The following is a 57671-nucleotide window of genomic DNA, read 5'->3' on the forward strand; positions in this document are numbered from 1 at the left end:
GGCTGCTCGCGGTACTGGTCAACGCGGCCGGCTCGGTGTGCAGCCGCACCCAGCTGATGCTGCAGGTCTGGGGCCGTCAGCTGCCCAGGGCCAGCCGATCCCTGGACGTGCACGTGGCAACGCTGCGGACGAAGCTGGGCCGCCCGAACCTGGTCCGCACGGTGCGCGGCGTCGGCTACTGCCTGGCCTACCAGGCAAGCCGCCGCCTGGAGAAAACCCCCGCCTGACCCGCCTCCCGCGCGGAACGAATGTGGCTTTGGGGACGTTCAACGTCCCCAAAGCCACATTCGTGCGGTTGCGCGTCTACATCCGCGCGGAAGGCTTCCGGGCCGACCTAGGGGACCGAACGCCACCGTTCGAGGAGCGTGCTCGCGGTCAACCGAGGTCGGGGGATGGGACGCAGCTCGCCCACCGGCACTCCGGATCGCGTGACCGTCACGGTTTCGCCGTGCTCGACCTGATCCATCACCTCGCCGCCGTGGTTGCGGAGTTCACGGATGGTCACTTCGGTCATGAGCTACATGTATCACGCGTGATACATGTAGTGGCCGGGTTGAGGCGGTCGTCATCCGGACCGGAAAACTCGGATAGCTCGCTGAGCTGCGGTTTTGTGAGAGTTCAACCCTCGGTGAGGTGCGTCGACAGGGTGGCTCGGCGATGCTTGCCCGGCGCCCCGCCGAGACGCCGCCCCTGCAGCGAGAGCTGCTCTTGGGGAGAGGGACGGACCACCGGTAGGGCGCCGGACACCACCCAGGTCCGGCGCGGCGGTGCCGAAGCCCCGGCCGGTGGCCGATGGAGTCTCCCTTCCGTCGGTCGCCGGCCGGCCCTGGCCGCGAAGCCCCTCGGGGCGACCTTTCGGCCATACGCGCCCGCCCTTGTCGAGCCCTGGAATGTCAGCGTGTCACGCAAGGGGCTACCGTTATAGCTGGCGCTGGCCGGCATCTTGTCCCCCAGGTTCGTCGGTCAGCGCCACCCACTCCTCGCCCGCGAATCAGCAGGGCGGATCGTAGGGCAGATCAGGTAGATAGCGCTGCCATTGTCGAGGAGACAGCGCACCCCGGGAATCCGCACAGATCCGGTGCACGGCGTCGTCGAGATTCAGATCCCACAGCATGATCGTGTTGTCCCGGCTTCCGGTGGCGAGCGTTCGGCCGTCCGGACTGAACGCGACCGCCGCCACGGTGCCGGTGTGCCCGATGAGGCTCTCGGACGTGGGTGTGGGATCGGTCAGGTCCCATAGCCGGATGCCGCGGTCGACGCTCGTGGATGCCAGCGTGTCCCCGTCCGGGCTGAAGACCACGTTGTTCACCAGCCCCGCATGGCCGAGCAGCGGCGCGAGCTCGACCGGACGCGCCGGGACGCTGACGTCCCAGCGGCGGATCGACTTGTCGTCGCTCGCCGCGGCGAGGGTGCGGCCGTCCGGACTGAACCTGACCTCCCACAGCTGCCCGGCGTGCGGGTTGTTCGGCGGCCCGTACGGCACGGCCTCGGTCGGCCGCCGCACGTCCCACAGTTGCATGGTGCCGTCGTTCCCGCCGGTAGCGAGTGTCCCGCTGTCCGGGCTGAACGCGACCGAGTTCACGTAGTTGCGCTCGATGCGCAGCGCGGGGCCCAGCCGGATCGGGTGCACCGGGTCGGTGATGCCCCACAGCTGCACGGTCTGGTCGGTGTCGGAGATCGCCAGCAGCCGGCCGTCCCGGCTGAACGCCAGGGCACTGCTGTTGCGTGCGGCGTGGGGGATCGGGGTGCCGACCGGCAACGGATGCCGGGGATCGGTGACGTCCCGGAGCTGGACGGGCTCTCCACGCGCCAGCGAGGCGAACAGCCGACCGGAGGGGCCGAACGCGACGTTGATGACCTGGTTGCGGTGGCTCTCCACGGGGCCGAGTGGGATCGGGCCGGCTGGATCGGTGACGTCCCACAACCGGACGGTGTCGTCGAAGCCTCCACTGGCGAGAGTACGACCGTTCGGGCTGAACGCCACGCTCTGGACAGCGGACAGATGTCCGGTGAGCAACGTCGCGGGCAGTGAGTAGAGCAGGGTGGTCCCGTCCTCGCCGCCCACGGCCAGCGTGCGGCCGTCCGGGCTGAACAGCGTCGAGTACACGGCGCCGTTCGCCGTCGGCAGGCCGGTCCCGACCGGGAGGGGATGAACCGGATCGGTGACGTTCCAGAGCCGCACGGTGGTGTCGCTGCTGCCCGCGGCGAGGGTGTGGCCGTCCGGGCTGAACGCGACCGAGTTGATCTGCTCCTGCGAGCCGACGAGCTGGTGACCGAGTGGCGCGGGACCGGGGCCGACGCTCCACAGCCGGACGCTCTTGTCGTCACCCCCGGTTGCCACGATGCGCCCGTCGGGGCTGAACGCGATGGCGCCGGCCCCCACCGCTTCGGTGTGGCCGGTCAGCGGCGCGCCGACCATCAGCGGATGGGCGGGATCGGACACGTTCCACACCCGGACGGTCCGGTCGGCACCGCCGGTGACCAGCGTGCGGCCGTCGGGGCTGAACGCAACGGCCCTGGCCATCCCGACGTGCCCGGTGAGGGCCTCACCCCGGGCCAGCGGGTGGCCGGGATCGGTGCCGACCGCCCACAGCTGGGTGGTGCCGTCCTGGTGCGCGGTGGCGAGGGTCCGGCCGTCCGGGCTGAAGGCCTGCCACATGACGGAGCCGTGCCCACTGTCCTCCGGCCGGCCCAGCGGGACGGGGTGCCGAGGATCGGCCAGGTCCCACAGCTGGACGGCACCCGCGCCGTCGCCGCTGACGAGCACTCGCCCGTCCGGGCTGAACTGGGCGCAGCTGAGCCAGTTGGTGCCGGTGTTCAGCGGCGGCCCCAACGGCACGGGCTGATCGGGGTCGGAGGTGTCCCACAGCTGAATCGTGTTCAGGAAGCCGGCGGTGGCCAGGATGTGCCCGTCCGGGGTGAAGGACAGGCTGTAGACACCGCCCGCGTGACCCGGTAACGGCCTGGCCAGCGCCACGTTCTGGCTGGACAACAGCCGGCCCTTGACGTTCTGGTCGTCGGGGCGCATGCGGTGCGCGACCAGGTTCAGCTGCGCGGCCAGGGACGGATCGACGTTCTGCAGGCGGTCGGCCTCGGCGACGATGTCGGTGAACTGGACGTCCTTGCGTTGCGAGTCCGCGAAGGCCGCGGTGGCCCCCGCGACCAGCGCGAGCACCACCACCAGTGCGATCCCCGCGCGGTTGGTCCAGTAGCGGCGACGTCGATGCCGCGTCGACACGGTGAGGAAATCCCCGGCCAGGCGGCTGGGGGCGGTGGTGCCGGCCCACTGGTTCGCGGCGTCGAGCCGGGCGCCCCGGTACAGCATCGAGGAGTCCCCGCCGACGCTGTGCCAGGCCTCGGCGTCCTCCTCCAGCCGCTGCGCCAGCAGCAGGCCCTCCCGGTTCTGCTCGATCCACCCCCGCAGCCTCGGCCAGGCGCGCAGCAGTGCCTCGTGGGTGATCTGTACCGAGCCGTCGGTGTCCAGGGTGACCAGACGTGCGCCGGCCAGTGTCTCCAGCGCGTGTTGCGAGGCGGACCGGTTCGACGCCTGATCGAGCAGCCGCTGTTTGTCGGCTCGCCGCCGGGTGTCGTGGCCGTCGTCGCCGATCCGGGTCAGTCGCAGCAGCAGGTGGCGCGCGGCATCGCGGCCCGGGGAGTCCAGCTCGGCCCACGCACGTTCGGCGGTCGCCTCGACGGCACCGTGGATCCCTCCGGCCGCCCGGTATCCGGTGATGGTCAGCTTGCCGCTCCTGCGGTGCTGCCAGGTGGTCAGCAGGGCGTGGGACAGCAGCGGTAGCAGGCCCGCCTCGTAGGTGGTCTGCTCGCCGGCCCGGGTGCGGCCAACCCGGATGCCGACATCGCGGATCAGCAGCTCCAGCAGACCGGCCTCGAGCCGCAGCCCGACCGACTTGGCGGGACCGGCCACCGTGTCCCGCAGCTGCGCCGAGGTCATCGGGCCCAGCAGCATGTGCCGGTCCTGCAGCGCCTCGGCCAGCTCGGGAAAGGCGAGGCACTGGTTGTAGAAATCCGCGCGCAGACCGACGAGGACGATCGCCGGCGGGGGATCACCAGGCATCTCCGGGGTGCCCGCCGCGTGCAGGAGCTGGACGAACGCCGATCGCTGCGTCTCGTCGTCGCACAGGGTGAACAGCTCCTCAAGCTGGTCCACGAGCAGCACCAGGCGGACGCCGGGGACACCGCACCGCCGTGCGTGCGCGGCGATCGCGGCCCGGGTGTCGCTCGGCCCGGTCAGCCGCGACGTCTCGGCCAGCTCGGGAATCCGCTCCTTCAGCTGGCTCAGCGGGTCCTCACCCGGCGTGATGACCAGTACCGGCCAGTCGGCCGACCCCTCGGCGGGGAGCGCACCCTTGCGCAGGGCCGGAACCAGCCCGGCGCGCAACAGCGAGGATTTTCCCGCCCCGGACGCACCGACGAGCGCGACGATCCCGCCGGTGGTCAGGCCCGCGACCAGTCGTTCCACGAGCATGTCCGTGCTGGTTTCGCGGCCGAAGAAGAATTGGTGGTCCTCCTCTCGGAACGATGCGAGGCCGCGATAGGGACAGCGGACGGACTCGGCGGGACCGACCTCGGGTGCCGGGTGCGGCACGCTGACCGGGCTGGCGAGCGCCTGCGCGTGCAGGGCCCGCCACACGGCGAGGTCGTACAATCCGGGAATTGTTGGATTCGGTTTGCTCCTGCACGCTTCTTCGATGAGTGTGGTCAGCACGACCGCGAGTGCGGCGAATCCCGACGGAACATTCTGGCCCCGACGCCAATCGCTGATTCGTTGCGGGGAAAGGCGCACCGGTCTCCCACGCTGATCCATCAGGCGGGCCTTCCCCACCGCCTGGGCGACCCGCTTCAACGGTGGTGAGGCCGCCTCTGCGTACAGCAGCGCGAACCGTTCCGCGAACTGCTCGCGAGGACCCGCTCCAGCATCCGGAGTCGCCACGTTCCCCCAGCTCCCACCTGTCCCAGCCCGTGCCCCGATCCGGACCGGAAAAATCATATAACAATCTGACCTGCGACTATAGCGTCATCGGGTGATCGGCCTGATGCGCGACCCTGTCTCAGGGGCGAAGCTTGCCGACGAACACGCCGAGGTGCCGTTCCAGCAATCTCGGTTGCCATCAGGGGGTGGGACGGCGCACGGCCCGCCGGGGCCATCGGTGTGGGGGGAGGAGCGTCGGCGGCCAGCGTCCTGTCTGGTCGCCGACTTTTCTCCCACATTTCCGTGGCCAGTTTCACCGGGGAGGGTGACGGTGGTGCAGATATGTCCGGAATCAAGAATATTCGCCGCAGTAATATGCGGCCGGAATCAGTGATCCTGCGAGCGGTTCTGATAGATCGCGGCGGTCGGCAACACCGGTTGGGTGAGCAGCCCACTGATGACCCGGATGTCGACTCGCTCGCCAATCGGGGGCGCCTGGTGGCGTTGTTGCGAAGCCACCGCGGGACGGTGCATCCGGCCGAGGCGCAGGTGCTCGCCTACATCGACGACGGGTGGTCGGCCCGGCTGTGGCGAGTGAGCACTCTGCTCGGCGTCCCAGCACTGGAGCAGTGAACAAGGCCTCGCGCCCCTGACCTCGGCCAGCGGACCGCGAGTCGGTGCTCTGAGCACACCGAGTCGCGGATTTCGACACATCCTCGGATGCCGAGACGCCCGACTCGGGCTGCTGAGGTGCCCTACTCGCGGGAGGGAGGGTGCGGGTGAGCTTGTCAGCTCGCCCTGAACCACGAACCGAACCAGGAGTGAAGCCAGTCGCTCAGCCATTCGTCGAAGGTTCGGCCGCCCTTGCTGTCCGAACCGCTGTGGGTGGCGTTCTCTCCCGACTTGTCGTCGCTCCAGCCTCCCGCCGTCGCCACCTTTACCGCTGAACCAGCCGCTCCCGCCAGCGCCTCCGTCGCCTCCGTCTCGTCGAGTGCCGTCCGTGTCTGGTCTCCCGGGTTCGCCGGGTTGCCCGGGTCGGCCGTTGCCGCCGCCGTCGCCGGGTGCCTCTGTGTCTGTGGATGCGAGCAAGAACGCGGTCGGACCAGGAATGGAGGTGGTGGATCGGTGCTGAGATGCCCGACTCGGTGTGCTGAGGTGCCCGACTCGCGGGAGGGGAGAGTGTCGGGGGTGGTGGATACGGTCCGCGCGTGACCGAGTTGACCTACCTGCGCACCATTCGTACCGACTACGACGCCGTGGCCGAGCTGTACGCCGAGCTCACCGCGGGCTCGATGGAGAACTTTCCGCTCGACCGGGCGCTCATCAGCGCGTTCGCCGACATCGTCAAGGCCGGCGACGCCGGAACGACGGTCGCCGATCTCGGCTGCGGGCCGGGCCACATCACCGGCTACCTGCACTCGCTCGGGTTGGCGCCGTTCGGCATCGATCTCACGCCCACGATGATCGCGATCGCTCGCAGGACGCATCCCGGGCTGTCGTTCGACGAAGGGTCGATGACAGAACTGGCTCTGCCGGACGACTCCGTCGGCGGCGTCCTGTCCTGGTACTCGATGATCCACACCCCGCCTGAGCAGCTGCCCGTGGTGTTCGCCGAGTTCTCCCGGGTCCTCGCCCCCGGCGGCCATGCGCTCATCGGGTTCTTCTCCGGCGACGACTCACTGCGCGAGCCTCAGGAGTTCGACCACAAGGCCTCGCTTGCATACCGGTGGCCGGTCGGCGACGTCGCCGAGCTGCTGCGCGCGGTCGGACTGGTCGAGGTCGCGCGGCTGACCAGGGAGCCGGGCGTGGACGAGAGGTTCGAGCGGGGCAACCTCATCGTTCGCGGGCTCTGAGGCCTTCGCGGTGGCTCGGGTACTTCGGTGTCCAGGCGAGGTGTGTCTTGGCGAGCGCGTTCGACACCCGCAACCGTGTGCCGACCAGCACGGCGTACGGGTAGGGCAGTGGGCGTAGCAGCCAGCCGGGTACCTCGCGTGGCGGCGGCGCATCGTGGGTGGCGGCGAGCTCGCGCAGGTAGTCGGCGAACGACGTGGGCTCGTCGTCGACGATGTTGTAGGCGTGCCCGGGACGGCCGTGATGCAACGCGGCGACCGTCGCGGCCGCCGCGTCGTCGAGATGGATCAGTGAGGTGATCGCGCCGGGGTGTGGGACGGGCAGCCCGCGGGCACGCAGCCTTCGGACCAGCTCGTCGGTGGCGGCGTCCTTGCCGTAGAACAGCCCGTAGCGCAGCGCGATCCCCTCGATCCCGGGCGCGGTGAACACCGACGTCTCGTTGGCGTGCATCGACCGCAGGTGCACGTCGAACGCGGTGCCGCTCGCCTGGGCGAAGGGTTGTTCCTCGGTGACCAGACCCGAACCATGGTCGCGGTAGCCGTAACCGAGGAAGAACGACTGGGTGAGGAACCTGCCGGCGCCCAGCTCGGTGGCGGCGCGCAGCAGGTTGCGGGTTCCCTGGTCACGCAGCGCGTTCGTCGGATAGAGGTGGCGGTGCAGCATCGGGACGCGGTCCAGCGCGGTCGCCTGATGGATGACCGCGTCGGCCCGAAGGCCGCGCACCGCGGTGAGCAGGCCGTCGGCGTCGAGGAGATCGGCGACGACCGGCTCGGCGCCCAGCTCGCGGACGCGCACCGCGCCCGACGGCGCGCGGGTCAGCCCGACGACCTGGTGACCCTCGGCAACCAGGCGGGGGACCAGGTAGCCGCCGATCGCACCGCCCGCACCCGCGACCACGATCTTCATCGGGTCATCCCGTCGACGGTGAGGTGGCGCAGCTTCGCCGGGTTGACGGTGCCGTAGACGGCGGTCACCCGGCGTCCGGTCGGGTCGGTCTCGATGCTGGCGGCGGCCCACACGACGCCGTCCTTGACCGCGAACACCGTGGGCACTCCACCCTGGGTTCCCCAGTGGAACTCGCCCCACTCGTAGGCGGGGCCGACGTGGGTGAACAGACGAGCGAGGTTGTCCGCGCCGACGACCGGGCGCAATGCCGTCCGCAGGATGCCGCCGCCGTCGTTGTGGAGCACGACGTCCGGTGCGAGCACGTCGAGCAGCTCGGCGACGTCGCCGCTGACCGCGGCGTCGACGAAGCGTCGCGCGACCGTGCGCGCGGTGTCCTGGTCGACGTCGAACCGGGGTCGTCTCGCCCGCACGTGTTCCCGGGACCGGTGCACCAGCTGGCGGACCGCGGCAGGTGACCGTTGCAGGATCTCCGCGATCTCGCTGTGGGAGAACCCGAACACCTCGTGCAGCACGAACGCGGTGCGCTCGAGCGGCGACAGCGTCTCGAGAACCACCAGCATGCCGACCGCGACGCCCTCGTGTTCGACCAGCCGCTCGCCCGGATCCGGTCCGTCCCAGAGCGGCTCGGGCAGCCACGGCCCGACGTACTCCTCGCGGGACCGGCGCAGCGCCCGCAGCCGGTCCAGCGCCAGGCGCGTGGCGATCCGCACCAGGTAGGCGCGCGGCGCGGTGACGGTGGTGTGGTCGACCGCCGACCAGCGCAGCCAGGTGTCCTGGACGACGTCCTCCGCATCGCCGACGCCGCCGAGCATGTCGTAGGCGACGGTGAACAGCAGGTTCCGGTACTCGGCGAACAACGCGGCCGGGTCCGCTCCCTTCGTGTCCATGCCCACGAGACGTGGCCCGAGTCCGGTGTGTGACATCGGGGGGATGTCACAACCGGGCGGGGTCCGGCGTTCCATGGGCAGTCGCGTCAGGGAGGACAGCAGATGATCACGCCGTGGTGGCCGCTCGCCGCGTTGGCTTTCGTGCAGTTCGGGGACGGGTTGATGTGCCTCCGGCCGCCGTCGTTCATTCGGCAGTGCCTGGTGGACGTGCACTTCCCGAGACGGTTCTGGTGGGTGCTGCCGCCGATCAAGTTCGCGGCCGCCGCCGGGCTGGTGATCGGCATCTGGGTCCCGCCGCTGGCGATCCTGACCAGTGTCGCGCTGGTCCTCTACTTCCTGATCGCGGCGGCCGCGCACATCCGGGCCCACGATTTCGGCCGCAACCTGTTCCTGAACTGCACCGCAACGCTCCTGTCCTGCGTCGCGGTCCTGATCTTCACGATCACCGCCGCCTGATCCGCTCGTCCGCCCTTCCGATGACACGAATGTGGCTTTAGGGACGTTCAACGTCCCTAAAGCCACATTCGTGCCGCGCGGGGGCGGGGGTTAGCAGTGGGCGGGGGTGCCGTCGGGAGGGAGGGTTTTGGTGGACCAGGACTGGGCGAAGGTGAACCAGGCGGGGGCGTCGGCGGCGGTGTTCAGGTCGTGGGCCGAGTTCTGGGAGACCCACGCGGCCAGGCAGGGTGCCTTGGCGTAGTGCGGGCGTTCCTGGGTGACGATGTTCGCCGGCGTGGAGCAGTCGGTGGCGCCCAGCGCGCAGAACACCGCGTCGCTTCGGCCCATGGCGACCAGCACCGGGACCGTGATGTCGCCGGGCATGGGGCTCACCAGCGACTGGCCGAAGCCGCTGACCTCGGACGTCGTCGCCAGATCCTTGGTCTGCTCGTCGTAGGCCAGGACCCTCGGGTCGGTGTCGGCGCGGTAGAAGAAGCCCTTGCGGGCGCCGGGTCGGGTCGTGATGTAGGTCGGGTCCACGACCTTGCCCAGGAACTTCGCGTCCGCCGGCGCCGGCTCCAGCGACGTCGAGATGACCGCGGCACCGGTCGGCGACAGCGAGTGCAGCAACGCGGAGATGATCACCGCGTCGACGTCGTGGTAGGTGCCCGCCTCGTACCAGGCCGTGATGGAACCGTAGGAGTGGCCGACCTCCAGGACCCGATCGAACCTCGTGCCGTCGACCCGGCCCTGCCGCAGCGCCGTGACGACCTGGTGCACCGACGTGGCCGAGGTGTTGTTGTCGATGAGCGCGCCCGGCGGGTGGGAGCTGGTGCCGGTACCGAGCCGGTCGATCGCCAGCGTCGCGTAACCAGCCTTCGTGGCGGCCCGGACGTAGGAGTACTTGCCGGGGTCGAAGCCGAAGTCCCAGTAGCCGTGGTTGTAGAACGCGCCGGGGATCAGCAGCTGCACCGTTTTCGGCGACTCGCCGTCCGGCCGGCACAGGGTGCCGTCGATGTGTTGGGCGTCGGCGCCGGTCAGCGTGATCGGGATGCTGACGTCCCGGCAACGAGCCTCGCTCGGCGTCGCACTCGCCTGTGGCGGGATGAGGGCCGAGCCGAAGAGGGCGAGGCAGGTCAGCGCAAACGCGACGACGAGCGGACGGGGAGAGGTTCGCACGATCCGGCAACGAAAGATCCACAACAACAGATACGCACGTAGGCCAACGCGTGTTGATATAAACTGAGCTGAACTCAGCTGGTCTTCCTGGCGCGCCGGACGGTGAACCGACGAGGCCGATGACACTCCACGGTGAGAGCGGCGGGCAACGGGAGCGGGCCCGAGGCGGTCCGGATGCCGGCCACGCCGTGTGCCGCCAGCTCCACGGTGACCACGGTGCGGCGAGTACGAGCGGGGACGAGAGACTCCGTTCCCCAACCCGGCCCGATGAGCAGCCCGAGGTGGAGCGCTCGCGACCGCCCGGCGAGATAGCGGGCCAGTACCGACCCGATGTCGAGCCAGGGGTCACCGGCGGGAGGTTCGAGCGGCAGCAGACCCTGGGGTGCCACGAACACCGGGACGCTGCCGAGTGGGGCGTCCGGTGTGGACTCCGCCCACACCCCGATCGTCATGACTCGCAGGTGCAGCGGCCGTTCGTCCGGGGCGAGCAGCCGTCCGTCGCGAGTGTCGGGTGCGAGTGCGGTGACCACGCTCAGATCCTTGATCCGGCCCACCACGAAAGCGCGGCCGCCGTGCTTGAAGCGATGCTCGGGGAAGTCGCGATCGACGGGATCGGGTGTGTCCGGCAGCAGGCCCAGCTGCTGGGCCAAGACCCCGGCGTTGGCCTCGACGCCCTGGCCGGACGACAACCGCAGGTAGTGGTCCCGCAGGGCCCTGCGCATCTCCGGTGACGCGTGTGGTTGCCGGCGCACCAGCGCGGTCCAACCGGGGGAGCCGGGTCGTTGTCCGGTCCTGGCCGCCGACTTCAGCAGAAGCTCCACCCTTCCGGGTAGCAGGGTGAGTGTGGTCGCGACGTCGGTGCCGGCGAACGACAGCCACACCTCCAGCAGCTCTCGAGTCAGGTCCTCGTGGTCGGTCGCATCCAGGTGCAGCGCGGGCGCGACGTCGACGACGGTGGCGGCCACAGTGGTGACCGCGTACCACAGCTGCGCCGCGACCGCCGGGGGTTGTCGGGCGAGGGCGTCGAACAGGTCGGAGACGAGCTCCCGGTAGTCCGTGAACACCGGTTCGGTCCAGAACCGGGCCAGCGTCACCCAGCGCTCGTCGGACAGGCCGAGGTCGGTCAACCTGGCCATCGGCCAGCGGCCGTTCGATGCGGCCGCGACCACCTCGGTGGCCAGGATCCTGGCGTGCTCCGGATCGGTCTCCGGCGCGGCGGAACGTTCGGTGAGCGCGCGGAGCAACGGCTCCCGCCAGGGCTCGGTGCCCGGCGTCGAGGTGACCAGCACGGACTCGACGAGGTCGAGCAGCCGGCTGGTCACGGCGAGATCGGGCACGCCGCTCACCAGCAGAGCGAGTGAGCGCGGGTCCGTGACGTGGTCGAGGGCGGCGTCCCAGTCAACGAGGGACAGGTCGACCGGGTCGTCGCCCAGTGCCTCGGATGCGTCGGCGAGCAGCGAGCGAACGTCGGCCGGGAGCACATCGAAGCCGGCTCCCCGATCGGTCGGCCGATCGGCGGGAGTGGCGAACCACGACGGGACGAGCTGCTCGGGCACCGACTCGAGGGAGAAGTGTCCTTCAGCGCGCAACGCCCGCACCCAGTCCGAGGCCATCGCCCCGGCGGGGCCGAACGCGCGCCACACCGGGTTGTCGACGTCCACCAGCCCGGCCGCGACTCGACCCCGTAGCAGCCCGACCATCAGGTCCGACAGATGGCGGTCGTGGTGCTCCCGTGCGTCCTGGTACTCCCAGGGCTCGAGCTGGGCGACCTCGCCGACCTGTTCCCACAGCCGGAGCGCGATGCGCAGCTGCGCGGAACCGCCCCCACCGAGAACCCGTGCCCACGCGGTTGCCGCGGCGAGCCAGTGTCCGCCGGTGGCGAGCGTGGAGAGCAGCGAATCGCCGTCGCGGCCCGCCTCGATCCAGCCTGGCACCAGCACGGCGGCGGCCTGGTGCTGCACCGGGTGCTTCTCGATGTCCCGGAACACAGCCAGCGCCTCGTCCAGCAGCCGAGCCCTGACGAGCAGCCCGACGAGCTCCGCGCGAGCCTCGTCCACGTCGGTGTCCGGCGACCGGAGGCGCAGATCGACGAGCCGCCAGGTCAGCCTGCGCATCAGCGATCTGGCCAGCAGCGGTGCCGCGAGCGCATCGGCGGGAAGGGCGATGCGCTGGACCGGCCGCCGGACCGGAGGTGCTGTCACCGGCGCGGGAGAGGCGTCCCGATGAACGAGCCACCAGATGACGCTCGCCGACGTGGCGAGCGCGCCGAGTAGCACCGCGCTGTGCGGGATGCCCAGTGGCAGCGCCGAGGCGAGCGCGGCTGCCCGCGCGACGCCGGCGGCTGGGCCGGGACCGACGCCGTGTGCGACGCCCGCGCCGGGCCCGAGCACGATGAGCGCCGCGAACACAGCCGCGATCACGCCGAGGAGGACCCGGCGCCCATTCGTCCTGCCGGGGAGCGTGCCGCGCGGTGGGGCGCGTGGCCGGACGGCGCGGTCGGACCGTCCGGCCGGCTGCTGCGGGTGGGTGGCGGCCCAGTCCCGCAGGAGCGCGGCGATCGTGTCGCGGTCCAGCGGCTCCATGCCCCAGTGCGGGAAGGCGTAGCCCACTTCCTCGGTGAGGAAGTCCAGCTCGGCATCGGCTTCGGCCTGGGTCTCGGCGTCGCGGAACCCCACCGCGTGCCGTGGCAGGTTGGCCAGCATCAACTGCAGGTGCTCGAGCATCTCGTAGAACGGCAGATCCGCTTGCCACCCCGCGGTGTAGGCCGGAGGCATCGCGGCGAGCCACCTGCGCAGGTACTGCTCGCGCTGGGCCCGTGTGTAGCCCATGCGGCTCAGATGGCGTGCGACGTCCAGCAGCACGTCACCCCACATGGCGTGCTCCCAGTCGATGACGTAGACCGCGCCGGTGGCCTGGTCGATGATCAGGTTGCGCGGGTTCAGATCACCATGCACCAGGCCGAGCGGCCGCTCGGCCAGCGCCGGGATGGCGTCGAACAGGACCCGCAACGGCGCGCCCGGAATGCCGAACGTCTCGTACAGCTCAGGACTCGCATCGAGATTTCGGTCGTACATCCGCTGGATGTGCCCGGCCAGCGCGCGGGCGAAGCCACGCACGTCGCGTACCCGCCAACGGCGGGACGGGCGCGGCAGCGCGTCGGCGGGGACCGTGGTCATCCTCGCCGAGACGTCGGCGACGAAGTCCAGCACGACGCCCGGTACGGGTTCGCCCCGGGCCGCGACGTCGTTGACCTCCCGGCCCGGCACGAACTCCTGGATCAGCGCGGACCGTCCGACGTGCAGCACGCGGGGAGCCTGGGGCAGGTAGTCGGCGATTCCGGAGTAGATGGCGTGCTCCACCCACACCGGCTCGACGTCCTCGACGTCGATCCGCACCGCGCGGACCATCACGGTCGGGCCGTTCTCACCCAGGCTGATCCGGACGTTGGTGTGTCGCAGACCGGCTTCGGCGGAGTTGATGTGCCGGGCCATCTCGTACACCTGAGGCCAGGTCATCGGCTGTCGCCCGGTCGGCGATCGACCGCCGCCCGGCGGCCCGGCGGCGCCGCGCGACGGGGCTCGGTGGGATCGGTCGCCGAGGAGCCGCCGCATCAGGCCGGACCGGACGAGCAAGGCGACGAACAGCGCACTGGCGAGACCGGCCGTGACCCCGACCGGTCCCGCGACCAGATGCAGACCGCCACCGAGGACAGCGATCAGGGCCATCGTCGACACCGACGCGGAACCGGTGTCGCTACCGGGCCCGGTGCGGACAGCCGAACCGTCGGTGTAATAGGCCGGAAGCGGGTAGGTCTTCGGCGCCTTGACGGTCGGAAGCCAGCTACGGATCAGTTCGTCCCAGAACTCGACCAGATACTGCCGAGCCGCCAGCCCCTCGGTCGTGCCGCTCGTCAGCAGTTCGAGGAGCTGGCGGCGGTGACCGGCCGCCTCACGGAACAGATGCTGGACCCAGAAGGCATTGCGCTCCCGCTGAGCGATGTCGAGCGTGGAGTCGACGACGTGCAGCCATTCGTGCAGCAGTACCTCGGCGCTCCGGATGACGAACGGGTCGAGAGGGGGAACCGGTCGATCCCGGCCGTCGAACCGGAACGTCGACTCACGGAAAACCATCAACCGGTCCTGCCGGATGCTGAATGCGGCAGGCGCCCCGCGCCCGTTGCTCTGGGTCCGCCATGCGGCGAGGAACTCGGCGTCGGTGAGGATCCGCACGTGGGCGCGGTCCCGGAGCAGGTGTGTGCCGGGCCCGCTGTCCACGACGAGGCCGAGCGCGGCGCTGAACCCGAGCCGGACCGCGTCATCGAGGTTTTCCCAGCCGTCGATGGCGAAGGAACGCTCAGGGTCCTCACCGAGGGACAGGGCATTGGTCTGGCCGTTGAACGCGATCCGCTGCCACTCGAGCTGCTTGATGCGGGTCTTCAAGTGGGTGATCTCGACCTCGGCGAGGCTCGTCTCAGCCAACCTCGAGACGAGCAGCCGCTGGGTCTCGACGATCTGCCGCAGCGCGTGCGACAACGAATCGCGGGGCGACACGTGGCCGGGGACCGTGGCGCCGGACCCGCCCGCCAGGAGGGCATCGAGGCGACGGGTGACCTCGTCGAGCGCACGGCCGTCGTCGCCGTGCGCCCGCTTCTCCACCCCGCCCAGTGCCACCGCGCGAAGGTCCTCCAGCTCAGCCTGGTGCTCGGCGGGGAATCTGCCGAACCATGGCACGCCCACCGGCAGGACCGCGGCGACGAGCTGCGGGTGCAGCAGCTGACCGTCGGCCGCGGCCGGAACGCTGGCCAGCAGGACGACGGCGAGCACGACCGCGGCGCGCGCGGCCCAGCGGGTCGGGCTCGCACCCAGCAGACCTGTGATCGGGGGACCACGCGGCCGGACGCCGAACCGGGCGAGCCGCACGTCCGACCGGACGACCGGCTGGGCCACCCGCGCATCCACGAGCTCGCCCGGCATCCCCCGCGGGCCGGCGGATAGATACGGGCCACCGTCTTCGGTGCCGGGCGCGGCCACCGCGCGGTCCGGGCCGGTGTCGTCGGTCGGGTCGAATCCGGCGGACCGCGGCCGACCGATCGGTGATCGGCCGTGCCGGGCGAGTACGGCGAGCGCCGAGGCCGCGACCACAACGGCCACGACCACGGTGACCGGCGGGCCGAGCGACGCGATGGCCACCGGAGCCCCGAGCGTCGCTGCCGTGACCAGGGCGGTAGTGGGTGTGATGAAACCCGCGTCACCCGAGAGCCCGGTGGATCGAGCCGGCAGGTGGCCGATCGCGGCGACGACGGCCGCACTGAGTGTGGGGGACAGCGGGTTCAGCTTCGGCGGGCCGTTGATGAGGCTGTCGGCCGCGCGGAAGGCCCGGCCAGCCGCGGTGCGCGGGTACAGCGGTGCGGTGTCGAGCGCGGCGATCAGCTCCGGCGCGACCTCGGTGAGCGCGTAGCGCGGAGCGGGTGCGCCCGCCACCCGGAACTGCCTGACCAACCCGAGCGTGACCAGGCCGGTGAGCCGCTTCAGCGCACTCGACGTCCCAACGCCGGACAGCGCCGCCAGCCGCGCCACGGTCAACCCCTCCGGCGCGGCCGCGATCGCGGTGAGGATGCCCCGGATCGAGTTCGCTCCCTGTTCGACCAGCGGCTGGTTCAGCGGTGAGCCGAACGCCGTGTTGACGGCGTCGACGGCGAGCGCGACGGCCTCGGTGTCCGCTGTGCCGGGGCGTAGCGACCGGGGCCGGTTCAGCGCGTGGAGCAGGTCGTGGAGTGCCTGTTCGGCCGGTGTGGACGGCTCGACAGGGGTGTCGCCGAGCAGCTCGACCAGCGCGGCGCCCCTCGGCGACAGCCGGTGCGACACGACCCGCGCGCCGTCACGGCGATCGAGAACCTGCCAGACGAATCCCCACTCGGTCAGGGTGAGTACGGGCCGCTCCACCGCGTGGTCCGCGCGGTCGATGGCCGCCGCCAGCTCCCGGGTGGTCAGCCCGTCGGTGCTGCCGCGCAGCGCCACCAGCAGCATGTGCACCGAGTTCCTCGGAACCCGGGTGCTGTGCACGGGCAGCGGGCTGTCGCCCAGCCGCCGCACCGCCGCGAGCGCGGCGGAGACCTCACCGGTGAGCGGGGACTCGTCGCGCAGCGGATCGGACCTGTTCAGCAGCAGCGCGAGCAGCGTGAGTGGCAGCCGCTCACCGAGGTGGTCGGCGTGCCGGTCCAGCTCGGCGAGCATGGCCGCGGTGGCGTCGGCCGGTTCGTAGACCTTGGCCCGCCGATCCGTCCGAGTGTGTGTGACCAAGCCCCAGGCCAGGAACATCGCCAGCCGCTCCTTGACGACGTACGCGGGAAGCCGCAGCCGGTCGGACAGCGCGCTGACGGTCAGCCCGCCCTCGGCCTCGGTCAGCGCGAGCAGGGTCGACCGCAGCGCACCGGGGACCGGGGTGGCGAAGTCGGGTAGCAGCATGACGATCTGGACGGCGGTGCGGACCAGCTCGTCGGACGGCGCGTCGATGTCGAGGGCGACGGGCGTGGCGGCACGGATCACCCTCACCGCTTCGTCGAACACGGTGAGGACATCGCCGTGGTAGGCCGCTCGGTTGTCCAGGCCCTCGCGCAGCTTGCGGTGTCGCATCCGGTCTCCGCCGGACACGATCCGGATCGTGTCCGGCGGTGCCGGCGGGCCGTGGACGACCGGAATGGCAAGGTGCCCGACCGCGGTGAGCGCGGCGGTGATCTCCTCGGTCGCGGGGAGGCCTCGTCTGAGCCCCTCCGGCCGGTTCAGCAACAGCGCCAGCAGAGCGAGTGGCAGCCGTTCGCCGAGGTGGTTCTCCGGGCGGTCCAGCTCGGCGAGGAGATCCGGGGTGTTGCCGGCCGGGCGGTACACATTACCGAGGCGGCCCACGCGTGCCCGCACGACGAGACCCCAGTCCAGGAAGGTCGCCAGCCGCTGCGCCGCCGCCTTCTGGCTAAGCCCCTGTCGGGCTGCCAGCTGGTTCGGGGTCAGTCCGTCCGGGGCGCCGGCCAGCAGGTCCAGGGTCGTACGCACCGCATCGGGTACCGGGGTGGCGAAGTCGGGCAGCAGCATGACGACCCGGACCGCGACCCTGGTCAGCTCGGTGGTTGGTGAGTCCTCGTCGAGACCGGCCGGTGTCGCGGACCGCACCAGAGCCGCGGCCTCGTCGAACAGCGCGAGAAGCGGCCCGCCGCGATAGGCGGCCCGGTTGGCCAGCCCTCGCAGCAGCACGTGGCCGAGGACGGTGAGATCGTTCCGGTCGGTGGTCAGCAGTCCCCACTCGGTGAACCGGTTGCGCCGGTTGTCGGGCAGCTGGTCCAGATAGGTCTCGAACACCATCGCGGCGCGGGTGAGCTCCCACCGGCCGCCACTGGGCAATGGAAGGACGGGCAGCATGGCTCTGACCTCGGCGAGCGCTCCTGCGAGGGAGTCGAACCCCGTTCCCGGAGCCAGCTTCGGTGGGCCGTTGAAGCGCTCGTCGAGCGCGCGCAACACGCGTCCGGCGTCGGTTCGCGGGAACAGCGGAGCTGAGTCGAGCGCGTCGAGCAGCTCGGACACGTCGTCGGTGACGAGGTAGCGCCGAGCGGTGGAGCCCGCCCCGGGCGAGAGGTCACGGACGTGGCGGATCAGCCCGAGCCGCATCAGGCCCGCGAGCCGGCCGCGCATCCCCGCCTCCCCGATTCCGGACAGGGCGGCGAGCTCGGCGGTGCTCAGCCCCCCGGCCGAGGTGGCGAGCGCGGCGAGTATGCCTCGGGTTGAGTTCCGCGACCCGGCCGCCGTCCTGGCGAATCGGCCTGCGGCCAGCCGGGTCACCTCGTCGAGGGCGGTGGCGAGGGCGTCGGTATCGGGCTCACCCGGGCGCAGACCTGTGCGCTGGGCCAACACTGCGCGCAGATCGGCCAGCGCCCGATCCATTGGTGTCGCCGGATCGTCGGGCACGGCGCGCAGTGCGTCGAGGAGCGCGGCGGTGTGCGGCGGCAGCACGTAGGTGACGACACGCCGGCCGCCGCGTTCAACGAGGGACTGCCACACGTGCCCCCACCCGGTCAGGGTCCGCAAGGGCCGGTCCAGCGGCGCGCCCCGGAGACCGGTGAGAGCGGACAGCTCGCCGGCGGTGAGCCCGTCCGGCGCCGTGTGCAGCGCGAGCAACACGTCGTACACCGATGCGGCGCGAGGTCGCGGCCGGTGCGACGGCGGCGCTATACCGAGCACCTCCCGGGCCGTAGCGAGGGTGGCGCCCATCTCCCCGACGATCGGGAACCGCCGCTCTAGCCGGGCCGACCGGTGCAGCTGTAGTCGCAGCAGCGCGAGCGGCAGCCGTTCACCGACATGTGTCGCCGGCCGGTCCAGCTCGGCGAGCAACCGTGCGGTGTCCTCGGTCAGTCGATAACGGTAGCCGTGCGCGCCGGGCGGCCAGCCCCAGTCGACCAGCCCCCACTCCACGAACATCACGAGCCGCTGGCGCAGATTCGTCCTGCTCACACCCGGCGACCTCGCGGCGAGCTCGGTATGGGTCAGGCCGCCGGGCACGGCGAGCAGGTCCAGGGTGGAACGCATCGACCGGGGGGTGGGCTCGGCGGAGTCGAGCAGCAGCTGGAGGATCCGGACGGCGGTGTGGACACGTTCGGTGGCCGGTGAGTCGTCCTCGAGCGCGAGCGGCGTGATGCCCCGCACCACGGCCGCGGCCTCGTCGAACACCGCCAGCAACGGGCCGCCCTCGTACGCGGCGCGGTTGGCCAGACCGCGCTGTAGCGCGCGGCCGGGAGAGGACACCGTGTAGACGGTCTTACTCCTGGTCCTGCCGTGGTACTCCCAGTGCTTGCTCAGCAGACCCCATTCGGCGAACCGGTTGCGGCGCGGGAATCCGGGGGTAGGGATGTCCTTCCCGGTGAACGCGGCGATGACGAGATCGGCGATCTCCTGCCGTTCGGTGTCGTGCTCGGCCCAGCCGTCCTCGGGGAAGCGGGCGGCCACTCGCCGCTCGTGTTCGTCCTCGTGTGTGGTGATGCGTTTCTCGAGGTACCGGCGGACCCTGCTGGGCAGCGTGCGGGTTCGGTCGTCGAAGTGGGTGAACCGGACCCGCCAGACCCTGCCGTGGCTGTCGAAGACGGTGTAGACGAGAACCTCGTGGTAGAGCGCCGCGAGGGTCGCCCGTTCGGCGGCCTCCCGGACCTGGGACCAGTCGAGCACGATCTCCTTGTCCTCGGAGTCGGGCAGCCGGTCGAGGACGGTGCGGAACACCCGTACCGTCCGCTCGTGCTTCAGGACGTTGAACCGGCGGGTGGTCAGCCCGCCGCCACTGGGCAGCTGTCCGTCGGCAACGCGCGGGGGCGCCCTGGTGGCCCGATCGCCGCCGGTCCTTCGGATCGTGCCGGTCCGGGCGAGCAGGGTGACGACCAGCGCACCGGCGAGCCCGGCCATGACGCCGAGCGGACCTGCGAGCAGGTACAGGCCGCTGACGGTGCCGAGTGCGGTGACCGCCAGCACGGTCGACACCGAGGCCGAGCCGGTGTCGTCGGCCGGGTCGAATCCGACCGGCTGTCGCGTCGCGCGGTCGGCGGCGGTCAGTTCCGTGCGTGCTTCGGTGAGTTCGGTGGTGGCCGTCGCCAGCGCGTCGTCGAACTCGGTGAGCATCTCGTTCAGCGTGGCGGCCGGGAGGCCGAGCGCGTCGGCGAGACGGCTCCGGTTCGAGGTGAGCAGATCGGCGAGATCCCCAGCGAGGGACTGGGCGAGCGCGTCGACCGTCGAACGAACGCCTGAAGCGTGCGCGGTGCTCAGCGCGGCGAGCTGCTGTTCGGCGAACCGCAGCCGGGTCAGTACGGCGCCGGGCGCGGTGGGGCGATGCCGGGCGAGCAGCTCGTGGACCGCGATGTCGATCTTCTCGGTCAGTTCGTCGCGCCAGACGTTCTCGTCCGCCGCGGCGTCGGCACCTCTCCCGGCCGCGTAGCGGTGCAGCACCCCGAGAACGGCGAGCTCGCGCCACAGTCGGGTGGCGGCGAGGCCGCTGTCGGTCCCGGTCTCGGCGAGAACCCGGTCACTGACCGCACTGACCATGTCGAGCAACTCCGCACCCAGGACCATCGGCGCGACCAGCGCTGCCTCGGTGCCCGGCGGCATCATCACTCGCCGCAGGCCATCGGCGAGCCGGTGCGCCATGCCCCACCCGTGCTCAGCCGCACCGGCGAGCAGCGCGTCGAGCGCCGCATCGACCGCCGACCTCGCCGCGGCGAGGACGCCCAGGTACCCGGTCCTGGGGTCGAGCCGTAGTGCCTCGCGCGCCGCCCACACCGTGTCCATCCGTGCCGCGACCAGACGCAGCAGGTCGTGTTCGGCCGAGTTGGTCGGAACCGCCGCCAGCAGCACCTTGATCGCCTCGACGGCCGCGTGCTCAGGTTCGGGATCGGTCTGGGCCGTCCTGGCCGCGATGTAGGGGTGCATGCTCGCCTTGAGCGCTTCGTACCCCGAACGGAGCCACGCGACCTCGCTGTCGGCGCTCGTCGGTGTGGCCTCGAACAGATGGCGCAGCGTGACACTCATCGCCTCGAAGTCGTTCTCCTTCCCGGTGACCGGATCGATCAGCTCGAACAGGCGCTCGATCTCCCACGGGGTGGTCCGATCGGGGAGATGGTGCGACGCGGAGGCCAGGTCCAGCAGCAGCACGGTGACCTGGTCCGGCTCGATGGCCTCGGTGTGTGCCCGAATCGCGGCACCGAGCAGCTCACCGAGCAGATCCTGGTTCTGCCGCAGTGACCGGGTGAGGAAGTCCAGTGCGAGCGCCACCCGGTCCTGGGCGGCGGCGAGGCGACGGAACCCGGCGGCCAGCCCGGGGGCGGACCGCCGTGCCGAGGCGAGCTGGGCACTCAACGACTTGCCCGTCGACTTGAGCTCGTAGTCGCTGCTGGGCCGTCCGGCCAGCGTGTCGGCGATCAGGCGGGCGTGCCGCAGAGCGGAGTCGAGCAGCCCGTGACGGCGCAGTTCGGCGACCGCGGTGCCGGGCAGCACGACCATGTCGCGCCCGTCGGACCAGCCACCGGGCGCCGCCACCACCGGCGCGCGTCGCAGCATGTCGTACGCGACCACCGGGTCGACACCGTGGTCTTCCAGCATTCGGCGCAGCACACCCGCTGGCAACCACAGCACGACCGGCGAGTCGGTTGCGAGACCGCCGGAGCGGCGGGCGTCGAGCCCGGCCCCGTCGAGGACGGCGCCGCCGAGGCGACGGACTCGCTTCGAGGACAGCGAGCCCAGTGCGTCGGCCCACCGCCGGAGCTCATCGACCGACAGCGAGGTCCCCGGCTCGTCGGGTGAGCGCGCCTGATCGGCGAGCGCGACCGCCTTGTTGGACAGCGGGATCAGCCCGGCGTCCCAGCGGGTCCGCTGGATCCTCTGCACCTCGTCGGCGGGAGTGACCAGCTTGACCTTGCCCAGCAGCGTCGAGGCGATGACGAAGACGGTCCGCAGGTCACCGGTCAGGTCGTCGGTCCAGGCAACGGCTTCGGCGAGCAGGTGGTCGCGATCGCGCTGGGTGGCGACCAGGTCGGTGACCGTGGTGGTCGGTTGCGGGGTGATCAGCCCGGTACGGGCCTGGTCCAGCCGGTGCTGGGCGCGCACCAGGAGCTGCCAGCGCGCCGGGTCGGCGTGGACGCCGATGGAGGGCAGCAGCCGTTCGATCTGCTCCATCGAGGCGCTGTCCCGGTAGCCGGACAGCTCTGGTGCCGGCACCGGCGCCGGGGCGCCTTCGGGCCGGTCGCGGTAGGCCTGCGCCAGAGCGATCTCCTGGTCGGTGCTGATGAGTTCGGTCGACCCGAGCAGCTGGGCGCCGAAGCTCAGCAGCTCGCGGTCCAGTGCCTCGGTGAGCTCACCCGGACCCGCGACCAGGGCCGCCAGCAGGGTGTTGCGCCTCGCCAGCTCGGTCCGCAGCTCCAGAACCGTGCGCTGCGCGGGGCTCGCATGGTGGCCGATGCGGACGTTGTTGAGCTTCTGCTGGACGAGCAGCAGCTTGAGCCACCGTGCGGGCGTCGGCCGGGGCATGTCGCGCCGGGGGTCGAGCGCGGTTCCCACCAGCGCACTCATCGCCTTCCTGATCGGCTCGACGTAGGCCCTGTCGTAGACGTTCATCGGCGGGTCCACGTTCGCCAGGTCCGTGGTCAGCAGTGACTCCCGGTGGTTGCCGACCATGGTGACCTCGTGGTCGGGGGTGACGAGCCGGGCCAGCCCGTCGAGTCGTCCCGCCTCGGTGAACACAGCGAGCATCGGGCCGTCCAACGCGCCGGGGTCGGCGAGGAAGCGGGCGAGCGCCGCGTCCCGGTCCGCGCGGGCGGTCAGCAGGGCGCCCACCGACCGGGTCGGGTGGTCCGCGCGAGCTCCGGTGCGGGTCCTGACCAGCTTGTCGTGCTCGGCGAGCAGTACCCGCAGTGACTCGGTCCTGCGGACGAGCCCGGAACCGACCAAGGTGGCGATCTCCGTGACCGGTGCCTGGTCGTAGTAGCTGCCCGGGTTGCCCGCCCGTGTCCCGAACCGCCACTCGGTGTCGGTGTCGGTTCCGGGGTGCGTCCTCCGCTGAGCGTTGGCGCCACCGATCTCGTGCCGGTAGGTGACCAGGCCGCTCTGCCCGTGCAACCGGGCGACGGCGAGATACCCGGCCGGCCAGCCGTCAGGCAACGGGCCCGGGTCGGTCAGCAGCGCCCGCAACGTCATGTCCCGGTCGCGCAGCGCGATGATCAGGTCCTCGAATGGGAACTGTTGGACCCGCTGGCGCAGGCCGAACCGGACCGCGTCCACCGCGAGCTGATGGTTGAGCAGTGTGAACCACCGCTGCCGGGTGGGCACGAACGCCGCGAGTGTGCGCGAATCGGCTGGCAACCGGGCCAGCTCGTCGGCGAGCAGCTCGGCGACGACGGCGATGTGCTCGTGATCCCGGATGCTCTCCGGCATCGGCGGGCCCGACCGTGTGTCCGGCGTGGCTCGCGGTTCGGTGGAGGCGAGCAGCCGGTCGATCCCGGTGCGCAGCTCGCTCATCGCGCCGGTGAACGCGACGTCGGCGGGTAGCGGTCGGGCGGTCAGCTCCAGCAGGCCGTGCGACAGCCGCTGGTGCCGCTCGAGCAGGGACCGAGATGACGCCGACGCCTCGGGACCGTGGTGGTCGACGGCCGCGAGACCTGCCTCCAGCTCGATCGCCAGCGCGGCGCGCAGCTCTGCGTCGAGCCACTGCCTGGTCAACCGGTCGACGTCACGGTCATGGGCCTCTGGGTCGTGCGTGGCGACCCGCAACAGGTGGTGGGTGCGTTCGTGGTGCAGCAGCTCGCCGTACCAGCTCGCCGGCAGCCAGCCCCGTTCGACGAGCCACGCGGCCCGCTCGATGATCGTCTCCGGGATCACGATGATCCCGTTCCTGGCCGACTCGACGTCCTCGTCGAACCAGGTGTAGCCGAACAGCGGCCGGTCGCCACCCGTCCAGTCGAGGCCGGCGGCCCGCATCGCCGCCACGCCCTCGGCGGAGAGGTTGTCCCAGCGCAGGACGTCGGGCTCGGTGGCATCAGGGGGCAGCTGGTCGCCGAACAGCCGATATGCGGCACGCAGCTGGGATTCCTGCTCGTCGGTCAACCCGCCCGCCGCGCTCGCCGCGCCACCCCGCCTCACCTCGGTGGACGTGGAGCGCAGCGCCGATCGGGCGCCGGTGAGCGACTCGGCGGCGGCGGTCAGCCGCTCGTCGGCCTCAGCGAGCGCCGTCCGGTAGTCGACCGTCGCCTCGTCGGCCCGGCTGATCAGTAGCGCATGCCGGCGCAGCACGGCTTCGTGTAGCGGGTGCTCGGTACCGACCGGGGCGAGGCCCTCGTCGCGCTGGTCCCAGGCCTCGCCGTGCTCGGCGTCGTCCAGTGCCTCGAACTGCTGACGCAGCAGCCACTGATCCAGCAGCATCGTGGCCGGATCGTCGACGGTGAAGGCCGTCGAGGTGTCGAACCGGCCCAGCGACATGTTGTCGCGCTGGTCCCGGTACGCGGTCATCGGTCGCTGTCCGGCCGCGGCGGCGACCGCCGCGAGCAGGTTCACCTCGGCGTGGCGTTCCAGTAGCAGCCAGGCAGCCGCGACCGGGCCGTCCTGCGGAAGGACGTGCAGCCGCTCGTGCCTGTGCCGCAACGCCTCGGCGTCGGCCCACGGTGTCAGCGCGTCGGCGAACCGGTCGGCGGCGGCCAGCAGCGTGTGCCGGGCCACCGCGTACTCGACCTCGGCGTCCGCGCCGGGCAGCCGTTCGGCGAGCCTGGTCGCGGCGTTGAACGCGTTCCACCAGGTCTTGTTGGTCAGCGGGCCCGGGTCGTCGAGGACGGCACGCAACCGGGCCCGGAAGTCGAGCAGCTTCGCGGACAGGTCGGTCGCGTCGAAACCGCTGCGCGGGCTGAACGCCAGGTTGCGGGCACCTCGGCTCGCGGACAGGGCGAGCAGCAGATCGTGCCAGGGCTGCCTCGGTGCGGACGGGAACTCCTCGGCGTTCGCATCATCGCTGTTGAGCGCCGCGACGATCGTGTTGCTCAGTACCGCCTCCTCGGTTCTCGGCCGGTTGTGCTCGACCCGGGACCGTTCGCGCAGCGCCTCGGTCACCCGATGGTGAGTGGCGTGCAGGGCGGCGAACTCGTCCGCCCCGTCCGCGAGTTCGAGCAGCGTCACCAGCGCCGCGCCCAATGCCAGCGCGGCCGGAGCCCACGGGGTGTCGCGTGCGTGCGTACTGGCGGTGAGGCCGGCGGAGTCCGCGATGAGGCCGAGCACCCCGAGGTCCTCCCGCCACTCCGGGTGCAGCGTGACGAGCCGGTTCATACTGGTCACCACGGCCGTCAGCGCGGGCAGGTGGGGGTCGTCGGCGAGGTTCGTGCGCAGCTGGTCGAGCACCGTCTCGCGCGCGTCGCGCAGCGCGGGGGCCAACGTGTATTCGGCCCGGCGTGCCTGTTCGGCGAGTGCGCGGCGGGCCTCGACGAACTCGTCGGACGCCGCTCCCGCCGCGTTGACCACGGCTTCGGCTCCCGGATGGGCGGCCAGTGCGCCGGCCAACATGGTGAACAGCGTCGCGTTGTGCTCAGGCAGGGGCAGACCGAACCGTCGCACCGCGAGGACGAGCGGTTCCGGCAGGAACACCGTGTCGCGCCGGTCCGCCCAACCGTCGGACAGTGCGACCATGCCCATCCGAGTGACGATGTCGTCCGCCCAGCTCCGGGCACCGGTGTACGGCACCAGCCGGTGGACCAGCGCCCGGCGCGGCAGCCACACGACGACCCGATCGGTCGTGGTGTCGGAATGCACCCCGCCGCCGAGCGCGGTGACCTGCTCGATGTCGAGCCCGCGCAGCGCTCCGCGCACCATGTCGATCTCCGCGCCGCGCAGCCCCCGCCGCCCGGGCAGGTTCAGGCCCTGGCTGGTGATCACCATCGAGACCAGGTAGCCGGCATCGGGTCTACGGATCAGCAACGCGGTCACCGCGAGGCCGATCACCACCGGCAGCAGCCTGCTCCCGGACAATCGGTGCCATACCCGCTGTGCGTGGGCACCCCACGACATCGCGGTCAGCGCCGCGACGGTGATCGTCACGGTGGCCGCGGCCCATGCCGCGGCCGCGCTCTGGCTCGGTGCGGTGAATGCGGCCGCTGCCGCCGGCGCGCTGGTCAGCAGTACGACCGGCACGACGAGGACGGCGACCGTCAGAACTCTGGCGACCCAGCGGGGCACCGAGGTGGGCGTCGGCTCCGGCTCGGCCGTGCCCACCGAGCGCAGGGTCCACAGCAGGTGCCCCCGGGCCTCCCAATACTCGTACTCGGCCCTGTTCCATTCGTACTCGGTGGCCGTATCGAACAAGCCCTGGCTCACCCGCACACCACTGCGCAGGTCGACCCGCAGCGCGTGGAGGCGGTCGCGCACCAGCTGCCACCGGCCCCTGGTCAGCTCCCGCTCGGCCAGCGCGCCGTCGATCGCCCGGTCCCGGGCCTGCCTGATCGCGAGTGCCTGGACCGGGGTGTACCACCCGTTCTTGATGCCAAGGCGAGCCCGGCGCAGCTCAAGCTGTTGCTCGATGATCCGGAACCAGATCTTGCGGGCGTCGATCGTGTCGCCGAGGCGTTTCGCCTGCTCGGCGAGGAAGGCCTCGATGATCGTTTTCATGACCGGTTGCTCCTCGATACTCGGATCGGACACGGACAACAGGGGGTGGCTCTCGGCCTCGACGAGGCGCCGCCACGCGGTGCGCAGCACCGCGAACGCCGGGTCGTCGAGCGCGCGACGCAGCGCCGTCGCCAGCTCGATCACCAGCGAGGACAGGGATTCGGATTCGGGCCGCGCGTCGCGCGTCGGACGGATCAGCAGGGCCCACGCGGTGCGGTCGAGCTGCCACTCCGGGTGCTCCAGGTCGAGCCCGCTGGCGGCGAGGCGCACCGCGTGTGCTCGCTGTGCGGCCAGTTCGGCACGTCGCGCGGCCAGCGTGCGGAACACGGCACGTCCGAGGAGGAGAAGCGCGCCGCCGGAGATCAGAACGGCCCCGATCGCGGCGACATCGCCGGGCCTTCCGAAGGAGGTCAGCCCGAGCGTCGCCGCGCCGAGCGCTCCCGCCATGAATTGCGGGGTGGACTGGCCGGCGTCGCCGGCGCCTGCGCGGGTATCGGGCTCGCGCCCGTTCTCCATGGACCGCCCGACCGCGATGACCAGGGCCCGGCGCGCCTCGAGGAGCTCACGCCGGGTCTCGGCGAGTGTCCGGTCGGTGGCGGCGGTCTCGTCTCGGTAGGTGGCCAGGTGCTGCCGGACGCGGACGTGCTCGGACAGACGCAGCTCCACGAGCAGGTGCGGCAGCGCCCGGTGCATGGCGAGGGCGGCCTCGCGCGCACGTCGGTTCAGCTCGTGCCGAGCCAGGCCGGGGGCGAGGGTGTTGCGCACGGTCGAGGCCGTGTCCAGGAGACCCAGCTCGTGCTCCGACCCGGTGATGCTGATCAGCCGGTGTGCGAGCAGATCGGTGCCCGAGACGGCATCGACGCTGTCGAGCAGGTCGTCCCTGGCCGCCGCGATCGCCACGAGCAGCGCGCGACGTCGGGCGGCGAGCGAGTCGTGGGACAGCTCAGTCGCGGTGACCAACAGGGTCGCCGTTCGATGCAGCTCGGTGAAGGTCCGTGCCGACCCGTCGCCGGGGACGGGGTTCCGTTCGGTCGTCGCGGCCCAGTGCCCGGCGAGTGCGCGGCGCAGGGCCACAGCGAGGGCCCGACCGGCGCGCCACGGCCGCTGGTAGGTGCGGACCAGCTCGGTCTCTCGCTCCGCAGTGATCATCGCCGTGCGCAGCGCGATCGCGGCCCGGTGCGCGGGCAGCCAGGCGGTGGTGAGCGAGTCCGGGTGGTCGATAGCGGCGGTCAGCGCGGCGTCGAACGCCTGGCGCGGCCGCTGAATCCGCGAGGAGCTCAGGTTCCAGCGACGGGTCCGGGACTTGTCGCGGTACCGGGTGAGCGAAGCGTGGGTTCGGGTCACCGCGCGCCACAGGCCAGCGGGCCCGCCGACCGCCGTCACGGTCGCCTCGATGACGTCCAGGTGTTCGCGCTCGTACTCGTAGGGGTCGAACAGCGAGGTCAGGTCGCGTGTGGTCAGTGCGTCCAGCAGCACCCGGTGAGTGGCGTGCAACGCGGACGTGTCGCCTTCGCGGGCGAACAGCTCGGCCAGCGCCTCACCCAGCGCCGCCGCGACCCGGTGCCACAACTGGTCACCGCCGGCCGGGGTGGCGTGCGGGTCGCGCAGCAACCTGAGGGTGTCCAGGTCGGCGGCCCACTCCCGGTTCAGGTCACGCAGCTGTCCGGCCAGTGCCTCGATCCGGCGCCAGAGCGCCTGCTCGGCGATGTCGGTCCGCACAGCGGCGACCTGTGCCTCGATCGCGGCGACCCGTACCGGTTCGAGGTACATCCACGCCCGGCCGACCGCCGCGCCGAGCGCCTGCTCCGCGGCGTCGTGCTCGACCTGGGCGGTCGCTGCCTCATCCAGTGCCACGGCCAGCCCGGGATGCGCCGCGCGAGCCCGTGCCAGGGCGGTGACCAGCGTCAACGCCGCTCGGTGTCGGTCGCGGACCTGGGTCCCCGCAGAGCGTCGCGCATCGGCGGGGTAGGTCCGGGCGTAGGCGAGTGCCTGGTCACGCAACCCGAACAGGTGCAGCGCCCGGTAGGTCGTGTCGACCACCAGGAACCGTCGCTGACCGAGCTCGGGGGACCAGGACAGCGCGATCAGCGACGTGCTCACCGTCTCGGCCCTACGGGTGTCCCCGAGCAGTGCCGTGAGCCGCTCCCGCAGCGCGTGTTCCGGCACCCGTAGGTGCGTCTCGCCGGGCACGGTCAGCACGTCACCGCCGAGTGCACGCACCTGCTGGTCGGTCAGGTCACGCACCGCGGCCAGCACCGCGCGCTCATCGCCCACGTCGAGGACGCGGCGCGGTGGACCGCGAGCGCCGAGCGCGGCGAGGAACCGATGCGACAGGGTCCTGCCGGCGGCGAGCCACAGCACCGCGGTCTTCAGCTCAGTCGCGCCCGGGACCGTCGGCGGTGTCGCCGCTGCCCACTGCGTGAGCAGCCGATCCCGTTCCGCGAGGCGCGCGGCCTCCTGCTCGGCGGTGAGGATCCCGCCGGCCAGGCGCCAGCGCAGCTCATAGCGCAGCGCGTCGCCCCACCAGGTCGCCGGCAGCTCACCAGCGCGCTGACGCTCGTCGACCAGAGCGACGATCCGGTCGGGGACGACCACGACGCCGGCGGCGGCCACCGGGCTGCCGGGGTCGACCCAGGTGAACAGCAGCAGCGGATCGTCGAGCACCCAGCCCAGCCCGCGGCCGGCGAGCCGCGAACCGCCACCGCTGGTGCGCCACCGCAGCACCCGGACTCCGGGCAGTGCGCCCCTGGGCTGCGCCTCGACCGGTAGCTCGGTCAGGTGCCCGGCCGCGTGTTCCCCTGGCAGCTCGTCGAGGAGACGAGTGTCGTGCTCGACGGACTCCTCGCCCGCGGTCAGCGGCCCACCGCGCCTGGTGACGTTCGGCTCCCGCACCCGCACCCTGACATCGCGCCCGGTCACCGGCAGCTTGAAGACCCCGAACGCCGGCGTGTACAGCCGCGTGGTGGTGCCCGAAGCCGGGATCACCAGGCGCACGGTCCGTTCCGTGGTGCCGGCGGGCACGGCCAGCCGGTTGGCGCCGCCCCGGGGGTTCGTTCCGAAGGACAGGTCATAGAGCACCCGCAGGCCGCTGCGATCCGACCACGTACGCAGGTACTCATCGAACGCGTCGCCGTAGCTGAGGTGGCCGGTCGAGGCCGGCTGGCCGAGCGGCCAGATGCCCTCCTCGGTGACCAGCGCGGACAGCTCAGCCAGCCGGCCACGCTCTTGATCCCACACGTGCAGCACCACGACCTGGGTGTGCAGGTGGTCCTGCGCGTGACCGCGCATCGACCCGCTGGCACAGTCCAGGCAGGAACCACCCAGGTTCGGGTAGTTGAGCATCACGATGTCCAGCGGGTCGTCCACCTGCCCAACCAGGACCTCGACCGGGTTCCCGGCGCGGTCCAGGATCGTGACGGGCACCAGCCCCGGTGTGGTCAGCCTGGCGATGAACGGGTCATGACCGAGGCCCCGCGCGACCCGGTCGTAGTACCACTCCCAGGTGAGGGTGCGCGCCTGCGCGCGGTCGCCGGTGCGCTGCCAGGCGCGCAGGTAGTAGGCCAGCAACTCCCTGGTCTGTCGGGTGGCGCGCGGGTGATGGCGGATCAGCGCCTCGGCGATGGCCTCCACCTCCGTCGGCAGCTGCGTCGAGTCCAGATCGGCCTCCAGCAGCGCGCCGAGCAGCCGGGGCAGGCGCTTCTGGAGCGCCGAGGTGTGTGCGTTGAGCCGGTCGATCTGCTCGGAGGGACGTAGCTCGTCGAGTTCCGACCGCAGCAGGTCGAGTTCGGCGGCCTCCGTCTGCCGTTGCTCCTCGCTGAACAACGGAGCAACCAGGGCCAGCCGCGCGGTCAACGTCAACCACGCGCTCAGGTAGTCGGCGCGCCAACCGGTGGGCACCGGTAGGTCGAGCAGCCGGTATGCCGGCCGGTGCAACGCACGTGTCGCCCGGTCGGTCGACCAGCGCCACAGGTCCTGGAGGTGACGGTAGGAGCGGTGGCTCTGCGGCAGCATGTTCAGCACGTCGGCCAGGCCCGGGTTCGCCGACGCGACGAGTTCCCACCACAGCTGGTCGCGCAACGACCGGCTGAGCCAGTGCGGTCCGTCCGGTGGGCTCAGCGCGGACCGGTCCAGGTCCCTGGGCAGCGGCTGGTCGAGGATCTGGGCGAAGGCCGTGAGGGCCGACTCGTGCAGAGTGTGGCGCCGACGCACCGGGATGGCGCGCAGCTCGATGAGTAGCTGCCGAGCCTTCGGCAGGTAGTCCGGATCCGTGCGCGACCAGTGCGCGTGCCGGTTCCGGTGGAACCGCGCCACCTTCCTGCCGAGATCGGCGACGGCGTCGGCCTGGCCGATCAGTTCCCGGCTTCGGTGGTGGTCCCAGGTCAGCAGCCAGTTGGCGAGCGACAACCACAGCTCGGCTTCGGTGAAGAGTCGAGCAATGCGGCTCCAATCGATCTGCTCCGTCCGCAATGCATCGAGGACGCGGTCGATCTCGGTGAACAGATTCGCCGCCCGGTCCAGCGGGATACCTGGCCCGCCCGCGTCGGTGAACCGCTCCAGCAGGTCCCCGCCCTCCGCCGCGAGCAGCAGCAGCAGCGCGATCCGGCTGTGTTGCCTGCCGTAGCTCCAGCCGGTCGCGACCCAACCGGCCCGGTGCACCAACCAGGCGGGCGGAGCGTCGAATGCGGACCAGTCGCCCTCCTCGGCGACCGTGAGCCCCGCCGCTGAGCGCAGCAGCCGCTCCATCCGCTTCTCATGGGTTCCGCGATCCGCCGGGGCGACCTCGGCGAGCATGCCGAGCACCGGTGTCGCCCTCGTCCAGAACTCGGCGCTGGACACCTGTCCACTGTCGACGGTGGCGAACCAGTTCAGTTCCGCGCGTTCCAGCAGCTGGACGATTCGCGCGACGTCCTGGAGATGGTCCAGCCCCTTGTCGTTACGGGCGCGACCCAGGCGGTGGAAGACGTCCTCGTGTTCGAGCAGCTCGCCGAGCAATCCGGCACGGCGCAGCGCGTCCAGGCGAGGCGTGAAGATCACCACGGCTCCGCGCGCGGCCCAGAAGAACCCGGCCATACGCCCCGGAAGGTCCGCGAGCCCATCCCTGGCCAACAGCCGCAGCACCGCGACGGTGAGCGGAAGCTCCAGGATCGGCGGGCCCCTCGGGTAGGCCCGGTCGTGGCCCCTGTCGATCGCGTGCTCGTCCAGCTTCGTCATCAGTTTGCCGAACCGGTCTGCCTCACCCGGCCGTTCTTCCTTGATCAGCCCGCCGTCGTGGCCGCCGAGCCACCCGCCGGTGTCCGGCTGTTCGCCCGCGATCCGGTCGTAGTCGGTGAGTAGCGTGGTCAGCTCGTCCAGATCGAGACCGAGCTCGTCGGACAGCTCGGCGCGCCAGCCGACGAGGATGTCGTGGCGCTGCGCCAGCGCTCTCCGCAGCACGGCATCGACCTGTTCCACCGTCGGCAGCCGGTTCGATGCGCTCACCGTGGTCAGCGCGCCGCGTTGCCGGCTGAGGTCCACCAGTTCCGCCAAGCCCGGCACGAGCCGCGCCCGCGTGGTGGGGCCGGCGACGAGCAGCGCGCGGATCGCGCGGTCGATGTCGTCGAGCCGGTTGGCGAACGCCGTCGGGTCGTCGCGCAGCGCCGCGAGGACCTCGCCGAGGACGCTGACGACCGCGTCGTACTGGCGCAGGGAGGCCAGCGCGGACCGCCCCACTACGCGGTGCGTGGCGTCCCCGACCTGTTCGATACCGGCCACCAGGACCCCCAGCGGCATCTCCAGGGACTCGGTGAGCCGGTCGGCGGCCAGCCACAGCGCCTGGTAGGCCCGCGCCACCTCGACCTCACGCTCGATCGAGGCCAGCTGCATGCGCAGCTCGAACGCCGCATCCATGGCAGGCCCCCAGCCGTCGATGACGTCGCGGTCTCCGGTGGCGAGCACGGCGGTCAGCTCGTCGGAGAACACCTCGAGGGCGATGCGCAGCCGGGTCACCGAATCGGCGCTGTGGCCCTGCCGGTTGCTGACCCGACGCTTCTGCACCAGGTCGTACACGGTGATCAGCGAGGTCCAGACGTCGTGGCCGGGGCTGCCGGCGGCGCGGGACCCCAGCAGCGCCTCGATCCGTTCGATGGCGACGAACTGGGCTTCCGAGTCGATCGACGCGGCTTCGAAGGTCTGTGCCTCGGCGACCCTCCGCCGTGCGTCGAGCAGCTCCCGGTGACGGTCGAGCACCTCGTTGCGTGCCGCCACGGTCGGCGATGCCTCGGCCAGGCCGGCGAGCGCGTCGCGGAGCTCGGCCATCTCCGGGTAGTCCCGGTCGTTCCCACGGCCGGGCTGGTCCAGGCCGGCGAGCACCGCCAGCGCGGTCAGGTCGCGCTGCCAGCGGTCCTCCCACGCAAGGCCGTCGTGTGTGGCCTTCCGCAGCGGGGCGACGACGTCGAGCCAGAGCTGCAGGTTCGCGCCGAGCCGAGCCACCAGCGCCGAGTTCAGCTCGGTGAGCTCGGCGTCGCGGACCAGGGCGCGCAGCGGTGCCAGCGGGTCGGTCGTGGCTCCCGCACCGGGGCTGGGCGCGATCGAGACACCGGTCGCGGTCGCCAGGTGCAGCTCGATCGTGGCGCCGTCGGTCCTGGTCGTGATCTGGGTGTCATCCTGGGCGATCGCCAGGACCAGCGCGGCCGGTGCCATCAGGTGCGCGGCCGCGGTGTCCAGCGCCAGCGCGCCGTCGGACAGCATGTCCCGCAGCCCGTCGGTGAGCTGCTCCCGCACCTCGCGCAGCGCGGCGAGCTCCTCGACGAGCACCGCCACCCGGCCACGCAACCCGGCCAGCCGCCTGGCCAGCTGTTCGTCACGCGGTCCGAGGTCACGGATCTCGGCGAGCAGCCCGGTTGCGCCGTCGAGCTGCTCGGAGGTCAGGTACAGCTCGAACAGGGCGCCGGCGGGTGCGCCGGTGTCGATGGCGGCGCGTGCTGTGTCCAGCATCCCGGACGCACCGTCCAGGGACTCGGCAAGCGCCGCCCTGGACCGCGCATCCAGCCATTCACGAACCAGCAGTTCGCGCTCGGCGAGCCGCGCGGGGGAGCCCGGGTCGGCCGATTCCTCCAGCCGCCAGCGGCGTTCGTAGGCCAGTGCCCTGCTCCACCAGTCGGCCGCGAGCCAGCCGTCGCGCTGGTAGGCGACGACCCGCTCGGCGATCCAGAGCGGTGCGAGTACGACGCCGTTGCCGAACAGCAGGCTCGCCCGGTCGATCCAGGTGAACAGCAGCAGCGAGTTGTTCGGGTCGTTGACCCAGGCCAGACCGTCCTCGCGCAGCCGGGCCGGCGCATCGCCCCGGTGGGTGTTCCAGCCGAGGACCGGCAGGTCGGCGCTCTCCGGTTGCAGTTCGGCCGGCAGCTCGGTCAGGTAGCCGCCGCGCAGCAGCCCGTCCACCTTCCCGCCGAGCTGCGCGTCCTGGGCCGCGGATTCGACCCCGACCCGCAACGGGCCGCTGTTCGGTCCGCGACGCCGGGCCGTCGCCGCCAGCGCGAGCTCCCGGGTGTGCCGCAACGCCGGGATCAGGTGCACCGGGGTCTGCTCGCCCGGGGTCAGCTCACCGGCCAGGTAGTCGAGCAGACCGGGCGCTGGGGCGGCGGGGGCGTCGTCCCACAACGCGAGGATCCGGCCCAGCGCGGTGGCGCCCTCGTGCGGCAGCACCGAGACCAGCACGGTCAGCTGCTCGTCGAGGACGCGTAGCCGGTCCTCGACAGTGGTGGCGGGTGGACCGGCGGCGGCCGTGAGCCGCTGGTGCACGTCCAGGAACCGGGCGGCGGTGATGAGCTGGTGCAGCCGCCAGTGCTCGGCGCGGGCAAGCGCGTACGCGACGTCGCCGAGCGTGGCGAGCAGCTGACGGGCCTCGGCGCCCGTCGCGCCGGTCGCCGCGCCGTCGAGCGCGGCCAGCCAGGCAGCGGCCAGCGCGGCGTGCCGGTCGACGATGTCGCGGTCGGTGTCCGGCCCGAGGTGATGCAGGGCGGCCCAGCGCCGGCCCAGCTCGATCAGCCCGCGCACCGCCGAGGGGACGGTGCCCACCTCGGTGGCAGCCAGGTCCAGGAGCAGCTCGACCTGGTCCAGCTCCGCGCCCGGCCGCCACCGCGCACGCTCCAGACGCTGCTCGGCGTAGCGCATCAGCTCCGTCGGGGTGGTCCAGCGCCGGTAGGTGCCTGCGTCGGCGAGCAGCGCTTCGCCCCGGGTGGCGATCAACGTGGTGTCGATCCGTCGAGTGACCAGGGCGACGACCCGGCCCCGCCCGTCGAGGATCGGCCTGCCGAGCAGCGCGTCGCCGAGCGCGCTGTCCAGGTACAGCTCGGTGCCCTCGTCCAGGCCGAGGACGGGGATCGGGACGAGCTCGTCGTGCGCGCCTGCCGGGACGTACACCAGCCGGCCCCGCGACACAGGGGCCGTGGTCAACGGTGCGGGGTCGGCCGAGCCGTTGACGGCCGGAGCCAGGCCGGGGACGAACAGCATGACGACGCTGCCGGTGTAGAGCTGCTCGTCGGGGCTGGTCCAGTCCTGCACCGGGTGCCCGTCGACGACCAGCCGACCCCAGCCGCCGTTCTCCAGCGCGTCGGCGAGCTCGTCGGTGAGTACCGCCGCCACCCGGCCCGACTCGACGTGCCAGCCCAGCGCGACCCGGCCTCGGGGCAGCGAGACCGGCAACGAGATCGACCGTGTCGAGGGCGCGCGGGCCTGCCGCGCGTCCAACGACACCGGGTACACGGTGAGTGCCCGCCAGCCGGTGCCGTCGCGCTCGGCGACGATCTGCAGCGAGGTGGTGCGCTTGCCGTCGGCCGAGGTCAGCTGCAGTGCCCGGGGCGCGCGTACCTCGCCCCGATGCGCCACCACGGTCGCACCCTCGGCGTCCGCGACGGTACGGGTGACCCGCCAGTTCAGCAGCGCATGGCTGAGCAGCACGGTCAGCCAGCCCCTCCGCGCTGGTTCGGACATCTCCGGCAGCCAGCGGACCGCCTGCTCGGTGAGAGCGCCCAGGAGCTGCTCGGACACCACTGGCAGTGTGGGGTCGGCCTCGAAACCGGACAGCGGGACATTCGCCAGCACAACGCCGTTGATCAGGTTGAAGTCCGGGTGGTTCGCGGCGACCGCGCCGACCAGCGTCGACGGCAGCGACAGCGCCCCACCCAGCTGGGCCGTGGTGGCATCGCCGTCGTGCTCGGCCAGTTCGCGCAGGACCCGACGACCCAGCTCCAGCAGCGTCGCAGGGTCGTCGGCGAGCGCACTGAGCTCGGCGGCGGCGCGCTCGCCCAGCTTTCTCGTCGAGATGCGCAGTTCGGCGTCGACCGGCAAGTCCTTCGACAGCGGGCGGCCCAGCTCGCTGAGCCCGGCCCTCGCGGTGCTCAGCTCGCGCTCGACGGCCAGCAGCCGGGCGCGGGTCGCGTCGGTGAAGATCCCGGTGTCGTGCGGCTCGTCGAGCAGCGCGGCGGCGTGGCTCAGCGCGGTCCACACCCGCTCACGGGCGGCCGAGTCCAGCCACTGCCTGGCCAGCTCGGCGCTCCGGCGCAGGTCGGTCACCCCGTCGGCCTCGTGCCGCCAGCCCGAAGGCAACCAGCCCTGGACGACGCGGTACCCGGCGACGTCCGTGTCGGCGGTGAACTCCGGCAGTTGCGCGGCCAGCTCGGCCAGATAGCCGAGGTCGGGGCCGGCCGTCGACGCGCGCTGAGCGGGCAGCGTGGTCGCCGGGGCCGGTTCATCTTCCGCCAGCTCGGCCAACGTCGCGACCAGGTCGCCCAGTAGCGCGGTCGCCTCCGTGCCGGACGCCCCGGGCAGTGCGGCACCGAGCTCGTCCAGCGCGGCTGCGACGGGCTCCGGCGCGAACGGCCCGACCTCGTCGAGCTCGACCAGGTCCTGGGCCAGCGTGGCCAGCAGGCTCAGGTAGGTGTCCCGGTCGACGCCGGCGGGGACGTGTGCGCCCAGCCGCGCGACCGGCTCGTGCAGCGGCGCGAGTGAGCCCTCGCGGAACAGGCCGACGAGTGCAGAGGCCGTGCTCGGCGTGTGCCCGGACGCGGGCAGTCCGGCCAGCGCGGCACGCGCGACGTCGTGGCGAGTCACCGTCCACAGCAGTGTCAGCCGCTGCCGGTCGTTCAACTCCCGCCACAGTTCGTCCAGCCACATCGGGGAGCCGAGCACCTGGCGAATCCACTCCGGTGCGGTGCGCAGCGTCGGCCAGTCACCGAAGTGCTGCGCCAGCTTCCCGCGCAGGGACTTGTCCAGCGTCTCCAGGACCCGGTCGCGGTGCCGCCGCTGCCAGGTGGTCCTCGCGGTGGCGGTCGCCAACCTGCCGAGCACCGCGACGGCGGCCTGCCAGTACACCTCGTCGCGCGGCCCGTGCCCTCGGATGCGCTCGACCTGCTTGCGGTACTCCGGGTCGTCCCGGTCGTTCCCGCCCCTGCCCTCGCCCGCGTCGAACCCGCCGGGGAACGCCGCACCGAGCAGCGCACCGCCACCCGCGACCCAGCCCCGGTCGAGCGCCACGAGCCCGAGCAGCAGCACTACACCGGTGCCCGCCCGCCGGGTGGGCGTTGCGGTCAGCGCCGAGACGAGCAGGCGGCCAACCGGCGGGCCGCGCAGCCGCAGGACCGTCCAGGCTGCGCCGACGAGCCTCGCGGCCGGCCATGCCGCCAGCAGCGCCGCCGTGCCGGCGACCGCCATACCCACCTCGGCGGCCGAGGCACCGAGCAACGGCCGGGTCAGTTCCACCGCGGCCAGCAACGCGACCGGCGTGACCAGCGCCGAGCTGTATACGGCCGGTCCGCCGCGCGGCTTCGCGGCCTCGGCGAGCCTGCCTTCCGCCGAGGCGATCTCGGCTCGGTCCGTCGCGGTCAGGTACGGGTCCGAAGCGAGGACACGCAGCTGACGCCGTAGCAGGCTGATCACCCGGTCGCGCTGCGCACGCTGCTCACGGGTGGTCGCTCCGCCGGCGAGCGCCGCTTCCACGAGCGGGCGCACGACGTCCCGGTAGGGCGCGACGGCGGTGTCGAGCGCCCGAGGCAGGCGCTCGGTCGCCTCCAGCAGCATCGACCAGAAGCGCAGCCGGGCTTCGGCGAGCGCGGCGCGGGCCCGCGCGAGCCGCGGCGCGACGCGGCCGGGGTTGTGCTGGGTGAGCCGCTCGACAAGGTCGAGTTCGTGTTCGGCGTCCGGAATCCGGGCCCCGAGGCCACGGGTGCCGGTTGCGAACGGGGCGTGTGCGTCGGCGAGCAGCTCCTCCGCGACATCCAGGATCCCCTCGACCGGGAACGAGTCGCGTTCCTCGTCGATCGCGGCCAGCTCAGCGGCGATCAGAACAGCGCGAGCACCGAAACCGAGCGGGGTGGTGCCGAGTCCGCTGTGATACACCGCGACCTGCCGCCAGGCCCAATGCCCGCCGTCGGCGCGCCGAACCAGGATGGGGCCGCCCGAGGTGCCTGGCCGCGTCCACGGGCCCTCGTCGAACATCAGCGTCAACGGGTCGCCGGAGTGGTGCTCCCACAGCTCGGCCGAGGCGGCCACCGCGCGGCTGACCACGAGCAGCTCGTCCGCCTCGACGGCGTCGTTGTTCCAGGTCGAGCCGTCCTCGAGCGGGAAGTCACCACCGGGCAGGCCGATGACGACGAGCTCGTCGCCGGCGATGGGCCGGTACTCGTCGAGGACCAGCGGAACCCAGGCCACGGTGCTACCGGGGTGCTCGGCGGTGTCGATCTCCAGTACCGCGATGTCCGCGCGGGTGACCGTGTCCAGCAACGTCGCGTACGGCACAGCGGCCGCCGCCGGGTCACGCCGCACGAGCAGCTCGACGACCCGCTCCGGCCGGGGCAGGGTGATCGCGGTGGCCGCCCAGACGGTGTCCCCGACTCGGACCCGGATGGCGCCGGGTTCATCGAGCGCTCCGGCGATGACGTGCCGGTTGGTCAGGATTCGGACGAACCGCCCACCCGCGACGACCTCGCCGGTGCCGAGCTTGGTGTCGTCGGCCGTCGTGACCAGCACGCCGACGGTGCTGTCCAGCGCGGTGACGACCGCATCGCTCAGCTCGGTGGACTGCAGCGCACGCCTGCCGTGGCCGTCGCGGACCGGTCGGAACGGGGCCGCCGGGTCGCGCAGCGTGTTGACGTGCACCAGGTCCTCGGTGTGGTTCCGCTCCCGCCGGGTCGTGGCGCCGTCGAGGTGGAAGATGCGCTCGTGGTCGAGGACCTCGGCCCAGAAGGCGGGCCGAGGGCTCTCCCGAAGCGAGTCCTCGGACAGCACTGTGTGCCAGCCGTCGGCGTCGGTCCACGTGTAGGCGTCCAGGCCCTCGAACTCCCTGCCGAGCGTGCCATCGGCCAGGAGGGCGATCGAGGCACTGGTCAGTACCTCGACGCGAGGGGAGAGATCGGTGGGCAACACCTGGCGCTCGCCCCGGTTGAGGGACCGGCGCGGCAGACCGGGTACCTGCGTGCGCAACCAGGCGCGGTCGTCCGTGCCCAGCTCCTCCTCGGAGAACGCGCCGCTGTGCCGGTCGGGGTCCAGGTATCGCTTCGCGACGAGAAGGACGGAGCCGGCCGCGGCGACCACGGCCGCGCCGGCCACGACGACCGGGGACACCGACGCACCGAGCGCGGCCGCCGACGTGGCCGCTGTCGCCACACTGGCGCTGATCAGCACGAACGTGAGCGAACCCAGCAGCACCACGGCGGCCCTGGCAAGCGCCCGCCGCGACGGTGCCGCCGGAGCATCCGTGCGGCGGGTCTGCGCCAGTCCTGCCGTCGGGACGACAGCGGACGCGGCGAACGGATAGCCGGGCCCTCTCAGCAGCGCGACGATCGCGACGCCGACGACGGCGCCGAGTAGCGCACTCCGGGCGAGAGCCAGGGAACGGCGCCCCGCCGGCGAGTGCGACCAGGTCAGCACCCGCCAGGCGAGGCGGGTGAGCGCGGCGGGCGGCGCGCGAGCGGCGTCGGGGTCGACGCCGCGCGACAGCAGCCACGTCGCCGCCCGCAGTGGGCCGTGGACCGCGCCGACGAGCACCACCAGTGTCGCCGCCGCCGCCAGAGCACCGCCGAACCAGGTCAGGGCCCCGCCGGCCAGCATCCCGGAGCCGACCGCGATCTCCGAGTGCAGGTCGCGGACCCGCGCCTGCCTGCCCGCCGGGAGGTGGCGGGTGACGGTCTCGGGGGCGGCTTCGGCGGCGGGCACGACCGGAGCCGAGGTGTTGACGGTGAGCAGCGCGACGGTGAGGTAGTCCGCCACGGCGCTCGGTGCGAGGGCGGTCACCCTGCGGATGTCGGAGACCCCGATGGACGCCGTGCTGACCGGGCCGAGGTAGTTGCCCTCCGAGTCGAAGACGGCCCCGCCGGAGAGTCCACCGTGGCCGTGTGCGACCGCGATGGTCATCGACTCGTCCACCGGATCGGTGAGCGGGCCGGCCGTCGCCGTCCGGCGGCCGTGCGGATAACCGACCACGACGAGGCGTTGGCCGACGTCCGGGGTGCCGCCCATCGAGGCCGAGGTGAAACCGGTGAAGTCGGGCACGACCAGCACCGCGATGTCGAGGCCGTCGAGCTCGGGCAGCCGGATGATCTCGGTGACCAGGTGGCCGTCGACGGCCACCTGGGCCGGCGTGCTGTCGGCGACCACGTGGGCGGCGGTCACCACGGCGTGAGCGGTGTAGATGAACCCGCTACCGGCCGTCGCGCCGTCGATCGTCACCGAGGTGACCCTGCTGTGCGCCGCGGCCATCGGCAGCGGCTGGACCGGCCAGCCGAGCGTGGCCTCGCCGCCGAGCCCGTGCCTGCCGGTCGGGTACAGGTTCGTGATCACCGGCCGCGCCTCGCGCGACTGGTCGGGAGACAGGACGATTTCCCACTCACTGCCGGCCAGCGCGGGCAGCCACACCCGCAGCAGGGTCGCCTCGCCGGCGGGCTCGACGACGACGCCGGGAAGGCGGACCGCGTCGGCGATCATTCGCACCGTGCCGGTCAGGGTGGCCACCGGCAGCGCGGTCTCGGACGTCCGTTCCCTGACGGCCTGCGCGAGATAGAGCACCGCGAGCTCGAGCGGCCCGTAGACCCCCGACGCGGTGGTCATCGCCGCCGTCGGCGCAATCCCGAACGCCAACCGCCCCCACAGGTCGAGCTCGCGCAGCGTGCCCTCCATGTCGCGGCGCCCGCTCAGCATCGCACCGAGGTGGCCGCCGCCGATGAACAACTGCTCCAGCCCCGGACCGAGGTCCGGCGTGTCGATCCGCAGCAGCAGATCGTCGCCGGCGAGCGTCGGGGCCACGCCGTCCGGCAGCGTGCCGACGCGCAGCAGACCGACCCTGTCCCCGTCGCCGATCAGGAACGGCGCCTCCGCGACGGCTTCGTCGAGCCGCGGCGCCGCGCGGCGCCCGAGTTTCGCCTCGACCAGCGTGCGGTCGGCCACCTCCGGGCCGTGGCGACGCACGATCGCGGCGATGCGCTGTGCCACCCAGGTGACGTCGTTGTCCCGGTCCCTGCCGAGCAGCGCGGCCTCCGCCGTCGCCCATGCCGCGTGACGCCACGACGTCGACACCGTGTCGAGGTGGTGGTACTCGCTCACGGTCAGCGTGCGCAAGTGGGTCCAGCCGCCCCACATCGCCGAGGTGAGGCGGCGCCACGGGGAGACCGGCGCCGCACGCACCTGGCGCACCACCTCGGCCAGGTCACGGCCCCGGTGACGCCAGTGCAGGTAGGGCGCCCTGCTCAGGTAGACCGCCTGACCGACAGCGCGCCGGGCGTTGTGCCAGGCCAGCAGCAGGGGACGACGCAGCCGGCCCGCCGAGCGTGCGGCGTCCCGGTCGGCGGTCGCCCGATCCCGCAGCCGCTGCCCCCACCTCAGCGACCGCTCACCCATGACCGCCTCGAGGAACTGGGCGAGCGCCAGCCGGTACCACGCCACCGTGACCGCCACGACACGCTTGGGTCCCGCCGGCAGTTCTCGCGCAAGACGCTGCTGGTGCATCGCCCCGGCCAGGTGGATCGTGTTGATCCACTGCATGTCGCCGCCCGGAACGAGGAGGACCAACAGCCAGAACAGGGTCGACTTGGCCGCGGCGCGGAGCAGCAGTACCGGTCCGAGGACGGGCAGCAGCGCGAGCCGCCGCGCCTGCGCCAGCCGATAGTGGAGCCGGTGGGACCGGTCGGAGGCGGCCCTGCGCACCGCGTAGCCCTCCTCCTCACGGGCGATCCCCCAGCGGGCCTTGTCGACCTGGGTCTCGATCGTCCCGTCCAGCCAGTCCTCGCGGAGCCGACCGGCCCGCACGTGCCGCTGGGCCTCGGCCATCCGAACGTCGGTGGTGTAGCGGGTCCCTGCCACGTCGAGCCGGATGAAACGACGCAGCAGCTCGGGCACATCGGTCACGTCCCGGTCCCGCAGCGCCCTGGCGAGTGCCCGCTCGGACACGACGGCGGTCCGCTCGGTGCTCCCGGTCCGCCGGGCCAGAGCGGGCAGCACCTCGGACAGCACCCGGATCTCGGCGACGCGCAGCTGCCCGACCGACGGCGGACCGTCGAACCGCTCCCGGTCGGTGTCGCCGTAGCGGTGCCAGTCCACGACCGGGCCGGTGCGGTCGGTCGCCTCGACCTGCTCGGCCGGGCCCCGGCCCCGGGCCTCGGCGATCTTGTCGGCCAGCTCGGTGGCGAACTCACGCAGCGCCCGCGCCCACTCCGGGTGGGATCCGGCGAAGTCCCGTTCGATCCGGGCGAGCACCTCGGCGCGCTCGGCGAGCAGCGCGTCCAGCAGGGCCCATTCCTCGGCGCCCGCGATGAGTCGCAGCATCGACATCACCCCGCTGGGAACCCACCGCGAGTTCCAGCCCTTCGCGGCCGACCCGCTGACCGCCAGCCGGGCTACCCAGGGCGCCTGGGCGGTGGCGAAACCGGCCCAGCCCGCGAAGTGGCCGGCGACCAGCGCGAACACGGCGGTGCTCGCGGCGGCGATCGAGCCGTAGTAGACGTGCACCTCGGCGCCGTCGGGCCCGGCCACCAGCCGGTACTCGCCGGGCACCTCGAGGTGACGGATCCGGTCAGCGACCAGCTGGTCCCCGAGCCGGTACATGACCAGAACCGGGAGGTCCGCCCGGGTCCTGCCGGTACGGTCGAGCAGTTCCTCCACCGCGGGTCCGGTCCGGTTGCCCGCCAGGAGCTCCCCGACGACGGCCCGCCACAGCTCGATCCAGCCCGCGACCTCACCCGGCGTGCTCTCCGGCAGCGGGGCGAGCAGCGTGGTGCCGTCGTACCCGTAGTCGAAGCGGTCGCCCTCATGGCCCATCGGCTCGCGGGTCGCGTCCGCGCGGACCCTGATACCCGGGACCGGGGTGAGCAGGCCCCGGTCCTCGCCGGCGTCGGGCAGCAGCGTCCGCTCGTCGGCGCCGTACTGTGCCCGTTTCGCGGAGCTCTTCGTCACGAGCAGCGCTGCGAGCGTGACCGCACCGACCACGATGGCCGCGGCGGCGGCGACCGCGACGGTCATGGTGATCGGCGCGCCGAGCGCCCCCGCGACGAGCGTTGCGGCGCCGGCAAGTGCACCACCGGCCGCCAGCGTCGACGGCTGCGCGCTGCCCCGGTCGTCATCCCAGCCGGACGGCCGAGCCCTGGCCGGGGTCTTCTGTCCGACGTCCAGGACGTATCCGCCCTCGCCGAGGGTGATCCGCTCGCCGGACCGGACAGGGACCAGTGGACCCTTGCGCCGCTGACCGTCGATGAGGATCGGAACGGTCGTGCCGAGGTCGACGAGGAAGAAGCCGCCGGCGCGGTGGACCAGCACCGCGTGCCGCCGGGACACCCGGCTGTCGGTGAGGGCCACGTCGGCACGCGGGTTGCGGCCGATGATCATCGTGCCGCGCAGCACCGGGAACGTGCCTTCCGGCCCGGTCAGCGTCGCACCGGCCGGCGGGGCGGTGTGATCGTTCGTGTCGACACCGTTCGGTGCGAGCACGACCAGCTCTCGCTCGCTCAGGAACAGCCGGTCGGACGCCGCCGCGGCCCGTGTCACCTCGGTCTCGGTCGCACCGAGCAGGACAGCCAGCTTGCGGGCCGAGGCGTAGCGGCCGTCGCGTCCGCGCAGCGCGCCCAGCAGATCGCCGATCAGGCCGTCCGCCGCCACGGCGGGAGTGTCGACCTGGACGGTGAGCTGCGTAGCCGAGGCCGGTGACGGGCCCGAGTGGCTGTAGCGGATGATCTTGTCGAGCGTGACGGCATCGCGTAGGGCAGCCGGAAGATCGGCGCGCAGAGCCTTCGTGCTGATCGCGCGCAGCCGAGTCGCGGCCGGATCGTTCAGGCCCTCCAGATAGCGGACGACGGCTCCCCAGTACATCTGGCGCGTGGCGACCGTGTGCAGCAGAGGCTCGGACAGGACCACACCGTGCGCTTCGCCGAACTCGCCGAGATGGCGGACGAGCGCGGCGGTCGTGAGGGAGTACGTGACGCCGAACTCCTCGGTGCCGTCGATCACCACTTCCGCGACGACGAACGTGTTGTTCGCGTAGTCGTGGTCGGTGACCAGCGCGGCGAGCCGCTCCTGGTCGGCGAGGGAGAACTCGGTGTCGATCAGCCGTAGCAGCTCCGCGCGGGCCTGGGTGAACTCCCTGCTCGGGTCGACGGCTCGCGCCAGGTCGACCGCGACCGGTGCGCGCGCGGCGGTGTCGACAAACACGACCCGGCTCGGGTCCTCGGTGCTCACGCTCAGGGAGGACGAGAGCCGCACAGCTTCGCGCACGATCGCGTGCCGTTGCCGGCTCACCAGGGCGCGGTGCTTGCGGTCGGCGCCGGCGATGACACCAGGAGCCAGCAGCTCGACCAGGTCGTCGAGGCTCAGCTGCTCGTTCTCCGCCGGCCACAGGTGGCCGATCGTGGTCGCGGTCTCCTGGCGCGCGAGCACCAGCTCGCCGACCAGCTCAATGGCGTGCTCGCGGACACCGACCTGGGCGTCGAGCAGCGTTCCGAGCAGCTGGATCAGCCAGTTCGCGGGCAGTCGGCGATCGGCGATGTGCCCGGTGACCTCGTGGAGGCGACGGTCGGTGAGGTAGAGCGTCGTGCCCATCGTGTAGGCGCCCAGCTGGTGGACGACCTGGAGGCCTGCTCGGCGGACCCGAGCTTCTCGCCGACGAGCCGTTCGAGGTCCTCCGCCGACACGATCCGCACCCTCGGGTCCTGGGCCCGCGCGGGCAGCTCGCCCAGCGTCTTGGCCGCCAGCCGGCGGGCCTTGGGCAGCGCGGCACGCAGCGCGACCTCTTCGGCGTGGGTGTAGGGGTGGGTCAGCGCGCTGGCGTGGCTGCGGATCTCCGGGGCTTGCCGGTCGAGCTGGGGCAGCAGCTGCTGCATCGCCTCGCCCAGCAGGCGAGGGGTGAGCACCCGGACGTGGATGTTGTCGCGGTTGCCGTCCCGGCCGTGCATGACGACGCCGACGAGCCCGCCGTCGTCGGTGAACACGAACCCGTCCGGCAGCACGACCCCACCGGCCAGCCCGATGCGGATCCCGGCCGCGTCCACGGCCAGTACCCGTCCGGCCGCGAGCATCATGTACCCCCACGACGCGCCGCGCTGGTGCCCGGCGACCCAGAGCCGCTGGCCCACCCGGACCCGGTCCGCGACGGCGACCCGATGGTCGGCCCGTCCGCCGTCGGCGAGCAGTGCCGAGAGCCCGAACCCGATCGCGGAATCGTCGTTCCAGGTCATCGTCGCGATCTGGCGCACCGGCTCCGGGGTGAGCGACCGGGCGACGCGAAGATCGCTTCGTTTCGCGCCTCGGACCGCGTCCGCCGAGGTGAGGAACACATCGTCGGCGAAGTGCAGCCCGCTGCCGCGGACAACCCCGCCGCTGGACACGGCGGCCAGGTGCCCGAACGCCTCCAGCAGGTCCGAGTCGTCGCCCAACGGCCCGATCGCCTCGACCTGCTCGCCGTTTCCGTCGGTGAAGGCATCGACCGGGTACAGCCCGACCAGCCGGTTGCCCCGGCTGCCGCGCACGGCCACCAGCTCCCAGGTGTCCGGTGCGGTCGCGGTGGGCGAGCGGCGGACCGTCGCCCGGCGCACCGACCGGTTGACCAGCCCGCTGGAGCCGGCCGGCAGCGGCTGGCTGTGCTCCACGATGTCGGCGAACAGCCTCAGCGTCGAGTCCGCCGTGTGGCGCTCACCGGTCCACTGTTCGATCGTGGCGACCAGCATTCGGACCGCGGCGGTGAGCGGTTCACGGTTGGCACCGAGCAGGTCACCGGTGATGGCGTAGCCGGTGTCCGCGCCGCCCACGTACAGCACGGCCATGCCGTCGACGATGTCCGCGCTGATCCGAGGGTCGGCCAGCCAGTTCAGGTCGATCAGCGCGATGTTGGCGCGGTGGTCCGTGATCAGCGACGGTGTCCCGGCGGGGGAGTAGCGGGGTGAGGACTTCGCATCGAGCACCGAGACGGTCAGCGCCGTGCGCAGCCCGCCCGCCACGATCTGGTGTGCCCCGGCCGGGAACGTGCGGCCCGCCAGGAGCTGCTCGACCGCCGCATTGACGCTCAGCACGTCGCCGTCGTGGGTGAACAGGACCCGCACCATAGAGTCGGTGAACCGCGTGCGCGCCGCGTCCAGCTCGGCGAGGAGCGCCGTCATGGCGCCCTGTTCGAGCAGCGTGGTGGCGGCCCGGTGGAGCCAGTCGCCCGCCAGGTCGGCGCCGGACTCGTGAGCACTCAGCTCCGCGACGAGCTCGTCGGTGACGTACACGGTCTGCCCGAGCAGACGGGGCAGCAGCCTGGTGACCGCTGTCTCGGTCGCGGACGTGGCGATCCAGACGTCGCGTAGCCGGACGACCAGGTCGCTCGCCGACACCACGCGCAGCGCGGGATGCGACGTCGCCAGGCCCGGAGTGGACGCCGAGCCGGGGCCGACCGTCGTCGTCGCGGGGAGGGCCCAGCGCAGGTGCGTGTCCAACGGTGAGGCCCAGTGCTCCGACTCGCGCGCCTCGGCCAGGCGGGAGCGCCGGATCTCGGTGATCAGCTGCTGCCGGGTGACCTCTTCGTCCGGGGTCAGCTCGTCGCGGCCGAGCAGGCTCTGGAGCGTGTGCGTGACCACCAGGCGCAGCGCGCGCACCAGCCAGTCGCGGCTCCGCGCTCCCGGGCCGTACGGCTGGTTGAGCTCAGAGGCACGCCTGCTGGTCAGGTAGACGGTGCGCCCGATCGCATAGAGCCCCACCGAGTTCTCCAGCCGCTCGGCCTCGGCCGGGGTCCGGCCGCCCGCGATCAACCGCTCGATGAGCTCGGCGGAGGAGACAACCCGGAGCTGGGCGGCGCGCACCGCCTTGGGCTCGGACGCCGGAATCTCCGGCAGCGCTGTCGAGGGCACCTCGGCCGCCGCGCGGACCGCGTCCCGGTAGGCGTTCAGGTCCGAGGGGCTGACCTTGCCCAGCGTCAGGACAGCCTCCCCGCGCGGTGCGTTCCGGCCGGGCAACCAGCCCAATGCGGTGGCCAGCGCAGGCCCGGCGGCGTCGCCACCGTGGCGCAGCGCGAGGACGGCGAACAGCCCACCGAGGACGGCAACGGTGAACCCACCCCACGGGAACCGGCCGGTGGGTGGGCCCCGGGTGGTGCGCGGGCCGTGGCCGAGCCGGAACACGAACTGGACCGAGCCGATCGTGATGACGTCGCCGTCACCGAGCCTGGTGGCCTCGGCGATCCGCTCGCCGTTGACCAGGGTCTCGTGGATGCCGGTGTCACCGTGCCTGCCGTACCCGGTGAGGTACCAGGCGCCGGCGCGGATGCTCAGCCAGGCGTGGAACGCGGCCACACCCGGGGCGCCGGGCAGCCTCGGGTCGTTGCTCAGGTCGGCACCGATCTCCATCGGCCCGTCGACTAGGTAGGTGGACCTGGAGCGCGAATCGCTGGGGGTGAGCCTGGCCCGCAGCTCACCGGTTCTGGTCAGGTCGCGGAAGACGTAGCCGCGACCGCCGATGGTGAGCTGGTCGCCGTCGCGCAGCGCCCGGGGCTGGGTGATCCGCTCGCCGTTGACCCAGGTGCCGTTCATCGAACCGCTGTCGACCAGGTGCCAGGCACCGGCGAAGAAGGTCAGCAGCGCGTGGAAGCCGGACGCCTTCGAGTCCGCGACGACCAGGTCGTTGCTCTCGTGACGGCCGATGGACATCCGGTTGCCCTGGGGCTCCCACCGATGGCCACCGCCACGCGCGACGATCGCGGCGGCGGTGGGCGGCACCGGAGCGGGAGCCTGGAGCCGGAAGGTGAACTCGGTGTTCCCGAAGGTCAGCCTGTCCCCGGTGCGCAGCGCCGTCGTTGCGCTGATCGGCCTGCCGTTCACCAGCGTCGGGTTCGTGGCATCCATGTCCTGGACGTGCCAGCTGCCGTTCAGGAAGAACAGCCGCGCATGCTCGTCACCGACCGAGTAGTCGTCGGCGAGCACCAGGTCGTTGTGCTCCGCGTCGCGCCCGATGAAGAACGGGTCACCCGCCACTACTTCGATCTCCCCGCCGGGCCGGACCAGCTCCGCGACCACCGGATCGGACCATTCGGTGCGCGACTCGATGTGCGACGGCCGGTGCGTGCTCGACTCCGGGGCCGGGTCGTCCGAGGGTGTCGGGACCGGGGTCTCGGCCACCGGCATACCGCCGAGGTTGACGAACAGGTTGGTCGTGCCGACGGTGATCTGCATGCCGTGCGCGAGCCGGAACGGCACGCCCGGAGTGATTCGCTCGTGGTTGACCTTGGTCCCGTTGGTGGATTCCAGGTCGGTGAGGTGCCAGGCACCGGAGGTCCAGGTCAGCTGAGCGTGCTCGCCGGAGACCCCCATGTCTCCGGCGATCACCAGGTCGTTTCGGCTGTTCCTGCCCAGGGTGGACGGGCTACCGGTGAGCGGTAGCTCCATCCGGTGCTTGCCGTGCCTGAGGATCAGGACGGCGGGCACCGGCGGCTCGGCGCGCCGCTTCTCCAGTGCGGCGTCGATGTCGGCGAACAGCCGCGCCGCGTCGTCGTTGTGCTCGTCGTCGTTGTAGCCGGGCTCCCAGGTCTCATCGAGGTGACCGAGCTCGTGCGCGGTGAACCGGCCCCAGAAGCCCTCCGGCAGGTACGGCGTGAGCGCGACGAGGTCGTCCGAGGTGTGGACGAAGCTGACGAGCGCACCGAATGGGGCGAACCGGTCGTGGGTCCACGCGTGGCTGACCATGTCCTCGATCAGGTACTCCAGGCCTTCCTCGGCGAGCAGCGGACGAGCGAGCTCGGCGTCGAGGAACAGGTCCAGCAGACCGGTCGGGGTGCTCAGCGGCTCACCGGTCGCCGACCTCGCATCCGCCACCCGCGCCACCTTGACCAGATCGGGCAGCAACCGGCGGAACCTGCGGTCGTCACCCGGCTCCCGCATGCCGCCGCGCACCAGGAACCCGCCGACACTCGACCGTTCGGCGGGTACGGCGGGCCCGGCTTCCGAGCGCACCCACTCTGCCGACGCCGACAGCGCCTTGGCCTGCCCCGCCGTCGGAAGCTTGGTCATGCCGATGTCCAGCATGAACAGCGCCCGGATGATCTCGCGCTCCGCGTTGCGCGCGATGAACCGGGGACCGAACTCGGTGAGTGCGCTCGCCAGGTCGAGCCAGCCGAGCAGGAAGCCGGTGCGCGACTTCGCGGGTAGGTTGCGCAGCAGCTTGTCCAGCGCGGTGTGGTAGCGCAGCTGGTTCTGCCGGTCGATCGCCCAGCGGGCCATGGTGAGCATCTGCGCGGAGGTACGGGCCTTCGCCGGCATCTCCAGCAGCCACACCGGCCACTCCCTGGGGCCGAACTCGGCGGCGAGCAGCAGCAGCGCGAGCTGCCCGGTCCCGTCGGTCCGCGACCAGAAGGTGCTCAGCACCCCGCCGCCGCGCTGACCGCGCAGCGCCGAGGTGAGCCCGGCGGGCATGGCCTTGACCGCTTCCGGGCCCGCGGTGCCATCCGCGAGCCGCAGCAGCTGGGCGAGCAGCTGCTGGTGCAGCCAGGTCCTCGACTCGGCCGGAATCTCGATCATCGCGTCGAGCATGTCGCGGGCCTGGAACCAGAACTGGGGGTCGACGGGGTAGTCGTCGGTCAACGCCTCGGCGGCGGTGAGCAGCGCCAGCTCGGGCCTGGTACCGGCCAGCTGCCCGGTCGTCCACCGCCCGGCGCGAACCACCCTGCCCGGTTGCAGCGCCAGGATCGCCGACGTCGCGGGGTGGTTGTGGAAGTACAGGTAGCCGGGTAGCTCCGGGCTGTTGCTCGTCGGACCACCGAGGTGCGCCTCGGCGAGCCCGCTGTAGGTGCTGTCGGCGAACGCGGACCGCTGCAGGTCCGGCAGGAAGTACCGCTGCCGGGGCGTCAGGTCGTCTCTGGTGCGGTTGATGTGCCGCTCCAGCAACAGTGCGGCGAGCCCCTCGGCGAACCGCTCGGTCTCCAGCTGGAGCGAGGTCGTGAGGCCGCCGGTCGGGATGGCGAGCGGCACCGACAACCCGGCCGCGAAGGAATCCAGCGCGAGCTGGTGGAGCGCGTTCTCCGAACCCAGCCCGTACGCGTGCTGCAGCACGTGGGCCATTTCGTGCCACACCAGGAACAGCAGGCCGTACTCGGCTGCCTCCTCCCTGCTGACCGGTGCCTCGAGCAGGTCGAACGTGTCGAGCACGTCGCGGGTGAACATGTCCAGCGCCGAGCGGGAAACCCAGAACCGCAGGTCAGGCAGATCCGAGTCAGGCTGGTCACCGTTCCACTGCACGAAGCTGGTGCTGGTCTGTGACCAGTAGCTGTGCGCCATGACCCAGGGCATCAGCCGTTCGAGGTTGGCGCGCGTCGTCGGGTCCATGGTCTGCTCGCCGGTGAGTTCCAGGAACAGCCGGAACGCCTTGTGGATCGTCGCGCCGAGCCCCTCGTCGCGGATCAGCAGGCTGTCGTCGGGCTCTGGCCACGTCCGGGTCGCGGTCTCGCCCACGGCGAGCTTCGGCGTCGGGCCGCCGACCGGCTCGATCGGCACCAGCCACACCACGGTGTCGGTGGTGCCGTCGGTACGGCGGACGGTGGTGAGGCGCAGCCTCGGGTGCTGGGCGACCGCGCGGCGCAGCGTGTTCTCCGGGGTGTCCGACAGCACCCGGTCACCGGTGTCCCCGGCCAGCTCGGCAACCAGCTCGGACAGCGAACGAGTTTGGTTCGGTTGGCTGAGCAGGTGGTTGACCAGCACCAGCGAGAGGTGGATGGTCAGGTGTGCGTCCGCGTCCGGCCTGGTGTCGCCGGCGTTGCGGCGCAACGCGCCCTGGAACACCGCGGGCAGCATCGACCGCGCCCGGGTGTCGGGCACCTGCGTGTCGTTGAACGCCGCCCACTTGCCGTACTGGTCCACCTCGGCGTAGCGCACCAGGTCGATGTGCCGTGCACCGGTGCCCCACTGCAGGGTCTGGAAGAGCTCGCCGAGCCCGGGCAGCCGGTAGCGGTGCCGGTAGTGCTGGACCTCGTGCTTCACGACCCTGGGTGTCGGGTGCTGCTGCTCGACCAGCTCCCACGTGGCGGCGGCCGCTGCCTCGGTCTCCCGATAGTCGAGCGAGACCACCCGGCCGGACGGCCGTTCGATGCCGATCCCGAGCCCGCCGGCGTCCCTCCCCTGCGTCTTCTTCTTGAAGAACGGCCCGCCCGCCGCCAGTGTCGCGCGCGGGGACGAGAACAGCCCACCGCCGGGGATCAGCTCCACCGGCTCGTCCGATCCGGCCATCGCGAACGGGCCGGTCCCGAGGGTGTCGTAGTAGGACGGCAACGGGAACGTGCCCGGTGCCTGGTCGGCGGGACGCCAGGTCCGTACCAGCTCGTCCCAGAACGCCACCAGGTAGCGCTGCCGTGCCAGGTAGTCCCGGTCGCTGCGGGTGGCGCCGTTCTGGTGGTCTCCCAGGTAGGCGAGGGCGGCGCGGTGGTCGGCGACCTGGGTGAGCAGGCGCTGGACCCAGAAGGCGTTGCGTTCGCCCTGCGTGCGGTTGCGTGTGGTGTCGGCGAGATGCATCCACTCGTGCACCAGCGCGCCGGCGGACTCGATCACCAGCGAGTCGTGCTCGAGACCGGGCCGGTCGCCGATCCGGAACGACGACTCACGGAAGACCATCAGCCCGGCGCGGGGGCTGGCGAAGGCCGTCGGGACGCCCCTGGTCTCACCGTGGGCCCGCCAGGCGGCCTCGAACGCGGCGTCGGGCAGGATCCGGACCCGCGCGTTCTTGGTCTTGTCGTGCAGGTACACGCCCGGTCCGCTGTTCACCACCAGGGCGTAGGCGGCGGCGAACCCTCGGCGGACGTCCGCGTCGAGAGCGTCCCAGCCTTCGACGGCGAACGCGCGGCGCGGGTCCTCGTTGAGCCACAGCCCGTAGATCTGGGTGTTGAGTCCGTTGAGCTGCTCGGTGAGCTGGGCGACCCTGCCGTCGAGACGCAGGCGCTCGGTGGCGTCGAGGTTCGGGTCGTCCAGCAGGGTCCGCAGCGCGCCGAGGTTGTTCTCCACCTGACCGGCGGCGGCCCAGAGCGACCCGACGGCGGTGGTGTGGACCCTGACCGGGCCGGTCGGGTCGCCCGCGAGCCCAGCCAGCCGGCGGCCCACCTCGGCGAGCGCGAGACCGAAGTCGCCGCCGTCCTTCTTCTCCAGCCCGTCCAGCGCGACCGCGTGCGTGCGGCGCAGAACGGCGAGGTGCGCGGCCGGGAAACGGCCGAAGATCGGCAGCGCACCGGCGCTGAGCACCGGCCCGACCACGCCGTGCGCGTCGGCGGGCTGGTTGAGCAGTACCAGGACGACCAGTACGACCGCGATCCGGGAGACCCAGCGCGCCGGCAGCGCGGTGACGGCCTTGACGAGCCCGGCGAGCACACCCGCCCCGACGACGGCGGCGGCCGCGACGAGCACCGGCATCGGCACGGCGGCGCCGAGCGTGGCCGCGGTCAGCGCGGCGGCGCTGAGTAGCACGGCCACCCCGGCGAGCGTGGCGGCGGGCGCGCTGCCCCGGTCGTCGCCCCAGCCGAAACCGGGCCGTCCCTCGGGGCCCCGGTCGTAGTCGGCGAGGAGCCGGTCGAGCTCGCCGGGCGAGATACCCAGGTCACGGGCGAGGCCTTCGCGCCCGGCGGTGAGCAGCTCGTGGCGCTCCTCCACCTGGCTGGACAGCAGCGCGTCCAGCTGCGTGAGGTCGTTGTCCGGGTTCTCGTCCTGGGACATGAACAGCGCCTCGGACCGGTCCCACCAGGCGAAGTGATCCATCACGACGCCGGCGAACTGTTCCGGGGTGAGCGGGTCGGCCAGGGTCCGCGTGTCGTAGACGACGTCACTGATCGCCTCGCCCGCCGCCTCCAGCATCACGGTCAGGGCGTTCGGGTCGTGCCGGAGCGCGTCCCGCAGCTCGGTGAGCGCCCGGATGGTGTTGTCGTACAGCCGCAGGAAATCGTGTGCCTGTTCCTCCTGGGGCCGATCGATGTACCAGGGCTGCCGGTCGACCTGACTGGCTTCGGTCATCAGGAACTTGGCCTGTGCACGCAACAGGTAGGCCAGGGCCTCGCCCGACGCGACCGGTGCACGGTGCAGCCGCAACGACTCCAGCTCCTGAACCGAACTCATCATGAGGAAGCCCAGCTCGGCCGCGACGGCGACCGTGTCCTGCCACACCGGGTTCTCCGTCGAGGCGTTCAACGCGGTCTTGAACGCCTTGTCGAGCTTGGCGCGCGCGTCCGACAGGTCATCGAGGCTCGTCGAACCGAGATCGGAGTATGCGGTCGCTCGGCGCCGGACCAGCGACCCGTGCAGGAAGCCCACACGCATCCACAGCGCCTGGACCTCGATGTCGCCGGAGACCGCCTCGTAGGCCTGCCGCAGCCGGTCTGCCACCTGGGTCTCGGACTCGCTCGGATCGGTCAGGGTGACGCTGTCCTCCAGCGCGTCCTCGAGCCTGCCGAGCTCGTCGAGCAGCTCGACGCCCGCCGCCGAGTCCTCGAGCGCGACCAGTTCACGTAGCGCCTCGGCCAGCGCGCCCACCGGGGAGCTCGGGTCATCGGAGACCAGCAGGCGCAACGTCGCCGGGTCCAGCTGCCAGTGCTCGTTCGTTGCGCTCAGCGCGCGCTCGGCGGCCACCATCCTCATCCAGGGACGCAGATTCTCACCGAAGCGCACCCGCAGCGCCTCGGCCACGTCGGCCAGCTCGGCAGCGGTGGCGACGGCACGCAGCGCGGCCAACCGGTCCCAGCTCGACCCTGCCCCGGCCCCGCCGGCCAGCAACTCGGCAAGTTCGGCGTCCAGGCCCTCCAGCTCGGCTGCCACGTCGACCTGCGCGGTCACGTCGCCGTCCTGCGCGGCGTGCTCCGCCCGCAGCCACTGCCCGACCAGCTGCTCGCGTGCCGCGAGCCGTGCCTCCTCGGTCACGGTCGCGTCGCGCAGCACGCGGTAGCGCAGCTCGTAGGCGAGGACGTCGGCGAGCCAGGTACTGGGCAGCAGACCCCGGCGCTGGTGTTCTCCCGCACGCTCCAGCACCCAGCGGGGGAACAGCACGACACCGTCGCCGATCAGCTGGTACTGCAGCGGGTCCACCCAGCTGTAGGCCAGCAGCGGCGCGGCCGGGTCGTTCACCCAGGCCATGTCGTGCGCGTTCAGTACGGCGGCCGCATCGCCCTGGTCGGTGTTCCAGGTGAACAGCCGGACGTCGCGTTCGAGGGCCAGCGCCAGCAGCTCGGGGTCGAACCGTGCGTGGTCGAACAGCCCGAGGTCGATCACCCCGAGGGCGATCGGGTCCAGGTAGCCGGTGTGCCACAGGCGCACCAGCAGGTCCCGCAGCTGCCCGTCGCGGCCGTCCAGCCAGTCGCCGGCGTAGAGCGGACCACCGCGCGGCCCATCCTGTGACGGATCGGCCGGCGGTGCCCGGGTGGGTGTGCTGTCGGCCTTGACGTGGAACACGAGTGTCGTCCCGTCCACGGTGATCTTGTCCCGGTCACGCAGCTGCGTGCTCCCGGTGATCCGGTCACCGTTGACCTTGGTCCCGTTCGTGGAGCCGAGGTCGGTCAGGTGCCAGGCGCCCGCGTAGAAGCGCAGGCGCGCGTGCTGCCCGGGTACCCGCTCGTCGGTGAACACCAGGTGTGCCCGTTCCGGGTCGCGGCCGATGAACAGCGTTTTCGCGGTGATGACGTATGACGACCCGCGCCACCATCCGCCGGTGGTGAACCAGGCCAGGGTGGGAGCGAGCGCGGCCCAGGCTTCCATCGCCTCCGGGCGCAGGTCGCGGAAGACGTAGGTGGTCGTGCCGAACCTCAGCTTGTCGCCGTCGCTCAGCCGCACGTAGGTCCGGGTGAGCGGACGTCCGTTGAGTGTGGAGCCGTTGGCCGAACCGAGGTCGCTGGCCCACCAGGAGCCGTCGCGGAACCGCAGCGCCGCGTGATGGCGGGACGCCATCGGGTCGGTCAGGACCAGCCAGTTGTCCCCGCTCCGGCCGAGGAACACCCGGTCGCCGGTGATGCGGTGGCTGGCCAGCCCGTCGTTGCTGGTGAGCGCGGCCGGGGTGGGCTCGGGCGCGGTGAACCGGAACTGGAACACGGTGTCGCCGAAGGTCAGCATGTCACCGTCGGTCAGCCGGGTGTATCCGGTGATCGGACGGTTCTCGTGCAGCGTCGGGTTGCCGGGTTCGCGGACGAAGTCGGCGACGTACCAGCTGTCGTTGTGGAAGCGCAGCTCGGCGTGCTGGTTCTCGACGCCGTAGTCGTCAGCGAGCACGAGGTCGTTGAGCAGCCGGTCGCGCCCGATGCGGAACGGGTTGGCGGTGAGCCCGACGGGCGCGGTCCCGCCCTGGGGGACGAGCTCGGCGGCGACCGGGGTCGTCGGCCGGGCCGGGCCGGTGGAGTGGAACAGGAAGCTGGTCGCGCCCACGGTGAGGGTGTCACCGTCGTACAGCCGGATGGCGCGGTCGATCCGCATCTGGTTGACCCGGACACCCGTTGCCGAACCGACGTCGCCGACATACCAGGCACCGTCGGAGAAGTTCAGCATCGCGTGCTTGCCCGAGACGCCCTGGTCGTCGCGGATGACCAGGTCGTTGTGCTCGTCGCTGCCGATGCTCAGCCAGGTGCCGGCGATCGTGTGCTCACCCCGGCCGGGCCGAATGAGCACGGCGGGCGTGGGCCGAGGGGCCGCCTCGACACGGCGCTGGAACAGGTTCGCCGCGCGCTGGACCAGGCCGGCGGTGCGCTGGAACCTGCTCGCCGGGAGCGCGAGGGCGACCCAGGAGGCCCCGCCCACGAGGACACCGACCAAGGCCGCTCCGAGGACCGGCATCGGCAGCGCCATGCCGAACAGGTACGCGGTGGCCACGGCGGCGCTGAGCAGGGTGGTGACCCGCGCGAGGGCCGAGACCGAGACGCTGCCCCGGTCGCCGTGCCCGGGCGAGGTGGGCGCCTCCGGGTCGTCGGTGCCGGTCGGGCCACGGGTGCTGCCGTTGCCCTTGCCGATACGGGCGTGCAGCGCGGCCGTGACCCTGTTCTTCACGCCGGTGGCGAACCTGGACAGCGGCTCCCAGAAGTAGACGACCAGCGCCATGGCGAGCATCCCGGCTCCGGCCAGCCCGATCTGGGTGGACACGCCCTGCCAACCGGCGGCCAGCCCTGAGGTGTGGCCCTCGAAGGTGCGCGCGGACAGCTGCGCGCCGAGCAACCACATCGACAACGCCTTGGTCGCCTGCAGGAAGTTGTTCGCCTCCCGCCGCCGCAGGACGTCGGTGATCTGGTTCCTCAGCAGCGCGCCGACCGCGATGATCATTCCGACGGACCCGGCCTCACCGGCGACCGCGTTGATGCTGATCCCGATCGCCGGGTCTCCGAGGACGCTCTGGCTGAACCAGACGCTGGCCGCGCCGAACGCCATGACGATGGCCATGCCGAGGGTGAACGGCTTCGCCTTCTCCTCGAGGAAGTCGCGCTCCGTGCCGCTGCGGGCGGTGACCCAGTCGCCCACCAGCGCCACCATCACGATGAACACGTCACCCGCGATCAACCCGTAGTTGAGCAGCAGGATCAGCAGGCTCGGTGCGCCGGTCTCCTTCAGGACGGGGTCCCACAGCCCGTCGAACGAGCCGAGCATCATCGCCGACAGCGAGTAGACCCCCATCGTCGCCAGCACGAACGGGTTCTTCAGCGCCCGGAGCGGGCCGATGAAGGCCTCATCGGCCCACGCACGGAGGGTGAACGGGGTGATCTTCTCGGACGGCGTCGTGAACCACAGCCCGACCGCCATCAGCAGGCCGACCACCGAGGTGGCCAGCACCGCGGGGACCACGCCATAGGGGAGCAGGATCTTCTGCAGCACCTGATGGCTGGCCAAGGTCGCCGCGAGTCCCAGCCCGACCATCGCGATCGCCGTGGTCTTCCAGCTGATCTTCTTCGTGACGGACTCGCCGGCCGCCTCGGCCGCCTTGCGCGCCTTGTCGGCCGCCGCGTGGCGGGCATCGGCGCTGGCCCTCGCCCAGTCGTCGACCTGGTAGAACAGCTGAATCCACGGCGAGGCGAGCACCCCGAGAACAAATGCGGTGACCTGGTAGGAAGTGGGCCCGGAGACCACCGCGAACGTTCCGTACGCGGCAGAGCTGAGTGCGACGCTGCCCGCTGCGCGGACCCTCGCCGGGATGTAGTCCCACAGCGTCACGTAGAGGATGACCCCGATCGCGTTGCCGGCGAGCGCCCCGACGTACAACGTGTCCGAGGGCAGCCCGACCGACAGGCCGAGCTTCCGGGTCAGGTAGAGCCCGGCCACCGCGGTGCCCACACCGATCGCGGCGTTCGACTGGAAGATCCTGCGGTGGCTCGTCGAGGCACCCTCGCGCCACTCCGCGCTGAACAGCCGCGGCGCCGAGGAGCCGGTCTCGGACTCGGGCGACCCGCGCACGGGGGTGCCCTCGGTCGCCGAGCCGGGTGCGGACGGGGTGTTCCGGCGCTTCACCAGCGCCATGCCCACCGGAACGGCGGCGAGGCCCGCGGCCGCGATCAGCGGTGCGACGCCGCTCCACTCTGCCAACTCCCACAGACCGGTCGAGGCCAGTACGACGACGAGCTTGCCGACTGCCGCGCCGAGGTCCTTCGCGGCGCGTGCCAGGTACAGGTCGTTCTTGGCGTCCTCCCCGGCGAACACCTTCGCCAGTACGGCGCTGCCGCCGATGGCGACCGCGGTGGACGCGACCTCGCCGTTGACCGCCTGGAAGGTGACGCCGTGACCGGCGCCGCCGAGGAACTGGGTGGCCGCGAGTAGCACGCCGCCGGCGGCCATGAGCAGGGTCGCGCCGAACACGAAGGTGTGGGGGGAGCGCTCCAGGAAGCTCTGCCTGCTCGTGCCCGCCTTGGCCGCCTTGTGGTTGAGCAGGTCG

General features: G+C 72.0%; 11 protein-coding genes (1 of these 11 running past the window's edge). 4 read left to right on the top strand and 7 right to left on the bottom strand.

What is annotated here, in order from left to right; genetic code table 11:
* Nucleotides 1–227 (top strand): winged helix-turn-helix domain-containing protein (locus G406_RS48200; RefSeq protein WP_037077480.1); only part of this gene is annotated, 227 nt, incomplete at its 5' end.
* Nucleotides 228–334: 107 nt separating this feature from the next.
* Here the strand turns inward: G406_RS48200 and G406_RS48205 are convergent.
* Both G406_RS48205 and G406_RS0119655 read right to left on the bottom strand, forming a co-directional pair.
* On the bottom strand, nucleotides 335–514 hold the full coding sequence (locus G406_RS48205) for a type II toxin-antitoxin system Phd/YefM family antitoxin (protein ID WP_051342380.1): 180 nt from the start codon (nucleotides 512–514) through the stop codon (nucleotides 335–337).
* Nucleotides 515–991: 477 nt separating this feature from the next.
* The gene (locus G406_RS0119655; protein WP_245607166.1) at nucleotides 992–4666 is read right to left on the bottom strand and encodes an nSTAND1 domain-containing NTPase; all 3675 of its coding nucleotides are present in this window, start codon (nucleotides 4664–4666) and stop codon (nucleotides 992–994) included.
* A 606-nt stretch (nucleotides 4667–5272) separates the two neighbouring features.
* On the opposite strand from G406_RS0119655, the gene G406_RS58430 reads away from it, so the two are divergent.
* Nucleotides 5273–5563: a hypothetical protein gene (locus tag G406_RS58430; protein WP_156934999.1), complete on the top strand. Its 291-nt coding sequence runs from the start codon at nucleotides 5273–5275 to the stop codon at nucleotides 5561–5563.
* Nucleotides 5564–6138: 575 nt separating this feature from the next.
* Nucleotides 6139–6783, top strand: a complete 645-nt coding sequence (locus G406_RS0119675) for a class I SAM-dependent methyltransferase (RefSeq protein WP_051342381.1) — start codon at nucleotides 6139–6141, stop codon at nucleotides 6781–6783.
* On the opposite strand, the gene G406_RS0119680 is transcribed toward G406_RS0119675, so the two are convergent.
* On the bottom strand, nucleotides 6764–7687 hold the full coding sequence (locus G406_RS0119680) for an NAD-dependent epimerase/dehydratase family protein (protein ID WP_028935139.1): 924 nt from the start codon (nucleotides 7685–7687) through the stop codon (nucleotides 6764–6766). The two genes, G406_RS0119675 and G406_RS0119680, sit on opposite strands and share 20 nt — an antisense overlap.
* Nucleotides 7684–8610, bottom strand: coding sequence for an RNA polymerase sigma factor SigJ (gene sigJ / locus G406_RS0119685; RefSeq protein WP_245607167.1), 927 nt, complete (start codon nucleotides 8608–8610; stop codon nucleotides 7684–7686). Before sigJ ends, G406_RS0119680 begins: the two co-directional genes overlap by 4 nt.
* 66 nt (nucleotides 8611–8676) lie before the next feature.
* Here sigJ and G406_RS0119690 point away from each other — a divergent pair, with 66 nt between their 5' ends.
* On the top strand, nucleotides 8677–9030 hold the full coding sequence (locus G406_RS0119690) for a DoxX family protein (protein ID WP_028935141.1): 354 nt from the start codon (nucleotides 8677–8679) through the stop codon (nucleotides 9028–9030).
* 90 nt (nucleotides 9031–9120) lie between these two features.
* On the opposite strand, the gene G406_RS48210 is transcribed toward G406_RS0119690, so the two are convergent.
* The 3 genes from G406_RS48210 to G406_RS0119705 all read right to left on the bottom strand — a co-directional run.
* Nucleotides 9121–10188 carry an alpha/beta fold hydrolase gene (locus tag G406_RS48210; RefSeq protein ID WP_051342382.1) on the bottom strand — a complete coding sequence of 356 codons (1068 nt, stop codon included), beginning with the start codon at nucleotides 10186–10188 and terminating at the stop codon, nucleotides 9121–9123.
* A 74-nt stretch (nucleotides 10189–10262) separates the two neighbouring features.
* Nucleotides 10263–44393 (bottom strand): trypsin-like peptidase domain-containing protein, encoded by a 34131-nt coding sequence (locus G406_RS0119700; RefSeq protein ID WP_028935142.1) that lies wholly within the window; start codon nucleotides 44391–44393, stop codon nucleotides 10263–10265.
* Nucleotides 44306–57671 carry the 3' portion of an FHA domain-containing protein gene (locus G406_RS0119705; protein ID WP_156935000.1) on the bottom strand. It continues 3839 nt past the right edge of the window, so the window shows 13366 of its 17205 coding nt (coding positions 3840–17205); its start codon lies beyond the right edge, outside the window; it ends in the stop codon at nucleotides 44306–44308. Before G406_RS0119705 ends, G406_RS0119700 begins: the two co-directional genes overlap by 88 nt.

The sequence above is a fragment of the Actinospineispora spinosispora DSM 44797 genome, from assembly GCF_000429025.1.
Taxonomy (GTDB): domain Bacteria; phylum Actinomycetota; class Actinomycetes; order Mycobacteriales; family Pseudonocardiaceae; genus Pseudonocardia; species Pseudonocardia spinosispora.

Coding starts and splice junctions, on each gene's coding strand:
- G406_RS48205 (WP_051342380.1), bottom strand. CDS start 514: ATGACCGAAGTGACCATCCGTGAACTCCGCAACCACGGCGGCGAGGTG.
- G406_RS58430 (WP_156934999.1), top strand. CDS start 5,273: ATGTCCGGAATCAAGAATATTCGCCGCAGTAATATGCGGCCGGAATCA.
- G406_RS0119680 (WP_028935139.1), bottom strand. CDS start 7,687: ATGAAGATCGTGGTCGCGGGTGCGGGCGGTGCGATCGGCGGCTACCTG.
- sigJ (WP_245607167.1), bottom strand. CDS start 8,610: ATGTCACACACCGGACTCGGGCCACGTCTCGTGGGCATGGACACGAAG.
- G406_RS0119690 (WP_028935141.1), top strand. CDS start 8,677: ATGATCACGCCGTGGTGGCCGCTCGCCGCGTTGGCTTTCGTGCAGTTC.
- G406_RS0119700 (WP_028935142.1), bottom strand. CDS start 44,393: ATGGGCACGACGCTCTACCTCACCGACCGTCGCCTCCACGAGGTCACC.